Source organism: Nonomuraea sp. NPDC049750 (assembly GCF_040659625.1).
In the GTDB taxonomy this organism is placed as follows: Bacteria; Actinomycetota; Actinomycetes; order Streptosporangiales; family Streptosporangiaceae; genus Nonomuraea.
The window spans coordinates 856534-910584 of sequence record NZ_JBFANB010000001.1; the positions used below are offsets into that span (position 1 = coordinate 856534).

Annotated in this window: 59 protein-coding genes, 1 tRNA gene, 1 other RNA gene and 1 pseudogene (2 of these 62 cut by a window edge); 34 read left to right on the plus strand and 28 right to left on the minus strand. The window is 68.8% G+C overall.

All coding sequences use genetic code 11. The features are described 5' to 3' along the window. Both AB0J16_RS04160 and AB0J16_RS04165 read left to right on the plus strand, forming a co-directional pair. Positions 1–480 carry the 3' portion of an RNA polymerase sigma factor gene (locus tag AB0J16_RS04160; RefSeq protein ID WP_358534451.1) on the plus strand. It extends 144 nt beyond the left edge of the window, so the window shows 480 of its 624 coding nt (coding positions 145–624); the start codon falls outside the window, past its left edge; it ends in the stop codon at positions 478–480. Continuing rightward, entirely contained in the window at positions 477–1376 is a 900-nt protein-coding gene (locus tag AB0J16_RS04165; protein WP_358534453.1) for a CU044_5270 family protein, read from the plus strand. The genes AB0J16_RS04160 and AB0J16_RS04165 overlap by 4 nt, the downstream gene beginning before the upstream one ends. On the opposite strand, the gene AB0J16_RS04170 is transcribed toward AB0J16_RS04165, so the two are convergent. From AB0J16_RS04170 to AB0J16_RS04205, 8 genes are all read right to left on the minus strand, one after another. Then, on the minus strand, positions 1377–2135 hold the full coding sequence (locus AB0J16_RS04170; RefSeq protein WP_358534455.1) for a MauE/DoxX family redox-associated membrane protein: 759 nt from the start codon (positions 2133–2135) through the stop codon (positions 1377–1379). Positions 2136–2144: 9 nt separating this feature from the next. Next, positions 2145–2744, minus strand: coding sequence for a cell wall protein (locus AB0J16_RS04175; RefSeq protein WP_357655210.1), 600 nt, complete (start codon positions 2742–2744; stop codon positions 2145–2147). A 10-nt stretch (positions 2745–2754) separates the two neighbouring features. Then, complete coding sequence (locus AB0J16_RS04180; protein WP_358534457.1) at positions 2755–3207, minus strand: hypothetical protein; 453 nt, start codon at positions 3205–3207, stop codon at positions 2755–2757. Between the two features lie 212 nt (positions 3208–3419). Then, positions 3420–4391, minus strand: coding sequence for an RNA polymerase sigma factor SigJ (gene sigJ, locus AB0J16_RS04185; RefSeq protein WP_358534459.1), 972 nt, complete (start codon positions 4389–4391; stop codon positions 3420–3422). Between the two features lie 83 nt (positions 4392–4474). Then, positions 4475–5218: an SDR family oxidoreductase gene (locus AB0J16_RS04190; protein WP_358534461.1), complete on the minus strand. Its 744-nt coding sequence runs from the start codon at positions 5216–5218 to the stop codon at positions 4475–4477. Between the two features lie 137 nt (positions 5219–5355). Continuing rightward, positions 5356–5601 (minus strand): DUF6289 family protein, encoded by a 246-nt coding sequence (locus AB0J16_RS04195; protein ID WP_358534463.1) that lies wholly within the window; start codon positions 5599–5601, stop codon positions 5356–5358. A gap of 235 nt (positions 5602–5836) precedes the next feature. Then, positions 5837–6070 (minus strand): DUF6289 family protein, encoded by a 234-nt coding sequence (locus AB0J16_RS04200; protein ID WP_358534465.1) that lies wholly within the window; start codon positions 6068–6070, stop codon positions 5837–5839. Between the two features lie 378 nt (positions 6071–6448). Continuing rightward, positions 6449–7702 carry an MFS transporter gene (locus AB0J16_RS04205; RefSeq protein WP_358534467.1) on the minus strand — a complete coding sequence of 418 codons (1254 nt, stop codon included), beginning with the start codon at positions 7700–7702 and terminating at the stop codon, positions 6449–6451. Positions 7703–7834: 132 nt separating this feature from the next. Between AB0J16_RS04205 and AB0J16_RS04210 the strand changes: the two genes are divergently transcribed. Further along, complete coding sequence (locus tag AB0J16_RS04210; protein ID WP_358534469.1) at positions 7835–8767, plus strand: LysR family transcriptional regulator; 933 nt, start codon at positions 7835–7837, stop codon at positions 8765–8767. Here the strand turns inward: AB0J16_RS04210 and AB0J16_RS04215 are convergent, their stop codons facing one another. Continuing rightward, positions 8768–9589 carry an alpha/beta hydrolase gene (locus AB0J16_RS04215; RefSeq protein WP_358534471.1) on the minus strand — a complete coding sequence of 274 codons (822 nt, stop codon included), beginning with the start codon at positions 9587–9589 and terminating at the stop codon, positions 8768–8770. 76 nt (positions 9590–9665) lie between these two features. On the opposite strand from AB0J16_RS04215, the gene AB0J16_RS04220 reads away from it, so the two are divergent. After that, entirely contained in the window at positions 9666–10550 is an 885-nt protein-coding gene (locus AB0J16_RS04220) for a helix-turn-helix domain-containing protein (protein ID WP_358534473.1), read from the plus strand. On the opposite strand, the gene AB0J16_RS04225 is transcribed toward AB0J16_RS04220, so the two are convergent. Then, positions 10525–10983 carry an ArsI/CadI family heavy metal resistance metalloenzyme gene (locus AB0J16_RS04225; RefSeq protein WP_358534475.1) on the minus strand — a complete coding sequence of 153 codons (459 nt, stop codon included), beginning with the start codon at positions 10981–10983 and terminating at the stop codon, positions 10525–10527. The genes AB0J16_RS04220 and AB0J16_RS04225 overlap by 26 nt on opposite strands. A gap of 83 nt (positions 10984–11066) precedes the next feature. Here AB0J16_RS04225 and AB0J16_RS04230 point away from each other — a divergent pair, with 83 nt between their 5' ends. The 3 genes and pseudogenes from AB0J16_RS04230 to AB0J16_RS04240 all read left to right on the plus strand — a co-directional run bounded on the left by AB0J16_RS04230 (position 11067) and on the right by AB0J16_RS04240 (position 12163). After that, positions 11067–11450, plus strand: a complete 384-nt coding sequence (locus AB0J16_RS04230; protein WP_358534477.1) for a metalloregulator ArsR/SmtB family transcription factor — start codon at positions 11067–11069, stop codon at positions 11448–11450. Between the two features lie 15 nt (positions 11451–11465). Then, positions 11466–11726: an aquaporin gene (locus AB0J16_RS04235; RefSeq protein ID WP_358534836.1), complete on the plus strand. Its 261-nt coding sequence runs from the start codon at positions 11466–11468 to the stop codon at positions 11724–11726. A 69-nt stretch (positions 11727–11795) separates the two neighbouring features. Beyond that, positions 11796–12163: pseudogene (locus AB0J16_RS04240) on the plus strand (heat-shock protein HtpX). 235 nt (positions 12164–12398) lie between these two features. Here the strand turns inward: AB0J16_RS04240 and infA are convergent. Further along, the gene (infA, locus tag AB0J16_RS04245; protein WP_358534479.1) at positions 12399–12620 is read right to left on the minus strand and encodes a translation initiation factor IF-1; all 222 of its coding nucleotides are present in this window, start codon (positions 12618–12620) and stop codon (positions 12399–12401) included. Positions 12621–12757: 137 nt separating this feature from the next. Then, complete coding sequence (locus AB0J16_RS04250) at positions 12758–13555, minus strand: GNAT family N-acetyltransferase (RefSeq protein WP_358534481.1); 798 nt, start codon at positions 13553–13555, stop codon at positions 12758–12760. A 747-nt stretch (positions 13556–14302) separates the two neighbouring features. Between AB0J16_RS04250 and AB0J16_RS04255 the strand changes: the two genes are divergently transcribed. Continuing rightward, positions 14303–14800, plus strand: a complete 498-nt coding sequence (locus AB0J16_RS04255; RefSeq protein ID WP_358534483.1) for a SigE family RNA polymerase sigma factor — start codon at positions 14303–14305, stop codon at positions 14798–14800. A gap of 401 nt (positions 14801–15201) precedes the next feature. Continuing rightward, positions 15202–15420, plus strand: coding sequence for a tyrosine-type recombinase/integrase (locus AB0J16_RS04260; RefSeq protein ID WP_358534838.1), 219 nt, complete (start codon positions 15202–15204; stop codon positions 15418–15420). Between the two features lie 69 nt (positions 15421–15489). Here AB0J16_RS04260 and AB0J16_RS04265 read toward each other — a convergent pair. Next, a tRNA-Ser gene (locus tag AB0J16_RS04265) sits at positions 15490–15574 on the minus strand. A gap of 105 nt (positions 15575–15679) precedes the next feature. On the opposite strand from AB0J16_RS04265, the gene ffs reads away from it, so the two are divergent. Next, an RNA gene (gene ffs / locus AB0J16_RS04270) (signal recognition particle sRNA small type) lies at positions 15680–15775 on the plus strand. 31 nt (positions 15776–15806) lie between these two features. Continuing rightward, complete coding sequence (locus AB0J16_RS04275) at positions 15807–18404, plus strand: DNA polymerase III subunit gamma and tau (RefSeq protein WP_358534485.1); 2598 nt, start codon at positions 15807–15809, stop codon at positions 18402–18404. Between the two features lie 104 nt (positions 18405–18508). On the opposite strand, the gene AB0J16_RS04280 is transcribed toward AB0J16_RS04275, so the two are convergent. After that, on the minus strand, positions 18509–19810 hold the full coding sequence (locus tag AB0J16_RS04280; RefSeq protein ID WP_358534487.1) for a helix-turn-helix domain-containing protein: 1302 nt from the start codon (positions 19808–19810) through the stop codon (positions 18509–18511). Positions 19811–20208: 398 nt separating this feature from the next. On the opposite strand from AB0J16_RS04280, the gene AB0J16_RS04285 reads away from it, so the two are divergent. The 5 genes from AB0J16_RS04285 (at position 20209) to AB0J16_RS04305 (ending at position 24099) form a co-directional block, all read left to right on the plus strand. After that, positions 20209–20559, plus strand: a complete 351-nt coding sequence (locus tag AB0J16_RS04285) for a YbaB/EbfC family nucleoid-associated protein (RefSeq protein ID WP_225302239.1) — start codon at positions 20209–20211, stop codon at positions 20557–20559. 3 nt (positions 20560–20562) lie between these two features. Next, a complete protein-coding gene (recR, locus tag AB0J16_RS04290) occupies positions 20563–21162 on the plus strand; it encodes a recombination mediator RecR (protein ID WP_225302238.1) in 600 nt (199 codons plus the stop codon). After that, positions 21155–21685, plus strand: coding sequence for a DUF5063 domain-containing protein (locus AB0J16_RS04295; RefSeq protein WP_358534489.1), 531 nt, complete (start codon positions 21155–21157; stop codon positions 21683–21685). The genes recR and AB0J16_RS04295 overlap by 8 nt, the downstream gene beginning before the upstream one ends. Positions 21686–21769: 84 nt before the next feature. Beyond that, complete coding sequence (locus AB0J16_RS04300; RefSeq protein WP_357937866.1) at positions 21770–23044, plus strand: aspartate kinase; 1275 nt, start codon at positions 21770–21772, stop codon at positions 23042–23044. Continuing rightward, positions 23041–24099, plus strand: coding sequence for an aspartate-semialdehyde dehydrogenase (locus AB0J16_RS04305; protein ID WP_357937863.1), 1059 nt, complete (start codon positions 23041–23043; stop codon positions 24097–24099). The genes AB0J16_RS04300 and AB0J16_RS04305 overlap by 4 nt, the downstream gene beginning before the upstream one ends. A 159-nt stretch (positions 24100–24258) precedes the next feature. Here the strand turns inward: AB0J16_RS04305 and AB0J16_RS04310 are convergent, their stop codons facing one another. Further along, positions 24259–25353, minus strand: a complete 1095-nt coding sequence (locus AB0J16_RS04310; RefSeq protein WP_358534491.1) for a hypothetical protein — start codon at positions 25351–25353, stop codon at positions 24259–24261. Positions 25354–25700: 347 nt separating this feature from the next. On the opposite strand from AB0J16_RS04310, the gene AB0J16_RS04315 reads away from it, so the two are divergent. The 4 genes from AB0J16_RS04315 to AB0J16_RS04330 all read left to right on the plus strand — a co-directional run bounded on the left by AB0J16_RS04315 (position 25701) and on the right by AB0J16_RS04330 (position 29555). Beyond that, complete coding sequence (locus AB0J16_RS04315; protein WP_357937857.1) at positions 25701–26369, plus strand: TetR family transcriptional regulator; 669 nt, start codon at positions 25701–25703, stop codon at positions 26367–26369. 181 nt (positions 26370–26550) lie between these two features. After that, positions 26551–27507 (plus strand): LLM class F420-dependent oxidoreductase, encoded by a 957-nt coding sequence (locus AB0J16_RS04320; RefSeq protein ID WP_358534493.1) that lies wholly within the window; start codon positions 26551–26553, stop codon positions 27505–27507. 99 nt (positions 27508–27606) lie between these two features. Further along, the gene (locus AB0J16_RS04325) at positions 27607–29025 is read left to right on the plus strand and encodes an amidase (RefSeq protein WP_358534495.1); all 1419 of its coding nucleotides are present in this window, start codon (positions 27607–27609) and stop codon (positions 29023–29025) included. A 143-nt stretch (positions 29026–29168) separates the two neighbouring features. Next, positions 29169–29555, plus strand: coding sequence for a YkvA family protein (locus AB0J16_RS04330; protein WP_358534496.1), 387 nt, complete (start codon positions 29169–29171; stop codon positions 29553–29555). Here the strand turns inward: AB0J16_RS04330 and AB0J16_RS04335 are convergent. The 3 genes from AB0J16_RS04335 to AB0J16_RS04345 form a co-directional block, all read right to left on the minus strand. Beyond that, positions 29552–30748 (minus strand): amidohydrolase family protein, encoded by a 1197-nt coding sequence (locus AB0J16_RS04335; RefSeq protein WP_357937844.1) that lies wholly within the window; start codon positions 30746–30748, stop codon positions 29552–29554. The two genes, AB0J16_RS04330 and AB0J16_RS04335, sit on opposite strands and share 4 nt — an antisense overlap. Before the next feature lie 162 nt (positions 30749–30910). After that, positions 30911–31660 (minus strand): tyrosine-protein phosphatase, encoded by a 750-nt coding sequence (locus AB0J16_RS04340; RefSeq protein ID WP_358534497.1) that lies wholly within the window; start codon positions 31658–31660, stop codon positions 30911–30913. 10 nt (positions 31661–31670) lie between these two features. Beyond that, positions 31671–32456: an SURF1 family protein gene (locus AB0J16_RS04345; protein ID WP_358534498.1), complete on the minus strand. Its 786-nt coding sequence runs from the start codon at positions 32454–32456 to the stop codon at positions 31671–31673. A 164-nt stretch (positions 32457–32620) separates the two neighbouring features. On the opposite strand from AB0J16_RS04345, the gene AB0J16_RS04350 reads away from it, so the two are divergent. Then, complete coding sequence (locus AB0J16_RS04350) at positions 32621–33280, plus strand: VC0807 family protein (protein ID WP_358534499.1); 660 nt, start codon at positions 32621–32623, stop codon at positions 33278–33280. Here the strand turns inward: AB0J16_RS04350 and AB0J16_RS04355 are convergent. After that, positions 33277–33744: a helix-turn-helix domain-containing protein gene (locus AB0J16_RS04355; protein WP_358534501.1), complete on the minus strand. Its 468-nt coding sequence runs from the start codon at positions 33742–33744 to the stop codon at positions 33277–33279. The two genes, AB0J16_RS04350 and AB0J16_RS04355, sit on opposite strands and share 4 nt — an antisense overlap. 60 nt (positions 33745–33804) lie before the next feature. Here AB0J16_RS04355 and AB0J16_RS04360 point away from each other — a divergent pair, with 60 nt between their 5' ends. Then, complete coding sequence (locus AB0J16_RS04360) at positions 33805–34287, plus strand: GNAT family N-acetyltransferase (RefSeq protein ID WP_358534503.1); 483 nt, start codon at positions 33805–33807, stop codon at positions 34285–34287. A 26-nt stretch (positions 34288–34313) separates the two neighbouring features. Continuing rightward, a complete protein-coding gene (locus AB0J16_RS04365; protein ID WP_225302223.1) occupies positions 34314–34904 on the plus strand; it encodes a TetR/AcrR family transcriptional regulator in 591 nt (196 codons plus the stop codon). On the opposite strand, the gene AB0J16_RS04370 is transcribed toward AB0J16_RS04365, so the two are convergent. Continuing rightward, entirely contained in the window at positions 34858–35202 is a 345-nt protein-coding gene (locus AB0J16_RS04370; RefSeq protein WP_358534505.1) for a hypothetical protein, read from the minus strand. The two genes, AB0J16_RS04365 and AB0J16_RS04370, sit on opposite strands and share 47 nt — an antisense overlap. 144 nt (positions 35203–35346) lie before the next feature. On the opposite strand from AB0J16_RS04370, the gene AB0J16_RS04375 reads away from it, so the two are divergent. After that, the gene (locus tag AB0J16_RS04375) at positions 35347–36756 is read left to right on the plus strand and encodes a methyltransferase (RefSeq protein ID WP_358534507.1); all 1410 of its coding nucleotides are present in this window, start codon (positions 35347–35349) and stop codon (positions 36754–36756) included. 285 nt (positions 36757–37041) lie between these two features. On the opposite strand, the gene AB0J16_RS04380 is transcribed toward AB0J16_RS04375, so the two are convergent. The 3 genes from AB0J16_RS04380 to AB0J16_RS04390 form a co-directional block, all read right to left on the minus strand. Beyond that, on the minus strand, positions 37042–40137 hold the full coding sequence (locus tag AB0J16_RS04380) for a BTAD domain-containing putative transcriptional regulator (protein ID WP_358534509.1): 3096 nt from the start codon (positions 40135–40137) through the stop codon (positions 37042–37044). Positions 40138–40389: 252 nt separating this feature from the next. Next, the gene (locus tag AB0J16_RS04385) at positions 40390–41037 is read right to left on the minus strand and encodes a GNAT family protein (RefSeq protein ID WP_358534511.1); all 648 of its coding nucleotides are present in this window, start codon (positions 41035–41037) and stop codon (positions 40390–40392) included. Between the two features lie 141 nt (positions 41038–41178). Further along, on the minus strand, positions 41179–42465 hold the full coding sequence (locus AB0J16_RS04390; RefSeq protein ID WP_358534513.1) for a pyridoxal phosphate-dependent aminotransferase: 1287 nt from the start codon (positions 42463–42465) through the stop codon (positions 41179–41181). Positions 42466–42544: 79 nt separating this feature from the next. Between AB0J16_RS04390 and AB0J16_RS04395 the strand changes: the two genes are divergently transcribed. Genes AB0J16_RS04395 through AB0J16_RS04410 form a run of 4 tightly spaced genes read left to right on the plus strand, consistent with a single transcriptional unit; the run spans position 42545 to position 46170 of the window. Next, on the plus strand, positions 42545–43480 hold the full coding sequence (locus AB0J16_RS04395) for a LysR family transcriptional regulator (RefSeq protein ID WP_358534515.1): 936 nt from the start codon (positions 42545–42547) through the stop codon (positions 43478–43480). Positions 43481–43492: 12 nt separating this feature from the next. Continuing rightward, the gene (locus AB0J16_RS04400) at positions 43493–44164 is read left to right on the plus strand and encodes a ribonuclease HII (protein WP_358534517.1); all 672 of its coding nucleotides are present in this window, start codon (positions 43493–43495) and stop codon (positions 44162–44164) included. Between the two features lie 57 nt (positions 44165–44221). Then, positions 44222–45202, plus strand: coding sequence for an LLM class flavin-dependent oxidoreductase (locus AB0J16_RS04405; protein ID WP_358534519.1), 981 nt, complete (start codon positions 44222–44224; stop codon positions 45200–45202). Between the two features lie 59 nt (positions 45203–45261). Continuing rightward, positions 45262–46170, plus strand: coding sequence for a hypothetical protein (locus AB0J16_RS04410; RefSeq protein WP_358534521.1), 909 nt, complete (start codon positions 45262–45264; stop codon positions 46168–46170). Between the two features lie 119 nt (positions 46171–46289). Here AB0J16_RS04410 and AB0J16_RS04415 read toward each other — a convergent pair whose 3' ends face one another. Then, the gene (locus AB0J16_RS04415; RefSeq protein ID WP_358534523.1) at positions 46290–47375 is read right to left on the minus strand and encodes an epoxide hydrolase family protein; all 1086 of its coding nucleotides are present in this window, start codon (positions 47373–47375) and stop codon (positions 46290–46292) included. A gap of 113 nt (positions 47376–47488) precedes the next feature. On the opposite strand from AB0J16_RS04415, the gene AB0J16_RS04420 reads away from it, so the two are divergent. Then, positions 47489–47968 carry a MarR family transcriptional regulator gene (locus AB0J16_RS04420; protein WP_358534525.1) on the plus strand — a complete coding sequence of 160 codons (480 nt, stop codon included), beginning with the start codon at positions 47489–47491 and terminating at the stop codon, positions 47966–47968. A 90-nt stretch (positions 47969–48058) separates the two neighbouring features. Beyond that, entirely contained in the window at positions 48059–49024 is a 966-nt protein-coding gene (locus AB0J16_RS04425; RefSeq protein ID WP_358534527.1) for a DUF2332 domain-containing protein, read from the plus strand. 23 nt (positions 49025–49047) lie between these two features. On the opposite strand, the gene AB0J16_RS04430 is transcribed toward AB0J16_RS04425, so the two are convergent. Together AB0J16_RS04430 and AB0J16_RS04435 are read right to left on the minus strand one after the other, a co-directional pair. Continuing rightward, on the minus strand, positions 49048–49254 hold the full coding sequence (locus AB0J16_RS04430) for a DUF397 domain-containing protein (protein ID WP_358534841.1): 207 nt from the start codon (positions 49252–49254) through the stop codon (positions 49048–49050). 5 nt (positions 49255–49259) lie between these two features. After that, on the minus strand, positions 49260–50087 hold the full coding sequence (locus AB0J16_RS04435) for a helix-turn-helix transcriptional regulator (RefSeq protein ID WP_358534529.1): 828 nt from the start codon (positions 50085–50087) through the stop codon (positions 49260–49262). A gap of 264 nt (positions 50088–50351) precedes the next feature. Between AB0J16_RS04435 and AB0J16_RS04440 the strand changes: the two genes are divergently transcribed. Together AB0J16_RS04440 and AB0J16_RS04445 are read left to right on the plus strand one after the other, a co-directional pair. Then, a complete protein-coding gene (locus AB0J16_RS04440; RefSeq protein WP_358534531.1) occupies positions 50352–50630 on the plus strand; it encodes a hypothetical protein in 279 nt (92 codons plus the stop codon). Continuing rightward, positions 50627–50905 (plus strand): hypothetical protein, encoded by a 279-nt coding sequence (locus tag AB0J16_RS04445; protein WP_358534533.1) that lies wholly within the window; start codon positions 50627–50629, stop codon positions 50903–50905. Before AB0J16_RS04440 ends, AB0J16_RS04445 begins: the two co-directional genes overlap by 4 nt. Positions 50906–51223: 318 nt before the next feature. On the opposite strand, the gene AB0J16_RS04450 is transcribed toward AB0J16_RS04445, so the two are convergent. Next, positions 51224–51610 (minus strand): SCO5389 family protein, encoded by a 387-nt coding sequence (locus AB0J16_RS04450; RefSeq protein WP_357653417.1) that lies wholly within the window; start codon positions 51608–51610, stop codon positions 51224–51226. Between the two features lie 77 nt (positions 51611–51687). Next, positions 51688–52629: an ArsA-related P-loop ATPase gene (locus AB0J16_RS04455; RefSeq protein ID WP_358534843.1), complete on the minus strand. Its 942-nt coding sequence runs from the start codon at positions 52627–52629 to the stop codon at positions 51688–51690. A 71-nt stretch (positions 52630–52700) separates the two neighbouring features. On the opposite strand from AB0J16_RS04455, the gene AB0J16_RS04460 reads away from it, so the two are divergent. Then, positions 52701–53258, plus strand: coding sequence for a tetratricopeptide repeat protein (locus tag AB0J16_RS04460; protein ID WP_358534535.1), 558 nt, complete (start codon positions 52701–52703; stop codon positions 53256–53258). Between the two features lie 78 nt (positions 53259–53336). Further along, on the plus strand, positions 53337–54051 hold the 5' portion of the coding sequence (locus AB0J16_RS04465) for a serine hydrolase domain-containing protein (protein WP_358534537.1). 494 nt of this gene lie beyond the right edge of the window; 715 of the gene's 1209 nt are visible here — the first part of the coding sequence; it begins with the start codon at positions 53337–53339; its stop codon lies beyond the right edge, outside the window.

Here is a 54051-nt window from a genome sequence, read left to right on the forward strand (position 1 = left end):
TACGTCATCAGGCGGCTGGGCCCGGATCCGGCCGAGGACATCGTGGCGGAGACGTTCGCGCGGGCGTTCCAGCACCGGGAGAAGTACGACCTGACGCGCGCCGACGCGCGGCCATGGCTGTACGGCATCGCCACGAATCTCATCGGGCGCCACCGGCGTCACGAGATCAGCCTGTATCGGGCACTGAGCCGCACGGGGGTGGACTCGGTGACCGAATCGTTCACGGACGAGGTCGATCAGCGGGTGGCCGCCGACGGTGTGCGACGCCGCCTGGCGGGCGCCTTGGCCGGGCTCCCTCGGGGGCACCGCGACACGTTGCTGCTGGTGACGTGGGCGGAGCTCACGTACGAGCAGGCTGCTCAGGCGCTGGGTGTTCCGGTGGGAACGGTGCGTTCGCGGGTGAATCGGGCTCGAAGCAAGCTACGGCGGGTGCTCGGTGGCATCGACCCAACCGACGCGAACGAAGGAATTAACCGATGAACGAGCTCGAACTCCTCAACGGGTTGCGCGATGAGGTTCCGCGACGGCCCGATGCGCGAGCCGAGGAGCAGCGGCTGCTCGCCGTGATCCAGGGCCGCTCCCCGGCGCCTCGCAAGTGGCCGGCGCTCCGCCCGCGCTGGGGCCTTGCCCTGGTCGCCTGTGGTGTGGCCGCCGCCGCGGTGACCGTGACCCAACTCGGCGGCGCCGAGCAGCCGGTCAAGGTGCGGCAGCCCGACCCGATCGGGTTGCTGGAGAACGCGGCCCTTGTCGCCGCGCGTACCAAGGCCGTCGAGATCCGCTCCGACCAGTGGTTCTACGTCAAAGAGTCACAGCACATGGGTGGCGACCTCCCGGACTTCGAGCACTGGAGCCGGATGGACGGGGCGAAGGACGCCGTACGGGTCAAGGGCAAGCTGAAGATCGGAAACGGAGAGAAGGGGCCCTCGAACCCGGGCAAGACCGCACAGGAACTGGAGGCTCTGCCCGCCGACGCCGACGAGCTGCTCGCGCACTTCCGCGGGCTCAAGGAGGAGCGGTATCCGATGTCCATCTGCCAGCCCGCCTGCCCGGAAGGCTCGCTCCCGGACGTCAATGCCTTCGGGGCGATCGGGTGGTATCTGAAGTTCGGGCCGATGATCCCGCCGGAGAAGGCGGCGGCGATGTACCGGGCCCTGGCGAAGATCCCGAACGTCACCGTCCAGGAGAACATCTCGGACGGTGACGGTCGCAAGGGGATAGGCGTCGTCCTGGACCTGGGCGAGGCGGGCAAGGGCACGTACATCCTCGACCCGGAGGACTACCACTACATGGGCATCAAGGTCGAGCAGGCCGGCGAGACCAGCTCCATGTCCGTACTGGGCTCGGGGATCGTCGATCAGCCCGGTCAGACGCCCTGATCAGGTGAGCGCGACGCGGACGGTCGTCGGGTCGGCTCCGGCAAGAGGGATGGAGAAGACGGCCGTCCGCTCGCGCGCCCCGTACACCACGAACCGCAGGCCGTCCTCGTCCCACACGTCCTGAACGTCCGAGGTGAGCTGCGCGGACGCCGAGCAGTACGCGGGGCTGAGGTAGAGCAGGTGCAGCGAGACCTCCAGCGGGATCTCACCCGGTGAGCGTACGGCCAGCGGCCGGCGGAGCCGTACGAGGAGCTGGCGCAGTGGGCTCAGCCAGAGGCGGTCCAGCTCCGCCGAGAGGCCCAGCAGAGCGACGACCTCCACCAGGCCCAGTGCGACGAGCGGGGGATCCAGCGGGTACGGCCCCGCCCAGATCGCCGCGACGCCCGCGACGCACAGCAGCCCGGCGCGGGCGAAGGCGCGCACGTCCACGGGCTGGGAGTGCGCGCCCAGGCAGCCGCACGACGACGTGGGCGCGGCCGCGTACGCATAGGCGAGATAGGCGAGGAACCCCGCCGAGAGCACGGCGGCGGCCGCGCCCTCCTCAGGGGTGGCGGGCGGCAGCAGCAGCGCGGCCGCCACCGCGAGCTCCACCACCCCGACGAGGCGGAGCGTGGGGACCGCGCGCGCCGAGCCGACCAGCCGGGCCAGTGCGGTCCGTCCGGCTTCCGCCCGCATTCGACGGCTGAACAGTTTCATCAGGGCCGCCCAGACGAGGAAGAGGGCGATCACGTACGGCTGAAGCGCGGCGATCCCTTGCATGTGTCGCTCCTAGTGGGGGGAGAAGACGGTGGCGATGTCGACCTCGTTGGTGTCCGGTCGCCACGCGCCGAGGATCTGCACGTGCTGGCTCACCCGCAGCATCGACAGGTCCGCGGACGGCGGTGACTCGGAGTGGACGGCGACCGACTTGCCCGACACGACGTGGCAGAGGACCTCTTGGCCGTTGTGGTCGAGGTGGATCTTGTCGCTGGTGATGTTCTTGATGTGGCCCTTGATGTTGACGATGTTGAGCCACACCGACTCGGCGGCGAGCACCCCGTCGGGCATCCGCACGCCTCGGGCGTACAGGCCGTCACCCGGCTTGGCCTGGTCGAAGGGGACGGGCCCCAGCTTCCAGAGGCTCGTGCCGTCCACGACCCGGATGTTGTGGAAGACCATGTTCGAGCCCAGGACGAGGAGCGTGTTGTCCTTGATGGAGCGGATCCGGCCCTCGGCGAAGTTGGGGTCGACGGTGCCGGGCTCCACTTCGGGCGCCCTGGCCGTGGCGAACGCCGCCTCGGGGCCGAGCGAGCCGAGCGCGGTCGCGGCGACCACGCTGGCCCCGCCCCCGAGCAGGGCGGACTTGAGCATTTGCCGTCTACTGGTCATCGTCAGCTCCCTAGGGGGTCGAGATCTCGCAGGGCCTCAGGCCGGCGGAGAGGCTGGCGATCTTGCTGTAGGCGGCCGGGGTGAGGTCGATCAGGCGGTTGCCGGCGCAGGTCGCGCCGCAGCAGCTCTTCTCACCGCAGAACAGGTCCGTCTGGGGGCCGCAGTCGGCGATGGCGGTGACGACGCTGGTACCGCTGCACAGCGCCGTGATCTTGTGCTGGAACCCGCAGGTCCGCCGGGAGAGGCTGACGCCGCAGGTGTCGGGGTGGGTGATGGCCAAGCAGGCGTCGGAGGTGTTGGGCCAGGCGTGCTGGAGGCTGCCCGAGTTGCAGGTGCCGCAGGCTCCCTTGCCGGTGGTGCTGCACGGTCCCCAGGCTGTGCCGCAGCAGAACCAGGAGACCTCTCCTTGGACGGAGGCGTACAAGTCGATGGGTGGGGGGTCAGTGGGCTGGCGGCGCACCATGCGCGTCCTCCTTGGGGTGGGCTCTGCAGGGGGTCCCCCGATGAGGCGGTGAAACTTTCCGACTTGATCCATCAAAACATGTAAGAATTTTTCGTCAATGCCCAATTTGTCCCGACGCGCCCAGCCCGCCGCGTTCCACCGCGCTTGCGACTCGCCCGGATCTACGGCGCTTACCGGGATCTACGGCGCTCGGCACTCGCTCGGACGCGAGATCAGTTCTTCTCCGGCAGTCGCGCCACATCAGATACCGGTCCGAGGTGTCCGAGCTTGTCGGGATTGGCCACCGAGTGGATCGCCTGGACCACGCCGTCGGCGATGTCGAGTTCGACCACGCTGGCCACGCGCCCTTCGGCGTCGTACATCACAGCGCCGGGCCGGTCGTTGACCCAGGCCGGCCGGAAGGAGACGCCGAGCATCTGGACCCGGCGGAAGCCGCCGACGAGCAGCTGCGCGACGCGCCGGGGCTCGGTCGCGGGCTTGCCGATCGCCTGCGCCTTGCCGCCACCGTCCCCGATGAACACGACGTCGGGCGCGAGCATGCCGAGCAGCGCGTCCATGTCGCCGCCCGCGGCGGCCTCGAAGAACCTGCGGGCGAGCTTCTCGCCTTCCGCCCGCCGCGCCGGGGGCGGCACGCTCTCGCGCGACGCCGGGGGCGGCGCGCTGTCGCGCCCGCGCCTCCCGGCGGCGATGCGCTGCCTGGCGCGGGTGAAGATCTGCCGGCAGTTCACCTCGGTCTTGCCGGTCACCTTGGCCACGTCCGGGTAGCCGTACCCGAACACCTCGCGCAGCATGAACACCGCCCGCTCCACCGGCGAAAGGGACTCCAGTAGCACGAGGAACGCCATTGACAGCGAGTCGGCCAGCTCGACGTGCTCGACCGGCCCCGGCCCATCGGCGGTCACGACGACCGGCTCGGGCAGCCACTCCCCGACGTACGTCTCCCGCCGTACCCGCGCCGACCTCAGGTAGTCGATGCCCAGCCGCGTCACCGTCGTCGTCAGGTACGCCTTCAGGTCGGCGATCGTGGTTCCGGCCTGGTGCGCCCGGGTCAGGCCGAGGAACGCGTCCTGCACGATGTCCTCGGCGTCGCCCACCGACCCGGTCATCCCGTAGGCGATGGAGAACAGCAGCGGCCGGTACGCGACCGCGCCCGTCTCATCCGCTGATCCAGGCACTCGGCTCATTTCCTTGGCCTTCTCCTACGTGGACACCTCCGCACGACGTCCAGCAGGTTATCCGAGGGCCGTCCATCACAGTTGCGCGGCGATCACCAGGCGATGGGGCCGAGGCGATCGACGAAGATCCCGGTCGGCCCGTCGGCGTCGATCGTCGCGAGTCTCACGATCGAGTCGGTGCCCTCGGTGACCGTCAGCTGCCCGGTGTGATGGTTCATGTCGGTGGCGGCGAATGTGCGATTGATGACTTCTCCGGGAGTGGCCATGTTGAACTTGATCTCTGGGAGGGCTTGGGCGTACCGGACGGTGATCATGTTCAGCGCCGCTTTCGACGAGCTGTAGGCGAGCTCGTGGAACTTCGAGGAGGGCTGCTCCGGGTCGGTCTGGACCGCGAAGGAACCGACAGCACTGGAGACCATCACCACCCGCGGATGATCGGCCGCCCGCAGCAAGGGCAGGAACGCCTGCGTGACCCTGATCGGGCCGTACACGTTGGTGTCGTAGACGGAGTGAATCTCGTCGACCGTCGCGTCGGCCGGCGCGATGGCCCTTCCTGGCGCGCCGGCGTTGTTGATCAGCACATCCAGCCGATCGGTGTGCTCCCGGACGAGCCGTACGGCGGCGGTGACCGACTCGTCCGAGGTCACGTCCAGGGGGACCATGACGACGTTCGCGCCACCGCCGATGAGCTTGTCGGCGGCTGCCCGCCCGCGGCCTTCATCACGCGAGCCGAGAAAGATTGTCCAACCCTGCTCGCCGAGCCGCCGGGCCGCCTCGAGGCCGAGTCCCTTGTTGGCACCAGTGATCAATACCGAGGTCTGTTCCGCGTTTGTCATGCCCTCTAAGACGGCATGCCCTGCTTGGCTGTGACACATTGTGAGCGAGCTCACAACGCGGGCTGGTGCCGGCGTCTCTTCGCCGGGACGGAAATCCGGCGGGGCCGCCGGTGCGCGCCCCCGCCGGAGGTCTTCGCTCAGTTGCAGGGGCTCGAGGTCCATTCGCTGTAGCGGCTGATGGTGCCCCAGCTCGAGACCTCACCGTCACAGAATTCCGTCTTGGCTCCGACCACGTTGGTGTGCGCGGCGTCGGAGTAGTACGCCGTGTTGCACTCGTAGCCGGCCGGGCAGCGGAAACCCAGCGTGCCGGCTTGTGCGGTGGTCGGTATGACAGCGAGGGCGGCGGCGGCCAAGGTGGCAATGCCGAGTACGCGACGGATCATGAATCGTCCTTCCTGAATGCGGGAAAGCGGATGGGACCCGGCAGAGTTGCCGGGAAACGGCTCATAGGTCCGCGACGCCCTGGCCTGCACGGGACCGGTCGGGAGGGCGACGAGGGCGGCGGTGGCCAGGCTAGGGCGATGAGGCGCGACAGATCATGAACGATCCTTCGTCAGCACGAAGGCGGAGTCTCGGCGGGATCAATGGAAACGAACTGCCCGGCGTTTCCCGTTCCGCTCAGCAGGGGCCCCGATAGTAGTCCGAGTAGTTGCTGCGCACACCCCAGACGTACAGGGTGCCGTCGCAGAGTTCCTCTCTCAGTCCGATCTGGGTGGAGTGGGTGGCGTCGGAGTAGTAGGTGGTGATGCAGAGGTAGTTTTCCGGGCAGGCTGAGGCCTGCGCGGAGCCGGCGGGGAGGGCGACGAGGGCAGTGGTGGCCAGGGCTGCTGCGACCAGTGCGCGACGGATCATGAATCGTCCTTCCTGAGCACGAAACGGTGTGGGACTCACCCCCCTGGGCGGCGACACAACCCATGATCGAAATGATCCGTCTCGTCCGAAGGAAACGCAACACTTACAGACATGGATGACGATCTGTAGAAGGACAGGTGCATTCGCGTCCCGTGCCATGACGTGTCGTTATTATCGGACCATTGATGGTGCGTATCAGCGTGCTCACCTGGTGTTATGTCCGCTGTTCGCGCCGCCGCAGCTGCGCTGTTCAAATAATTCGGACGCGCCCCAAGTCGGGTTTTGATTTATGGATCGGGTAAGGCTGCCAGCCGGTTGTCGCGTTCAGAAAATTTTCCGTCGGTGATACCGGGTTTACGCATTCGTGGATCGGAAATTTCAGCCGCCCGATGGCCGCGCGTTCGCCCGCTCAAGGTCGCGGACAAGTTCAGGGCCCTGGCGGTGGGGCAGCAGCAGTGGGCCGGCGAGGATGAGCAACCCCGCGATCGTGATGGCCGTACGCGGGCTGGTGGCGTCGGCGAGCAGGCCGCCGAGCGCGCTCAAGATGGCGATGGCGCCGCTGCTGCTGATCGACCAGGCCGACAGGGTGCGGGCGGTGCGGTCTGGGGGAGTGTGTTCGAGCCGGTAGGTGGCGAGTACCGGGTTGTACAGGCTCATGCTGATGATGATGGCGAGCTCGACCGCCATCACGATCGCGAGGCCGGCGACGCCGGGACGGACGAAGGCCAGGCCGATCAGCCAGACCGCGCGCAGCGTGCCGATCGTACGGAGGATCCGGTGTTGGCCGTACCGCGCCACGACGCGGCGGGCAAGGCGTGAGCCGATGAGTCCGCCGACGCAGGGGGCGGCGAAGGCGAGGGCGTACTCCCAGGGGGAGAACCCGAGCTCACGGAGCAGGAGCACGGCCAGTAGCGGCTCGGTGGCCATGATCAGTCCGCTGACGAGCAGGTGGTTGAGATAGAACGCCCGCAGGCCGGGGTGGGTCAGGATGTGCCGAAAGCCGTCGAGCAGCTCGCCGGCCCGGGCCCGGCTCCTGTCCGTGCGTCGCGGGGGTTCTTCTCGGCCGCGAATGGCGCTGATCCCCAGTGCGGACAGCAGGTAGCTGAGCGCATCGGCCACCACGGTGGTCACCGGCCCGAACAGGCCGATCGCCGCCCCGCCCAGCGGCGGCCCGACCGCGATCGAGCTCCACGTCGTCGACTCGAACCGCGCGTTGGCCACGAGCAGATCATCCGGCCGTACGAGGGCTCTGAGGTAGGAACCGCTGGCCGCGTTGAAGGCGATCTTGGCTGCGGCTGTCACCGTCGAAACAACCAGCAGCTGTACGAAACTGAGCCGGTTGAAAGCGTAGGCGACCGGGATCGTCATCATGGCCGCGAACCGGGCCAGGTCCATCGCGATCATGATCGGCCGCTTGCGCCGAAACTCCACCCACGGTCCGAGCGGCAACGCGATCAGCGCACCCACCGCCGGCCCCACAGCCGAGAGCGCGGACACCTGAGCGGGACCGGCATGCAATACCAGCACGGCTATCAGGGGTAATGCCCCGAATCCCAAGCCGGAGCCGTAGGCGCTGACCGCGTACGCCGCCCACAGCCAGCCGAACCGCCGGCCCAAGGATCGTCTGGCCACCAAGCTCCGCATCTCCCCGCTCCGAACAACTTGCCGCTGACCGCTCCGATCAAAGCAAGGCCGAGAAGGCGGATCAAACAACGGGACTGGTGGCAAGTCACAACCATTTGTTGTGGGAGTAGCGTGTCGTGCGTGGATCTCAACGCCGTACGCACCTTCGTCGCCGTCGCGGACGCAGGCCAGTTCCAGGAAGCGGCCGCAGAGCTGTCGATCACCCAGCAGGCCGTCTCCAAGCGCGTCGCCACGCTGGAGAAAGACCTCGGTGTGCGCTTGTTCACCCGTACGGCGCGCGGAGCCCAGCTCACTGTCGATGGCCAGGCATTCCTGCCCCACGCCCGTGAACTCCTCCGGGTGGAGGAGCGGGCCGACGCGTCCGTACGTCCTGGTCGGCGTGCGCTACGCGTCGACGTCGTCAACCGGCGGGTCGCGGCCGGGGTGCTGCTGCAGGACTTCTACCGTACGCATCCCGAGATCGAGCTTGATGTCGTGACCTTGAAGGGCGACGTCGAGGCCGCGATAGCCGCTGTCGAGGCTGGGACGATCGACGCCACGTTCCACGCCGTCACGGTTCCCGCGCGACATCTGCAAGGCCTGATCAAGACCGCCCGAGTGATCGACGAGCCGCACCAACTACTCGTCGGACCCCGCCACGCGCTCGCCAAAGCTCACGCTGTCACGCCCGCGCAACTTGCCGGGCACCGAATCTGGATGCCCGGCATGGCCCCGGAAACCGAATGGGCCGGCTACTACGACGAACTCGCCGCCGCGTTCGGTCTCACGATCGACATGGTCGGGCCCAGCTTCGGAATCGAGGCGCTGCTGGCCGAGATCGCGGACTCCTCCGAACTGGCGACCCTTGTCGGCGAAGGCTCGCGGTATCTGTGGCCGGACAGCTACGACCTGCGGCGCATACCGGTACGTGACCCGGCGCCGCTCTACCCGATGTCACTGATCTGGCGCGACGACAACCCGCATCCCGCGCTCGTCGAACTCCGCGACTACCTCGACTCCAGGCGAGTGGACGTACCCGACACCGAGGTCTGGTTGCCCAAATGGGGACAGTGATCAGCTGGCTCGCGCGGCGAACGCCAGGAGGAGTGCGGCGGTTCGCGGCGGATCCTCGAGCATGGGTGAGTGCCCGAGTCCGGGCAGCAACTCGACCGTCGCGCCCGGAACGGCGCGGTAGTCGGCGGCGGATGAGGATCGCCATCTCCGGTCGTCCTCGCCGAAGATCACCAGCAGCGGCTTGCCGAGGGGCGCCAGCCGCTCCGGGAGCGCCCGCTGCTCCAGGTACTCGCGGATGCCCTGCATCGTCGCGGTGAGCGTGTGGTACGTCATCGCGCGTACCTCGTTCAGGAGCTCTTGGGGGATCTGGTAGCCCGCGCGGCTGAAACCGGTGCTCGCGAACTGGCGGAGTTGCTTGTCGGTCGGCGGCCACTGCGAGGGCGCGATCGCGGCGGACTCCGAGGCGATGAAGGCGCCCAGGCTGGGCCCGGTGTTGATGAGCGCGAGAGCGGTCACCAGGTCGGGCCGCTGTTCGGTGAGGGCGGTGGCGACCGCGCCGCCGCTGGAATGGCCGACGACGGTGGCGTGCTCGACGCCGAGCCGGTCCAGTGCCGCGCCCACCCGGCGTCCCTGCTCCGGGGTCGCGTAGCTGCGGTCGGCCGGTTTGCCTGACCGGCCGTGGCCGAGCAGGTCGATGCGGATGACGCGATGGGACGTGGTCAGCAGCGGAACCAGCGTGTCCCATGAGCGGGTCGAGGACGCGGATCCGTGGATGAGCAGGAGCACGGGGGCGTCGTCGGGCCCGTCCTGGCACACGTAGATATCGTCGTCGTTCAGGGACACTGTCTCGGCGTGGCCCTTCATGCCGTCAGAAATGGTCATAAGGCCACTGTCGCCGCCGGTAACCGCCGGCGGATTGGACAAATGTTCCTCTCCCTGGCGTGCGTAGCATGGGACGGTGCGGACATTCGTCCACGGTGCGGCTGTGTGGGAGGTCGCATCCCCGCGGCGGCCCAGCCGGGTGGCCGGTGTCACCATGGCCGGGTTCCGGGTCCGTGACCTGGACGCGCTTCGGATGGTCCCGCACCCGGCCGTGACGCTGCTGCTGGACTTCGGCGCCGGTTCGCCCATCCTGAACGACGCCGCCGGGCGGCAGCAGCTGGGAAGCGTCGTCGCCGGGCCCGGGATCGGGTCCGGGGGCGCGGTCTGGGCGCGGGGGGAGAACGTCGAGTGCGTACAGGTGCGCCTGTCCCCGGTGATCGCCGGCGCGATCCTGGGCGCTTCCCCCGCCGAACTCGACGGCGTCGTGGTGGCCCTCGACGACCTGTGGGGCCGGGAGGCGTCACGGATCCGGGAGCGACTGGGCGATGTCTCGTCGTGGGAGGATCGCTTCGCGTTGATGGACGCGCTGCTGGCCCGCCGTTACGAGACGGGGTCGCCGCCGGTGGACCCGGAGGTGGCCTGGGCCTGGGACCGGATCGTCGGCGGCCGCGGCCTGGTCCGGGTCGACGGGCTGGCGGCCGAGGTCGGTTGGAGCCGTAAGCGCCTTTGGTCCCGGTTCCGCTCGCAGCTCGGCCTGCCGCCCAAGCGCGCCGTGAAGCTGGTCCGGTTCGACCATGCCGCCCATCGGCTGGTCGCGGGTGAGGGCGCGGCCCGAGTCGCGGCCGACGCCGGCTATACGGACCAGTCCCACCTGCATCGGGATGTTGTGGCGTTCACGGGAGTGACCCCCGCGACCGTGGCGGATGAGCCGTTTCTGGCGGTTGACGACATCGCCTGGCCCAGTCGCCCACAGACCACAGCGAGATCGATCGCGCTCAGCAGCAGTTCGCCGAGGCGGTGACCGGTTCGTCGCCCGATGTGGTGGCTGGGGAGCAGCAGGCTGATTCGGGTTCCTTGGTCAGGGTGTCGGCGTCGCCCTTGACCACGTACACCTCCCATGGCTCGGCCCCCGGGCCGTGCACCCACACCTTGTCCTGGAGGGCGTAGCAGCAGGAAGTGTCGTTCTCCTCGAAGGTGGCCAGTCCGGCGTCCTTGAGCCGCCGGGTGGCGGCGTCGACCTGGGCGGTGTCCTCGACCTCGACGCCGAGGTGGTCCATGCGGGTCGCCTCTCCCGCCTCGCCTTCGATCAGCACCAGCTTGAGCGGCGGCTCGGCGATGGCGAAGTTGGCGTAGCCGGGACGGAGCTTGGCCGGTTCGGTGCCGAACAGCTTGGAGTAGAAGGTGATCGAGCTCTCCAGGTCGGCGACGCGGAGGGCGAGCTGGACGCGAGACATGACGATCTCCGATCGTTGTTTCGACGGATGTCTAAGCAGTCTCGAGTTTGCGCTCCTGATTAGAGATCTGTCAAATTAGAGATATGTCGAAGCAGGAGCTGCCGGTGCTCGCCTCCGAGTGCTGCACACCACTGATCGCCGAGCCGATCACCGAAGACGAGGCCGCCGAGACGGCCCGCGTGTTCAAGGCGCTCGGCGATCCGATCCGGTTGCGGCTGCTGTCCCTGATCGGTGCCCGCGAAAGTGGGCGCCAGGTCGGCGGCGGAGTGTGCGTGTGCGAGCTGACGGAGGCCTTCACGGTCACCGCGCCGACGATCTCGCACCATCTCAAGGTGCTGCGCGAGGCCGGTCTGATCGACAGCGAGCGGCGCGGCACCTGGGTCTACTACTGGATCGTCCCGGCCACGCTCAAGCGTCTGACCGGCGTACTGGCCCTGCCCGAGACGCTTGTCGCGGACGCGCGGTGAACCTGGCGCCGGGCGCTGGCCGAGTTCGCCGGCACCGCCGCCCTGGTGGCGGTGGTGGTCGGCTCCGGCATCATGGCGGCTGATCTGTCGCGTGACGTCGGCGTGCGACTGCTGGCCAACAGTCTGGCCACGGCGGCGGGCCTGGCCGTGCTCATCGTGATCCTCGGACCCGTGTCCGGCGCGCACTTCAATCTGCTGCTGGTCCTGCTCTACCCGAACAGCCCGCGACCCGTCTCCGGTTCCACCCACCAGGCCGCCGCCGACCAGCTTCGATAGGAGAAACCCGTGCCTGACGTGCTGCCGCAGGTGTTGTTCGTGTGCGTGCACAACGCCGGCCGCTCCCAGATGGCCGCCGCCTTCCTGCCCCATCTGGCCGGCGACCGGGTACGCGTGCGTTCGGCCGGTTCCGCGCCCGCCGATGAGGTGAACCCGGCCGTGGTGGCGGCGATGGCAGAGGGGGGCATCGACATCTCCGCCGAGATCCCCAAGGTGCTCACGGTCGATGCCGTCCAGGCCGGCGACGTCGTGATCACTATGGGTTGCGGCGACGCCTGCCCGGTCTTCCCGGCAAACGGTACGAGGACTGGGTGCTGGACGACCCGGCTGGGCAAGGCGTCGAAGCCGTACGTCCGATACGGGACGCGATCGAGGCCCGCGTACGCGCGCTGATCGCTGACCTGACCTCCGCTCCCGCGGGCACGGCGACCAGGTGAGTGTCACCGCGAGATCAGACGGGACGACCCCACGCGCGCCCCTCTTCCAGCGTGGCTCTACCGGTTACCAGGTAGGTCGGAAGCGCCATATTTGACGGCGCGCAGGTCGGGTGCGGATTCCCGGTGGTGGATGCCCGTGAGAGGGGCGACCTGACGGGACAGGGAGGGTGTGCAGTGATCACGGCACACCCTCTTCCGATCTGGCGGAGGATGGGGGATTGACCGAGGCCCGCCGTTACCTGTAGCGGTAGAGGATTCGGCCGCGGGTGAGGTCGTAGGGGCTGAGCTCCACGAGCACCCGGTCATACGGCAAGATCTTGATGTAGTTCTTCCGTATCTTCCCGCTGATGTGCGCCAGCACCTTGTGGCCGTTCTCGAGCTCTACTTTGAAGGTGGCGTTGCGTAGGCACTCGACTACGGTGCCCTCCATTTCGATGCCGCCTGCTTTTCTTGCCATGATTTCTCCGGAGTGGCTGTGAGGTCGGTGCGGAAACGGATTCTGTTGCCGCGACCGTGATCGGGGCGCCTCGGCAGGCGCGGTTGTCGCGGACGGCGGCCGTGACCCGGCCGTCTCGCCCGGCGATGGGTGGGGCGTCAGCGGAGCACCAGCTCCAGGTTGCTGCTCGCACGCCGGGCGCCGACGCCCTCGAAGAGCGCCATGGCCGCCCCGTTGGATTCGTTCACCTCGGCCGATGCCGTTTCGATCCCGCGGCGGTGCAGCGAACCCAGCACATGGGCGAGCAGCGCCCGGGCGATGCCGCGGCGGTGCTGGTCGGACCGGACCGCGATCAGCCCGATCCGTGGCTGCCGGATGACCGGCGCCAGCCGGAGCAGCCCCACATATCCATCCGATTGCGCGGCCACCGCGTACTTCGACGGGTCCAGCACGGTAACGCCCTCCGGGAGGGGCAATACCTCAGCCGGCATCTCCTGCCATCCGACGGTGGCCTCGACCTCGTCGCGGATCACCCGGTCCAACGTGCGCAAAGGGCCCTCCTGCGCTTCGCCGACGGCCACTATCGTCACGTCCGACGGCGGTAGCGCTGAGCCGAGTCCCGTGACCTGCGGGTCGGTGGGTACGAGGTACTCCCACTCGCGGCGTCTGGTCGTGAAGCCGGCTCGTTCCCATTGGGACGTCAGGTCGAGGTCGGTTTCGTCGACCAGCGTGTACAGCGGCTTCGGCAGGTCCGCCAGCATGGCTTCGGCGAGTCGCTCGAAGACCGCGACGTGCCACGCGTCAATGCTGAGGAAGGTCCGTCCGTCGGGCCTGTGCGAGACGTCGCCGCGGCCGACCGTCAGGTCGTCCTCCACGGCGTGCCATTGCCTGTCCGCGACCCGCGTGATGACTACGGCATGCTCGTCCATGCCCGAAGTGAAATGCACAGGGTTCATAGGTTGTCACCTTTCGGGATTGCCTTGTCCAGGCGCTCCCGGCGACACCTACGTCAATCGCCCGACCGTGACGAGGAGGGGGAGCACCCACATCGATACAGCGTTCATGGGTCTCACCTCCTGGCGTGATGTCACGGTCTGCGGGACGCTATCAGGACGAATATCGTCCCGTCCAACCATTTCCCGCCGACGAACTCGGTGAGCCGTCAATGCGCTTCGCCTCGAAGGAAAAGATGTTGCACGCCCACCGGGCAGGCATAACCAGGTGCCCAGGTTTGGGATCGACAACTCGGCCCGGTTTCTTCCGCCGGGTCGTCACTTCACAGGCCTGACCTGACAGGTACCGGCGGCATGGCACGCCGGTAGCAGCACGTCACCGATGGCATCCGGAACGCGGTGGCCGCCCCCTTTGGGCCGGGGGAGGATGGGGGATTTGAACCCCCGAAAGGTTGCCCTTTACCCGCTTTCCAAGTCTGCGGATCTTTGTTCAGCGTCGGTCATGGTGGTCTCTATCTGGGCCCACGCCGGCCCGCTGACGTGGGTGAACTGAGACCCCAGATGAGACCCGCTGAAGACGGGACGGCTGTAGCACCAGGGGCCGCCCCCGGTAACGGCACTAGCCGACGATCCACCACAGCCGGTCACACGGCTCTGAGGCGAATCCCCGACGGGAATCAGATCGCTGTAAACCGTAGGGCGGCGCCCGGTAGTCATGCCCGTCGTGAACGACAACACGGAGATGGGCTGATGGACGACGCGTTCGCCGAGTACGCGGCGCAGCACCGACGCCTGTGCCGGATGGCTTTCCTGCCGTGCAGGGACTGGGGGGCGGCCGAGGACCTGGTGCAGACGGCGCTGGCCAGGGCCTGGCTCGCTTGGTGGCGGATCGAGGGCGACCCCGACCCCTACGTCTATCGGATCATCGTGAATACACAGGCGTCCTGGTGGCGCAGGCGCTGGCGGGGCGAGATCCCGACTGGGACGCTGCCCGATCGAGCCGACCGGCGAGATGTGGCGACCGACGTGAGCGACCAGGGCGTGATGTGGACCGCGATCGGCACTTTGTCGTCCCAGCAGCGCGCGGTGGTGGTCCTGCACTACTACGAGGGTCTGACGCTCGTCCGGGTGGCCGAGATAGTCGGCTGCTCCCTGGGCGCGGTGAAGAGCCAACTCAGCCGGGCGCTCGCCCGGCTGCGCGTCGACCCTGGCATTCGGAGCGAGCAACTGGAGGGGTTTCGGCGATGAGACACCCAGAAGCGGAGCTGACCCAGGTGCTCGCCGACCGCGCGTCGGGCGGGCATGGGTGGTGCTCCGGAGCAAGGAGCTCCATGGCATCTACGCTGGTTCGACCTACCGCTGCGGCCAGGGAAACCCCCTGCATGCGTCCGGGGCAGGGCCGCACGGTCCCCAGACCATGGAGGTGGCGGTGTTGCCGGCCGACGCCCCGATCAGGGAGCCCGGTGAGATCCGCCAGTCGCCCGACGGCGATGGGACAGGCCGCCTGCGAACCGTCACGGGGCCGGTCCCGCGTGGGCCTGGCGGGTTCTGCCCCACCTGCAGCGACCCGCTGTCGCTGAACGCCACGGCCGGCCCATTAGTCCATACCGGGCTATCACGAGTGGAAGGCGCTGCTGAAGGCCGCTGGTCTGCGGGACGGTCGGCTACACGATGCTCGCCACACCGCAGCCACCCTGTTGCTCATCCTCGGCGTGCCGGAACGGACGGTCATGGCCATCATGGGGTGGTCCGGCTCGGGTATGGCGGCGCGGTATCAGCACGTGACGGACGGCATCCGGCAGACGGTGGCCAGGCAGGTCGGGGGCCTCACCTGGGAGGCGGGAAGGAGCCCCGGAGAGGCCAACTGAGACCCGACACGACGAAGGGGCCGACTGGGTATGGTCGGCCCCTTCGTGTTTTTCTGTCTCAACCAGGCGCGGAGGATAGGGGATTTGAACCCCTGATAGGTTGCCCTATACACGCTTTCCAAGCGTGCGCCCTCGGCCACTAGGCGAATCCTCCGCCGAGTAGCTTACCGGACTCCCGCACGTGACAAGACCATGATTTCCGTCCGGCGAGACCACGATTTGGCTGCAGCGAGCACTGCCGGATGTGGCTAGACTGTCCAAGGACCCCTCGCGCGGCGTCATCCTGTGAACCTCCCCAGGGCCGGAAGGCAGCAAGGATAAGCGGGCTCTGGCGGGTGTGCGGGGGGTCTCTTCGTTGAGAGCCCCCTCGCAGGCGGGATGGTCGCATGAGCCTTGCGCTTTATCGCAGGTACCGACCTGGGACCTTCGCCGAGGTCAAGGGTCAGGAGCACGTCACAGATCCGCTCCGACAGGCGCTGCGCACGGGCCGTATCAACCACGCCTACCTCTTCAGCGGGCCGCGCGGCTGCGGCAAGACCTCCAGCGCCCGCATCCTGGCGCGTTCGCTCAACTGTGAGAAGGGCCCCACCCCCGACCCGTGCGGCGTCTGCGAGTCGTGTGTCGCGCTCGCCCCCACCGGTCCGGGTCACCTCGACGTCATCGAGATCGACGCCGCCTCACACGGTGGCGTGGACGACGCGCGTGACCTGCGCGAGCGGGCCTTCTTCGCGCCCGTCTCCGCGCGCTACAAGATCTACATCATCGACGAGGCGCACATGGTGACCCGCGAGGGTTTCAACGCGCTGCTCAAGCTCGTCGAGGAGCCTCCGCCGCACCTGAAGTTCATTTTCGCGACCACCGAGCCGGAAAAGGTCATCGGGACCATCAAGTCGCGGACCCACCACTATCCCTTCCGGCTGATGCCGCCGGCGACGCTGCGCGCGCTGCTCGAAGAGATTCTGGTCGCGGAGAACGTTCCGTTCGAGCCGACCGCCCTGCCGCTCGTCGTACGCGCTGGAGCCGGGTCCGCGCGTGACTCGCTGTCCATCCTCGACCAGTTGCTCGCCGGGGCCGAGGACGACGGCATCACCTACGCCAAGGCCGTCTCGCTGCTCGGCTACACCGATGGTGACCTGCTCGACGAGGTCGTCCAGGCGTTCGCCTCCCGTGACGGGGCGCAGGTCTTCCACACCGTCAACCGGGTCATCGAGGGCGGCCACGATCCGCGCCGGTTCGCCTCCGACCTGCTCGAACGCTTCCGCGACCTGGTGATCCTGGCGAACGTCCCCGAGGCCGCCAGCAGCGGCCTGCTCGATCGTCCGGCCGACGAGCTGGAGCGCCTCGTCCAGCAGGCCGGCTCCATGGGGCCGGCCGAGCTCACGCGGGCCGCCGAGATCTTCAACGCCGGCCTCACCGAGATGCGCGGCGCGACCTCGCCGCGGCTTCTGCTTGAGTTGATGTGCGCTCGCGTTCTGCTGCCCGGCGCGTCGCAGGGTGAGGACGCCCTGCTCGCCCGCCTCGAACGCCTCGAACGCGGCGGCGCCGTCGCCCAGATGGCCGCCCGGGCAGCATCTACTGCTGGTGGTGCCGCGCCTGGCGGTGGTGCTGTGCAGGCCAGTGGTCCGGCGCATGCAGGTGGTGCTACTTACGCGAGTGGTCCCGCGCAGGGTGGTGGGCCCGCGCATGCGGGTGGTGCCTCGTACGCGGGTGGTGTTCCGCAGGCTGGGGACGGCGCTCATGTTGATGGGGGCGCGCAGGCCGACCGTCCGGCGGTAGGTGGTGTGTCTGCGGGCCCAGGTTCCCAGGTGGGCAATGCCGACGACTGGCCGGAGCCGGCTCGCCCCGGTCGGCCCGCACAGTCAACTGCCGGATCCCAGGTAGCGTCGGCGCCCGGCGCCAGTGCCCAGGGGCCGTCGTCGCACGCGGCCCCGCCTCAGGGCCCGTCGGCCCAAGGCCAGGCGTCCCACGGGCAAGCGCCTCATGGGCAGGCGTCCCAGGGGCAGGGGGCGGCGTCCCACCAGGGTGCGGCTCCAGTTGGTGGTGGTGCTGGGGCGGTCCAGCAGCAGTGGCCCGCCGTGTTGGCCGCGCTCAAGCGGCGCAGCATCGTCGTCTGGGCCAATGTGAGCACCAATGCCCAGGTGGTGGGCATCGAGGGCAATCTGCTCACGCTCGGCTTCGGTCAGGTCGGCGCGATGAAGAACTTCACAGGTGGCGGCAAGGATGCCGTGGTGGCCGGCGCGCTGGGCGATGTGTTCGGCGGCACCTGGCGGGTTGAGGCGGTCGTGGGCAACTCCCCGGTCCCCCAGGGCTCTGGGGGACCGCGGCCGGGGCCTCAGTCCGGTCCGCACACGGGTCCGCAGCCGGGCTCCCACACAGGACCGCACCAAGGCTCGCACGCGGGTTCGCAAGCGGATCCGTCGCAGTCGGGCGTTTCCCGGTACGACCAGCCGGGGTCTGCGACAGCCCCGCAGAGCGGTGCTCAGTCAGGGCACGGCCGTGCTCATTCGCCTGGCTCGTCGGACGACGGCTCCGGTTCTCAGGAGGCGGGCCAACCACCCGGACCAGCCGACCACGCCTCCCAGAACGGTGGCCGCGCGACGACGGACGAGTCCTGGCCGGACGCACCTGACGATCCGAGTCCCGGCTCTCCACCCACTCCGGACCCCACCGACTCGACTACCGGTGTCCGGCCCCAGGGCGCGGGACAAGCCGCGAGCGTGGGCGCGGGCAATGGCTCGCCCGGGACGGGACTGGCCGCCGCGAGGTCGGCCGCGAAGGCAGCCGCCCAGGCGGGTCCCAGGGCCCCCGCCTCCAGGCAGCAGGCAAGCTCCGCCGCCTGGCCCGAGGCCGTCCCCAACCGCCGGAAGGGCCCGGAGGCCGACGAGGTCGACCCGCTGAACGACGCCGACGCGGACGTGGACGCGCGCTCCGGCATGGCCCTCCTCCAGAGCGAGCTCGGCGCCCAGGTGATCGGCGAACTCTGAGACCTCGCCTCGGGTATGCGGTGAACCGGAGGTCTCAGGCGCGTAGGCGAACTCGGGCGGCGGCGGTTTCAGGCGGGGTCGGGCGGGGTCGGGCGGCGGCGGTTTCAGGCGCGTAGGCGGGCTTGGGCGGCGGCGGCGCGGTGGTCAGTCGCGGGGAGGGTGGTCGCGAGGCGCTGCAGGATCTCGAAGTCCTCCCGTCCGCCGGAGGTCTGCGCGTACGCCCACAAATCATCAGGTGAGCCGCGCAGCAGCAGGCACGTACGTACCTGGACCTCGAATTCGTCCCGTTCGCGGCGGATCTCAGGCGACTCCGAGCGCGGCAGCAGGGGGCCGGCGTAGACGCGGGCCAGTGAGGCGGGGTCCGAGCTCGCCAGCAGGCCCCGGAGTTCCAGGAAGTCGGCCTCTATAGGTGAGGTCAGACGGTACGGCCGGGCGCCGATCGTGTCGCCGAGCTCGGCGCGGAGGCGGTGGATCTCGACCCGGATCGTCACCGGATTGCCGTCGTCGCCGTACAGATGGAAAGAGAGCTGTTCGGCGTTGAGGCCGCCGGGGTGCAGGGCCAGGAGGGCGAGGATCTCGGCGTGCCGGAGGGAGAGTGGCAGGCGGTGCTCGCCCACCAGGGCGGTCGGCGAGCCTTCGCCGAGGAAGCCGTGCAGGCGGAGGCGGGTGGGGACGGGCGCTGGGGCGGACGCAGGGGGTGCGGCGCGCAGGAGGTAGCCCTCGGAGAAGGGTTCGAGGAGGACGAAACGGCCGTCCCGGAGGATCATGCGCTCGCCGGGGGCGGGCAGCGGGAGCCGTTCGCCGAGCGTGCCCAGCGGGTCTCCGGAGAGTACACGTCCGGTCGGGGAGAGCAGGATGCCCGAGTGGCCGCCCAGTGCCTCGTAGCGGCGGCGCAGGCGTTCGTCGCGTTCGTGCATGCGCAGGGCGAGCTGGGTCTCGGCGAGCTTGGCCGTGGCGCAGACCAGCGCGACCGTGGCCGGGTGCGGGGAGCGCGCGGTGCCGCTGATGTCGACGCAGCCGAGCACCCGGTCGGTGTCGGGGTCGATGATCGGGGCGGCGCTGCGTGACCGTACGTGCAGGATGCGCCTAAGGGGTCTGTCGGTGCAGGACTCGGTTCGGTCGGGTTCGGTGGCGACGCGCAGGACGCCAGGGTTGCCGTCACGCAGGACGCCAGGGTTGCCGTCGCGCCACAGAACCCTGCCGTCGGCGTCCGTCACGACCATCATGTGGGCGGATTCGTCGGCTATGTGGGCGAGTGACTGGGCGAGTAAGGGGAGCAGCGGCTGCAACGGGTGCACTTCGCGGAGGTCGTGGGCGTTCCCGATCTCGTGCGCGTTCTCCCGGTCGACGCTCATGACGTCGAGGCTCGTGTCCTGCGGGTCGATGCGCAGCTCTGTGGTGACCATCCCGTAGGGTCCCTCCGACGCCGCCTCCTCCATAACCGCCGCCGCGCGCGCCCCGCGAGAGTGCGCTTCCGGATGAGTGTGACACATGGGCCACTCCAAGTAGTCAACCCCTTACGGTGAGCATCCGCTTCGCGCTTGTCGGCCGCAACCGGTTCGGGGGGATTGCAAGGGGTGATTGAACGATCGCAACGCGTGTGCAACGTTGCCGCGGCTAGCGTGCGGCAACGCGTCGGCGTGGTGCGGCCGCTCCGGCCGACGTGTTGGCCGGGTCTCGGACACTGGAGGGGGGCCGGGATCCGGCCAAGGCGAAACGTTGGGGATGCCGCAGTACATGACGACGCCCAAACACCGTAGGCTCGTGGCAGTCAAGAACGCGGAGCCACGAGGAGCGCACGACGGTGAACCCAGGGGATGTCAACCTGCAGCAGCTGCTGGAGCAGGCACAGCTCATGCAGCAGCAGCTTGTGAGCGCCCAGCAGGAGCTCAACGACGCGCAGATCGAGGGCTCGGCCGGCGGCGGCATGGTCACAGCCGTGGTCAACGGCTCGGGAGAGCTGCTCGAGCTGAAGATCAACCCGAGCGTCATAGACGCCGACGACCCTCAGGACACGGCCGACACGATCGCCGACCTGGTGATCGCCGCCGTACGCGACGCCGTTCGCGCGGCGGCCGACCTGCAGCAGGAGAAACTGGGCCCGCTGGCCCAGGGACTCGGCGGCGGCGGTCTCGGACAGTTGCCAGGGTTCTAGGCCATGTACGAAGGGGTCGTCCAGAACCTGATCGACGAGCTCGGCATGCTGCCCGGCGTCGGTCCCAAGAGCGCGCAACGGATCGCGTTCCACCTGCTGGCGGCCGACCCGGCCGACGTGAAGCGGCTGGCCCACGCCCTGCTGGAGGTCAAGGAGAAGGTCAGGTTCTGCCGGGTCTGCGGCAACGTGGCCGCCGAGGAGGAGTGCCGCATCTGCCGCGACCAGCGGCGCGACACTCATGTGATCTGCGTGGTCGAGGAGTCCAAGGACGTCGTCGCGATCGAGAAGACGCGCGAGTTCCGCGGGACCTATCACGTGCTCGGCGGCGCGATCAGCCCGATCGACGGCGTCGGCCCTGACGATCTGCGTATCCGGGAGCTCATGACGCGCCTGGCCGACGGCCGGGTCACGGAGCTCATCCTCGCCACGGACCCCAATCTCGAGGGGGAGGCGACGGCTACCTACCTTGCCCGTCTGGTCAAGCCGATGGGTCTGAAAGTGACACGACTGGCCAGCGGTCTGCCTGTGGGCGGTGACCTCGAGTACGCCGACGAGGTGACCTTGGGCCGCGCGTTCGAAGGACGGAGGCTGCTGGATGTCTGACCAGTGGAGCGCGCTGGCGGAGGAGATCGCCGCTCACGCGCAGAACTATGTGGACGGCCTGACCAGGGTCGCCGGCGGCGAGGGCGGCGACGCCATCTGGTCGCTACTGCTGGTCGAAGTGGCGCAGGTAAGTCTCGCGGGCGCCAAGCTCGGCGCCAACGAGGATGTGATCCTCTCGGGCAACTACGAGCCGCCGCTGAGTGAGGATCCCGACATCGACGGCGTACGCACCGCGATGTCGGAGTTGCTGGAGGCGGTCGACGACTACGCCGAGGTGTTCGACCCGTACAAGGACACGGGTGTCACCCCATACCGGCTCTCCGACGACCTGACGGCGGTCGCCGCCGACCTCATCCACGGGCTGCGGCATTTTCAGGCCGGGCGGCCGCACGAGGCGCTGTGGTGGTGGCAATACTCCTATTTCAATACGTGGGGCAACCACGCGGGCGCGGCCATGAGGGCACTTCAGGCACTCGCCGCCCATTCGCGGCTCGACGTGGCGGAGGAAGCCACGACGGTGTGATCATCCACATAGTGGTATGAACCATCAGGTCCATGAGAGGCCCCCAGTAGACTGGCAGCTCACAGTCCGAACCGGGAGACTCTCGTGGCGCTCGTTGTGCAAAAGTACGGTGGTTCGTCCGTCGCCGACGCGTCCTGCATCAAGCGGGTCGCGCAGCGGATCGTAGCGACGAAAAAAGCCGGCAACGACGTGGTCGTGATCGTCTCCGCGATGGGTGACACGACGGACGAGCTGCTCGACCTGGCCGAGCAGGTGTCGCCGCTGCCTCCGGGCCGCGAGCTCGACATGCTGCTGACCTCCGGCGAGCGCATCTCGATGGCCCTGTTGGCGATGGCGATCGCCAACCTGGGGCACGAGGCCCGTTCGTTCACCGGCTCGCAGGCGGGTGTGATCACCGACTCCACGCACGGCAAGGCGCGCATCATCGACGTGACGCCGAGCCGCATCCGTGAGGCGCTCGACCGGGGCCACATCGCGATCGTGGCCGGGTTCCAGGGCGTCTCGCAGGACACCAAGGACATCACCACGTTGGGCCGCGGCGGCTCCGACACGACCGCCGTGGCGCTGGCCGCCGCGCTGAGCGCGGATGTCTGCGAGATCTACACCGACGTCGACGGCATCTTCACTGCAGACCCCCGCATCGTGGGCGCGGCACAGCAGATCCCCAAGATCTCCTATGACGAGATGATGGAGATGGCTGCCTGCGGTGCGAAGATCCTGCACCTGCGCTGCGTCGAGTACGCTCGGCGCTTCCATGTGCCGATCCACGTACGCAGTTCGTTCAGCACCAAAGAAGGCACCTGGGTCGTTTCTGATCCTTACAGCGAAGGAACCGAGATGGAGCAGCCGATCATCTCCGGCGTCGCGCACGACCGGAGCGAGGCCAAGATCACCGTTGTCGGGGTTCCCGACAAGGTCGGCGAGGCTGCCGCGATCTTCAAAACTCTGGCGGACGCCGGGATCAACATTGACATGATCGTGCAGAACGTCTCGGCCGCGGCCACGGGCCGCACCGACATCTCCTTCACGCTGCCCACGACCGACAGCTCGACGGCTCTGACGGCGTTGAAGAAGATCCAGGGTGACATCGCCTACGAGTCGCTGCTCTTCGACGACCAGATCGGGAAGGTGTCGCTGATCGGGGCGGGCATGCGCTCGCATCCGGGCGTCACGGCGACGTTCTTCGCGGCTCTCGCCGACGCGGGGGTCAACATCGAGATGATCTCCACCTCGGAGATCCGCATCTCGGTGATCGTCGGGCAGGACGGTGTGGACACGGCCGTGGCGGCCGCGCACCGGGCCTTCGATCTCGACGCGGACCAGGTCTCAGCAGTGGTGTACGGAGGTTCAGGACGATGAGCAGGCCCAATCTGGCGTTGATCGGCGCGACCGGGGCCGTGGGCACCGTCATGCGCGACCTGGTCTCCACCCGCGCCGACATCTGGGGCGAGGTACGCCTCGTCGCCTCAGCGCGTTCGGCCGGCAAGCTGCTCCGGGTGCGCGGCGAGGACGTCGTCGTGCAGGCCCTGGCGCCCGAGGTGTTCGACGGCATCGACATCGCCATCTTCGACGTACCCGACGAGGTGTCGGCCGTGTGGGTGCCGATCGCAGCCGAGCGTGGCGCCATCGCGATCGACAAGTCGGGCACGTTCCGCATGGAGCCCGACGTCCCGCTGGTCGTGCCGGAGGTCAACCCGCTCGACGCCCGGCTGCGGCCGCGCAACATCATCTCGACCCCCAACTGCACCACGCTGTCGATGATGGCGGCCATGGGCGCGCTGCACGCCGAATACGTGCTCAAGGAGCTCGTCGTCGCCTCCTACCAGGCCGTTTCCGGCGCGGGCGTGGCCGGTTCCGCGCGGCTGTACGACGAGGTCGAGGCGCTGGCCGGTGACCGGTCGATCGGCCAGGTGGCGGGCGACGTACGCAAGGTGCTGGGCAACAAGCTGCCCGAGGAGTCGCCGTTCCCGGCGCCGATCGCGTTCAACGTGGTGCCGTGGGCGGGCTCGTACAAGGAGGGTGGCTGGGCCTCCGAGGAGCTCAAGCTGCGCAACGAGTCGCGCAAGATCCTCGGCATCCCCGACCTGAAGGTCTCCGCGACCTGTGTCCGGGTGCCGGTGATCACCACGCATTCGCTGGCGGTGCACGCGCGGTTCGAGCGCGACATCACGGTGGCGGACGCGCACCGGGTGCTGGAGGCGGCGCCGACGGTGGTGCTGATGGACGACCCGGCCAACGGGGTCTACCCGACGCCGATCGACGTCGTGGGCACCGACCCGACCTATGTCGGGCGGATCCGGCAGGCGGTGGACTTCCCCAACACGCTGGATCTGTTCGTGTGTGGTGACAACCTGCGCAAGGGTGCGGCGCTCAACGCCGCTGAGATCGCCGAGCTGGTGGCGAGCGAGCTGTAGTCGCTCGTCCGCGAGTTGTAGTCGCCCCTCGTGAGGTTTGGTCGCTTCTCCGGGGCTCCCGGTAGGCGGCGCGTCGTGCGGGTTCGCACGGCGCGCCGCCGTCTGGGCCGCTGGCCCTGTCATCTGGGCGTATCACGAAGCCGTGTCACCAGGGCCGTGTCACCGGAACAAGATGTCCCAGTGGTCCACCTCGTCGGCGAAGACCGTGCCCGAGGGTGCTCGGTAGAGGGCGGCCCCGTCGCCCCGGATGCCGGACTTATCGTGATTTTTGGTGATGTATCGATCGATACATGGGTTATGGGTGATGTCCAGCTTGTAGCCGTTTCCGTGGCTGTACGGGCCCGGAGCGTGGCCTGCTTCGGTGCCGCCGGTGACCAGGACGGGGCAGCCGCTCTGGCGCTTGATGCCGATCACCCGCGAGATGGTCGAGGTGCGGACGTCCTCCAGAGATGTGCAGCGGTACACCTGCTTGCTCGTGCAGTGTCCCGACGAATGCGTACGCAGGCCCTCATCACGCAGCCAGTCGGCGGCCAGCGCGTGGGACATGTGTACGGTCGCGTACCTGGGCTTGACGCGGGCCAGGTCCACGTCGGCCTTCTGCGACTTGCCGGCTTTCTGGAGTTTGGCGGCGTTCCGTATGGTGGCGTCGCCCGGCTTCCGCGGGGTGGCGGCGCCGGGTTTTCGCATGGTGTCGGCCTGGAGCTTCCGCATGGTCACGGCGGCCGGGTGAGGCGCGGACGACAGGGGGCGCGCCGCGGTAGTGGACACCTCGGCCGGTGAGGCCGACGAGTCGGGTCGCAGAGCGACTGGTGCGGCATCCTGTGACATCGTCGGCGGGTTGGCCACGTCGCGGTCGCGTACGGCCCTCTCTGGGCCGTTTACGGGCGTCTCTGGCCCGCTCGCGTCCCTCTCCGGGTCCCGCACGAGCACATCCCGGTTCCGCACAAGCGCATCCCTGTCCAGTACGACCGCGTCCGGACGACGTATGACCGCGTCCGGGCGACGTACCATCGCGTCCGGCCGACGTACGACCGCCGCCACCGTCTCCAGGCCGCCGGTCGCCGTTCCCGGGTCCCGCAGGAGCGCGGCCGGGCCGTTCTCGTTCGCGAGCGGGCCGAAGGTGATCGGTTCTGGGACCGACGACTCCGGCACGCCCGCGAGCGTGTCAGGGTCGCGCCCGATCGACTTCTGGCCGTGGGCGGAGGGGCCCCCGCGGTTCGGGGCGGGGTCCCGGCCGAAGTCGGCCGGATCCACCGAAGGGTGCCAGCGGCGCGCCTCGATCGTCCCCCCGATGTGGTAGGACCGAGTGATCGGTGATGGTGTCTGCCGCGGCGCCCTGCCGGGTGCTTGGGAAGCGGCGGAAGCGGCCGACGCCAGCGCGATTATGGAGATCTCAATGTTGAGGAATACGACCGCTACCAGCCGTACTGTTCCACGTATCCACATGTCGATGCCTTTTCGCGGAATAGCCCTTCCGCCAGAAACATCAATCCCATCCTTCGCAGGAGCTAACCCCTATCTCACCGGGATTTTTGCCCTGTGGTGGCGATCACCGTGATCCTTCCTGACCTAACGCACGACTACCACGTAAAGTGACGAACGTGTCCGAAGCCCGAAACCGAGGACCGGAGAGCACCCGGGAAGTCATTGTCGAGACGGCTTTGCGGCTGTTCCGGGAACGCGGCTTCGATGCGACGACGATGCGGGCCATCGCGGCCGAGGCCGGTGTATCCGTCGGTAACGCCTACTACTACTTCGAAAGCAAGGAGGCGTTGATCCAGGCGTACTACGACCGCGCCCAGGCCGAGCACGAGGCGGCCTGCCGTGAGCTGCTGGCCACGGAGTCGTCGTTCGCCGCCCGGCTGAGCGGGGTGCTGCGCGAGTGGGTACGGGTCTCGGAGCCCTATCACGAGTTCGCGGTGAAGTTCTTCAAGCATGCCGCCGAGCCCACGAACCCGCTGAGCCCGTTCAGCGCCCAGTCCTCGCCGGCCCGTGAGGCGTCGATCGACATCTACCGGCAGGTGGTCGAGGGGGCGCGCGACCGGATGAACTCCGAGCTGCGCGAAGAGCTGCCGGAGCTGCTGTGGCTGCTGTCGATGGGCATGGTGCTGTTCTGGGTGCACGACACCTCGCCCGGCTGTGACCGTACGCATCGCCTGATCGACGTGACGGTCCCGCTGGTGGACCGGCTCGTCGGCCTGTCGCACCTGCCGGGGCTGCGGGGGATCACGAAGGACTTCATCGCGGCGGTCCACGAGCTGCGCGCCTGACCCGACAAAAGCCCGCCAAAACGTCCGGCAAGACGACGCCCGCCAAAACGTCCGGCAAGGCGGCTGAGTGCGCGGCGGGTCAGTGTGCTCAGGGCGGCGACTACATACCGGTCGGTTGGTATGGTCGGCCTACCTGACATTGACGCCTGATCCCCCCGCGAGGGGCAAGCTGGAGGCCGCGATGACTCAGAACTGGGGCATGACGATCCCGTTCACCGACCGTTCACTGGCGGACTCACAGGAGCTGATCGCGGAGCTGCCCGCCCTCGGCTACACCGACGCGTGGTCGGCCGAGGTCAACGGCGTCGACGGGTTCGTGCCGCTGGCCATGGCCGCGCAGTGGGCGCCGGGGATCCGGCTCGGCAGCGCGATCGTGCCGGTGTTCACGCGCGGCCCGGCGCTGCTCGCGATGCAGGCCGCCACGCTGGCCGACCTGGCGCCCGGCCGGTTCCTGCTCGGCATCGGCTCCTCCTCCCCGGCGATCGTGGAGCGCTGGAACGCGGTCGAGTTCGCCAAGCCGTACGCGCGGACCCGCGACACCCTGCGCTTTCTCAAGGAGGCGCTGACGGGGGAGAAGGTGTCGCAGCGGTACGAGACGTTCGAGATCAAGGGATTCAAGCTGGACCGGGCGCCGAAGATCCCGCCGAAGGTCGTGCTGGCGGCGTTGCGGCCCCGGATGCTGCGCCTGGCCGCTGAGGAGGCGGACGGCGCGATCACCAACTGGCTCTCGCCCGAGGACGTACGGAAGGTGCGCGCCGAGATCGGTGACACCGAGCTCATCGCCCGCCTGTTCGTCTGCGTGAGCGAGGACACCGACAAGGTACGCGCGCTGGCCCGCTGGATGCTGGCCGCCTACCTCACCGTGCCGGCCTACGCCGCCTTCCACGACTGGCTCGGCCGGGGCGAGGTGCTGCGGCCCATGCACGAGGCGTGGGCGGCCGGCGACCGCCAGGCCGCGCTCAAGGCGATCCCGGACGAGGTGGTCGACTCGCTGGTCGTGCACGGCGACGCCGCGACCTGCCGGGCCAGGATCCAGGAGTACATCGACAACGGCCTCGACACCCCCGTCCTCGCGCCCATCGCGGGTGGCGAGGTGACCATCACGCAGGCCGTCCGCGACCTGGCCCCCACGGCCTGACTGGGAGGAAGCGATGGCCGACGTGCTGAGATGTGACGCGACCGACCCGGCCGGGAGGATGCGACGGCGTGACGCGATCGACCAGTCCGGGAGGATGCGATGGACGACGTGCTGAGGTCTGACGCGATCGAGCAGGCCACGGCCGTCCGCGATGGGCGGGTGTCGCCGCGCGAGCTGGTCGAGGCGGCGATCACCGCGATCGAGGCGCACGACGGCGAGCTGAACGCGGTGATCCACCGCCGGTTCGAGCGGGCGCTGGCCGAGCTCGACGCCATCCCCGCCGACGCCCCCTTCCGCGGTGTGCCGATCCTGCTGAAGGACCTGGGCTGGCCGCAGGCGGGCGAGCCGTACAGCGCGGGTTCGCGGACGCTCGACGGCGTCGTGGTCAAGGAGGACGGATACGGTACGGCCCGGCTGCGGGCCGCGGGGTTCGTCGTGCTGGGCCGTACCAACACTCCCGAGTTCGGCAGCACGATCACCACCGAGCCCGTGGCGTACGGACCCACGCGCAACCCCTACGACCCGGCCTACTCCGCGGGCGGGTCGAGCGGCGGCTCGGCGGCGGCGGTCGCGGCCGGGATGGTGGCGCTGGCCACGGCCAGTGACGGCGGCGGCTCGATCCGCATCCCGGCGGCCCTGTGCGGGCTGGTGGGGCTCAAACCGACCCGTGGGCGCTCCAGCGCGGGCCCGTCGGCCGGCGAGGGGTGGAGCGGCTTCTCGTGCCCGGGATTCGTCAGCAGGAGCGTGCGCGACACCGCCGCGGCGCTCGACCTCGTGTCCGGCTACGTACAGGGCGACCCCTACGACGCCCCGCACCTGCCGCGGCCGCTCGCCGAGGAGGTCGGCGCGGACCCTGGACGGCTGCGCGTCGGCTTCGTCGCCACGCACCCGAGAGACGACGTGCCGGCGGTCGCCGAGCTGACCGAGGCGGTCGAGGGGGCCGCCGCCCTGCTGGCGGCGCTCGGCCACGACGTGGCCCCCGGCTGCCCCGACGCGCTCGGCGACCCGGACTTCCCCGCCCACTTCGGCGCCATCGTGGCGAACAACCTGGCCGCGGAGATCGAGAACGTCGGCGTCTGGCGCGGCAAGCCGGTCGAGCTGGAGGAACTGGAGCCGCGCAACGCCGCCATGGTCGGCGCCGGGCGCGGGCACGGCGCCGCCGCCCACATCCTGGCCACCCAGTGGATCGACGGGTTCCGCAGGCGGATGGCCGGGTGGTGGGCGTCGGGGTACGACCTGCTGCTGATGCCGTCGCTCGGCGTCGCGCCGTTCCCGCTCGGGTGGATCCCGCCGGACGACCTGAGCACCGCGTTCGGCAGGACCGCGCACGCGGTGTCCTACACCGCGCCGGTCAACGCGACAGGCCAGCCCTCGATCTCGCTGCCGCTGCACCGGAACGCGGCGGGCCTGCCCGTGGGCGTCCAGCTGGTGGCCGCGGCCGGGCGGGAGGACCTGCTGGTCAGGATCGCGGCACAGATCGAGGCCGCCCGGCCGTTCGAGCACGCCGCCCTGCGCTGATCGCCGAGAAGACCGAGGAGGCCGAGGAGGCCGAGAAGACCGAGGAGGCCGAGAAGGCCGAGGAGGCCGAACGCCGGGAGTTCGGGAACTCGGTTCCGGCCGTGACGCGTTATGTCGTGAGAGGCCCGGGTATGAGGAGCGACATGATGGCGAAGGCAGGACGGGCTGCGGCGGCCTGGCGTACATACCGCGAAGTGAGCAAGCCCGGCACGCCGGGCTTGATGGCCAGGTTACGAGCGATCCCGCGCATGATCGGCGCCGTGATGCGCGGTGAGTACGACGGCATGGGCAAGAGCAAGCTGGCGCTGATGGGGTTCGGCGTGATCTACATGATCTCGCCGATCGACCTGGTGCCGGACTTCCTCGTGCTCATCGGTGTCGTGGACGACTTCGGGGTCTTCCTCTGGCTGATCGCCTCGCTGCTCGGCGAGAGCGGTCGCTACGTGGACTGGGAGCGCACGGTCATCCAGGGAAGCGTCCAGGGCAAGCTCGACGACGGGCTTGGCCCAAAGCGACCGCGCCGCCGCTAGAACTCCTCCATCCGCAGCCAGGCTCGTGACGGCAGCGGGTGGCCGAACAACCGGGCGGCGTTGCCGTAGGCGACCCTGGCGATGTCGGCGGGCGGAAGCGTGCCGAGGTTCTGGGCCACCGCCTGCTGGGTGTCGGGCCAGGTCGAGTCGGAGTGCGGGTAGCCGCTCTCCTGAAGCACGTGGTCGAGGCCGACCGCCAGGCGCACCCCCGACAGGGAGTGGTCGTCGAGGGTGCCGAAGTAGAAGTTGCGGCGCAGCACCTCGCTGGGCTTGAGGCCGCCGTCCCACTGCGCCTCGCCCGCGACGGGGTGGTCCAGCGCGTAGTCGGCCCGCGCGGCCAGCATCGGCAGCCAGCCCACGCCGCCCTCCACGATGAGGATGCGCAGGTTGGGGTAGCGCAGCGGGAGCCCCGACCAGAGCCAGTCGGCGCAGGCGAACATCGCGCTGGTCGGCATGAGCGTGGTGATCGCCTCGATGGGCGTGTCGGGTGAGGGTACCGGCGACCAGCTGGAGCCACCGGTGTGCAGGCAGACGACGGTGCCGGTCTCCTCGCAGGCGGCGAAGAACGGGTCCCAGTGGCCGCTGTGGATCGACGGCAGCCGCAGCCGGGTCGGGAACTCGGGGAAGACCACGGCCTTGAAGCCGCGCGCCGCGTTGGCCCTGATCTCCTTGGCGGCGAGGTCGGGATCGGGCAGCCAGGGCAGTTGCAGGCCGATGATGCGCTCGGGGTAGGTGCCCGCCCAGACGTCGATGTGCCAGTCGTTCCACGCCTTGACCAGGGCGAGGCCGAGCTCCTGGTCGCGGGTCCTGGCGAACGGCATGCCCGACTGGCCGGCCAGCATGCCGGGGAAGCAGAGCGCCGCCCAGATGCCGGCCAGGTCCATGTCCTCGATGCGGGCCTCGATGTCGTGGCAGCCGGGGCGCATGTGCTCGAACCTGACCGGGTCGAGCGTCCATTGCTCGCGGGGCAGACCGGCGCCCACGTCGAGCCCGGCACACGGGTATGTGGCGCCGCCGTAGCGCCAGACTTGGTGACCGCCCTCCGTCTCCACGACCTTTGGCGCGACCTCGGCGTATTTCTCCGCGAGCCGGCCTTCGAAAAGGTCTGGCGGCTCGATCAGGTGATCGTCGGCGGAGATGATCACATAGTCGCGCCGCCTCGGATCCGGATCGGGGAGCAGCGGCGTAGTCACGCAGGTAACCGTACGACGGCCGCATAACGTCGAACAAGCTGCGACGTCTCCGTTGGGTATCCACTATGCCCGAGGACCCGGGATCGCCGGGAGGGGGATGTGGCGACCCCGGGCCATGAGGTCCGCTTTGCGAGGTTGCTGCTCTGCGAACCCCGGTGCCGCCTACCCACCGGAGATCGAATCAGTCCGGGACAGAAGACTATTCTGCAGCTCCTCGATGATCCCCGCGTCGACCTGCAAGACGTCCGTACAGTACTTCGCGACCGAGCCGTGCCGGGCGGTCAGATCGGTGAGGAACAACCGCATCGCCTCGGCCGGGGCCACCCCGAAACCGGGCCATCGGGTGGCGTTCGGATGCCGGCGCTGCCAGCTCGCGATGAAGCGCTCGGTGGCCAGGCCCGTTAACGCGTAATCGTCGATGATGTCCTCGTCCGCCACGCCGACGAGGCTCAGGATGAGCGCGGTGAGCAGCCCGGTGCGGTCCTTGCCCGCCGCGCAGTGCACGACCACGGGCGCGCTGCCGGACTGGGAGATCGTCTCGATGGCCGACCGGAGATTGTCGATCCCGTCCTCGGTCACCTCGAGGTAGCGGTCGGCGAGGTATCTCCCGACGCCCAGCCGGTCGTCGTAGGTGTTGACGTCCCAGCGGCGGCCCTCGATGGGCAGGTTGCGGTAGTCGAGCCCGTCGGATTCGGGCACCCGCCCGGTCCGCTCCACCTCGAAGGGATGGCGCAGGTCGATGACGGTCCGCACCTTGAGGGCCTGGAACGTGATGAGATCGTCTCCCGCCAGCCAGCCGAGTGAGTCGGCACGATAGAGCCGTTGCCACCGGACGGTTTGCCCGTCCTTTGCGGCATATCCACCTACGTCACGAAAGTTGTAGATACTTGCGAACTCTATGTGGCGGATCACCCTATCCAGCTTAATTGCTGGGCGCCCCGACTTCCTGGGCCGGCGCGTTCTCCGCGGCCTTCCTGTCGGCCACCTCGCGCCGGATGAGCAAGATCCAGCCGCCGATGGCCACGCCGATGAACAGCCACCACTGCACGCCGTAGGCGAGGTTGAGGCCGCCCCCGGCGCCCACGTCGGGCGCGGGCACCGGCGCGGGCGCGGCGGTCGCCGCCGGCTGCTGCTTCGTGAGCTCCACGTAACCGCCCATGAGCTGGTACGGCAGCGCCTTGCCGATCTTCCCGGTGTCGATGAGCAACACCTGACCGGGTGGTAGACCGGCGCGCTCCTTTACTCCGGCCGTCGCCTCGGTCTCGCTGAGACGTAGCCTCCCGGTGACAGTTACCTGACCCGTCGGTGGCGGCGGCACCTCAGGAGGCGCGTCGGCGCTCGCCCCGGCCTTCACCCATCCGCGGTTGACGAGCACGGCCTGACCCGGACCGGTGACCAGCGGGGTCAGCACGTAGAAGCCCAGCTGTCCCTCCTGTGGCCGCCTGCGCACCACCAGCGCGTGGGTGGTGTCGTAGCTCCCCGAGGCCGTGACCGTCCTGAACCGGTCGGCCTCCCGCGCCCCCTTGCCCACCAGGCTCTCCACGGGCACGGGACCGGCCGCCAGGTTCGCGGTGACCTGCGTGCTGTTGGCCGACCGCTCCTCGAAGCGCCCGAACTGCCACCGGCCCAGGAACACGAAGGCCGGGATCACCAGCAGCACCACGATGTGGAGCGAGATCCAGCGGGGCGTGAGAAGGAACCGGTACACCCCTCAAGGGTAGGCACCGGGGCCGGTGCTCCTTCACCTGGCTCGGTCTGCCGGAGCGTGACCTAATCGCAATCTGGTCGAAACACTTACCGAACGGCGCTTCATCGCGTACGGTCGGGATTCGTCCGATCAGCTCCCCCTCCAGAGAGCGCCTCCAAAGCCATATGACCGTGCTTGCCGCGCCGTCCGAGGCGCCCGCGTTCGAGCTGCCCCGGTTCGGCCGTCTGGTGCGCCACGCCGTGCCCCGTGTGTTCGAGGGCATGATCCTGCCCGTCGCCGTCTTCTACGTCGGGATGATCCTCTCCGGGATCACCGGCGGGATCGTGGTGGCCGTGGCCTGGGTGTACGGGGGTGTGGTCTGGCGGCTGGCCAGGCGCAGGGCGGTGCCGGGGGCGGTGCTGCTGGCCGCGGGCACGGTCACCGTCAGGGCGGTGCTGGCGTTGCTGTCCGGCAGCGCGGTGATCTTCTTCCTGCAGCCGACCCTGGGCGTCTTCTGCGCGAGCGCCGGGTTCCTGGCGACCGCCCGGCTGCGCCGGCCGCTGGCGCAGCGGGTGGCGGAGGACCTGGTGCCGCTGCCGGAGCACGTGATCGAGCGGCCGGTGATGCGGCGCTTCTTCGCCAGGCAGTCGCTGGTGTGGGGATGCGCGCAGTTCGGCAACGCCTCGCTCAGCCTCTGGCTGCTGCTCAGCCAGACGATCCAGACGTACCTCATCGTGCGCACCGCGGCCGTCGCGGTGCTGCTGTCGGGGGCGGCGCTGCTGACGCTGATCGACTTTCGCTGGTGCCTGCGCGCCCTCCAGCGCGACACTTCCGCTGGGATTTAGGCGGACTTCAGCTCGGCGCCTGAGCCGGGGAGCGCGGTCACCTCGCGGGGGCCCGCGACCTCGTGACCCTCGGCGCAGCGGAAGTGCTGCTCGATGGGCGCCCCGCAGTCGCGGTGGGTCAGCAGCACGGGTGGCCCCTCGTCGTCGGCCAGGTATTTGTCGCCCCAGTGCATGAGCGCCACGAGCAGGGGATAGAGGTCGCGCCCTTTGTCGGTCAGGCGGTATTCGTCACGCTGGCGCTGGCCGGGCTCGCGATAGGGCTCCTTGCGCAGCAGGCCCTCGTCGACCAGCCGCGCCAGTCGCGCGCTGAGCACCTGCCGGGGCGCGCCGGTGATCGCCTGCATGTCGGCGAACCGCCGGACGCCGCGGAACGCCTCGCGCAGCACCAGGAAGGTCCACTTCTCCCCAACGATGTCCAAGGTGCGCTCGATGGAGCAGTTGTTCACCTGGAATGCCACGTTCATGCGCCATATCATACCTGAGTTCAATTGACAGACCCAGGAGAATCAAGAGAAGCTGAGTTCATGCTCGGAACTCAGATCCGGCCCGCCCGGCCCGACGACGCCGAACGGCTCCGGCGCTTCCTCGCCCGGCTGTCCCTGCACACGCAGACCCTGCGCTTCTTCACCGGCATCGGCACCCCAGCCGCCGGTCTGGTGCGCGTGCTCATGGCGTTGGACGATCACCGGGACGCCCTGGTGGCGATCCTGGACGGCGAGATCATCGGCCACGCCATGAGCTACCGGGGCGGCGCGGCCGACGTCGAGATCGCCGTCGTGGTCGCCGACGAGTGGCAGGGCAAAGGGCTCGGGCCGTACTTGATCGACGTGCTGTTGTTCAGGGCTGCGGTGCGGGGCGCGAAGACGGTCGGCATGGACGTGCTGGGGGAGAACAGGCGAGTGCTCCGGATGATCCGCAGGCTCTGGCCGGACGCTCAGATGAAGGTGACTTCCGGATCGGTCGAGGTGACCGCTAGGATCCAACGGGCGGAGGTATTTGCGGAATAAGGTTCTGTTGCTCCACCATTGACAGTGTGAAGAGTGCCAAGAACGGACGCGACGGACGCACCCGCATCATTGACGGTGCCCTGCGCCGATTCAGCCAGGACGGGGTGTCGGCCACCACGCTGGCCAGCCTCCGCGAGGAGAGCGGCGTAAGCGTCGGCAGCTTCTACCACCACTTCGCCAGCAAGGAACACGTCTTCGGCGTCCTCTACGCGGAGATCCTCACCGCCTATCAGGCGGCCTTCCTCGCCGAGCTGGTCAGCCACGAGGAGGCCCGCGACGGCATCGAGGCCGTCGTGGCGCTGCACATGCGGTGGGCCGGCGAGCACCCGGAGCGCGCGAGGCTCCTGGTCAGCGAGCGCCCGCCGCGCAAGAACGAGCCGGGCGGCGCCGAGGTGGCGGAGGCCAGGCGCGCCTTCTTTCGCCAGGTGTCCGACTGGTGGCGGCCGCACATGAAGAACGGCCGGCTCCAGGTCGTACACCCGACCATGTGCTACGTGCTGTGGCTCGGACCGGCGCAGGAGATGTGCCGGCTGTGGTTCGCCGGCGCCCACACGCCGACGGAGGAGGAGATCAAAGGGCTCGGTGAGGCCGCCTGGCAGAGCCTGCGGCAGCGCTAGAGAGCGGCCTGATCCGCGATGGCACCCGCCAGCAGGCCGTGTCGAGCGAGATGTCCAGCCGCAGATCGCCACGCTGCCTGCGCAACCCCGGCACGCGCACCCGCGCGTGCACGTCGAACCGGCCCCGGCAGGGGTAGCCGAATCCCAGCTCTCCGGGCAGCACCCGCAGGTCGTCGCGGTTGCCGCAGCTGGGGCAGGTCCATGAGACCAGGTCCAGCCCGCGGTTGTAGTCGGAGCAGGCGCGGAAGTAGTCGTCGGGCCAGAAACGGGACTCGCAGGCCAGGCAAGGGATCTGCATTGATCCGCTCCTCTTCTAACACCGAGCGTGGGTCTTCATAGAGATATCGTGGCCCACTTGCAAAACGCTTGGACGTTTCGGTAACAGTATGATTACTGTGGGTATCGGATCATGCGCGGGATTCTGCGGTGAAAGGATGGTCTCGTGGAACGACTGCGCGAGCACCTCCTCGAGACCGGCTACTCGATCGACGGCGTCCGCGATCGGCTGGGCGCCATGGCGGCCACGGCCCTGTCCCGCGAGGAGCTGGTCCCGGCTCTGCGCGCCACGGCCGGCGACGACCCGCTGGCCGCGCTGATCCGGCTCTGGTGGCTCGGCGCCGCCGTTCCGGCCGCGCGGTTCCCGGGCGCCGTTCTCGACGAGGCCCTCGCGTCGGGCCTGGTCGCCGCCGAGGGCGAGCACGTACGCGCCACCGTGCACCTCCAGCCCTGGGAGACCGGCGGCTACGTCGTCTCCGATCGCAAGGTACGGCCCGGTGACCCGGCGCTGCGCCCCGACCACGTCGTGGGCGCGGGCGGCGCCTCGGCCAACCTGGCCCAGCTCGTCACCCGCCGCCCGGTCCACCGGGCCCTCGACCTCGGCACGGGCTGCGGCGTACAGGTGCTGCACCTGGCGGACCGCGTCGACGAGATCGTGGCCACCGACCTCAACCCCCGCGCGCTGGAGCTGGCCCGGCTGAGCTGGCGGCTGTCCGGGATCGACTGGGTGGACGCCCGCGCCGGTTCCCTGTTCGAGCCGGTCGAGGGGGAGCTGTTCGACCTCGTCGTCTCCAACCCGCCGTTCGTCATCTCGCCCGGCGGCGAGCTGACCTATCGCGAGACGGGCGCCGATGGCGACGCGTTCTGCCGCGATCTCGTACGACAGACCCCCCGCTTCCTCAATCCGGGCGGCCAAGCCCATTTCCTGGCCAATTGGCTGCACGTGGCGGACGAGGACTGGCGCGACCGGGTCGGCGGTTGGCTCGGCGAGACCGGCTGCGACGCCTGGGTGGTCCAGCGGGACGTGCAGGACCCGGCCGAATACGTCGAGCTGTGGCTGCGGGACGCCGCCGTACAGGGCACGCCCGGCTACACCGAGCACTACGACCGCTGGCTGGCCTGGTTCGACGAGCACAAGGTGCGGGGCATCGGCTTCGGCTGGATCACCATGCGCAACGCGGGCACGCTCGACCCGGTGGTCCGCGTGGAGCAGCTCACCCACCAGGTCACGCTGCCCGTCGGCGACTACGTCGACGACGTTCTCGACTCGATCGCGACCGCCCACCGGGTGCAATTCCTCGACTCGGCCCACCTGCGGACCGTGGCGGGCCTGCTGGACGAGCGCATCGGCCTGCCAGGCGCGGAAGACCCCATGCGCATCGTGCTGCGCCAGACGGACGGCCTGCGCCGCAGCAGGGAGGTCGGCACCGTCGAGGCGGCCCTGGCGGGCGTCTGCGACGGCGACCTCGCCCTCGGCCCGCTGCTCAACGTCATCGCCGAGCTGGTCGGCGACGGGGAGATCCTGCACCCTGACGCCATCCGGCCGCTCATCGCCGAGGGTTATTTCCTGCTTTGATCGGCCGTTGATCGGATGTTGACCCCCCGGGTGGAGGCTTCTCACCAAGACACGAGCCCGGGGGGTTCGAGGCTCGTGTCGGGTCCGGCCGGCCGTCGATGTGAGGCGGCTAGCCGTTACGCGGAGCATCCGGATAACCGGGCCCCCTAGCGACGCGTGACGGTCAGATGGCCGGCCGGGCTAGCAATCCGCGCCACAGGCACGCATCACGGGGGATCCGTGACTCCCAAAGGGACAGCCTTGATCAACCATGTGTGGATGACACGTCTGGACGACGAGCTGTACTCAGGGCTCGACGGGACCGGCGACTGTATCAACGACAGGACCGGCGACCGTATCGACGACAGGACTGACGACAGGACCGGCGACTGTATCGACGACAGGACTGACGACCGGCTCGACGTCGGAGCCGGCGAGGGGCTTGATGATCAAGGCCTTGTCGAGGCGGACCTTGAGGTCGTCCGCCTCGGGAGCGCCGAGCAGCGAGAAGATCTCGAAGGCCTGCCGTAGGCAGTCGTGACTCCTCGTGGCACTGCCCAGACCTTCGAGCGCCTCGCCGAGCACCATCAGCGAGAGCGCCTCGCCATAGGGATGGCCGATCTCTCTCGACACCACCAGCGCCTCTTCCGCGTGCCGTACGGCATCGGGGTAGCGCTTGGCGGCGATGAACGTCTCGGCGAGCCGGGAGCAGACCCGCTGCTCCCACACGCGCTGCTTGCTGGCCCGGAAGAAGGCCAGGCACTCGGCGTGATGGTGGACGGCCTCGGTGATGCGGCCGACCCGCGACAGGACGATGCCCAGGTGGTAGCGGGCGCGGGCGGTGCCGGCGCCGCTGCCGATCTCGGTGAAGATGGCCAGGCCCTTCTCCGCCGCGGCGATCGCGTCCTCGGGGCGGCCCAGGCCGAGATGGTCGCGGGCCGAGTAGCTGAGCACGAGGGCCTCGCCGGCCGGTACGCCGTTCTCGCGATACCAGCGCATCGCCGACTCGAACCAGGTCAGCGCCTCGGCGTGGCGGCGCTGCCGGCCCACGACGACGGCCAGGGCGTTCATCACCTCGCCGGTGACGACCTTCTCCGCGCGCTCGACCGAGAGATCGTGCACGATCCTGAACTGCTCCTCGGCCTGCGTGAGCTTGTTGCTCGCGAACAGCACCCGGCCGAGCACGTAGCGGGCCCGCAACTCGCTGCCGGCGTCGCCGATGCGCCTGGCGGTGGCCAGCACGGCCCGCGTGCCCTGGTCGAACTCGCGGGTGTGGGTGCCCGACTCCAGCAGCGGCTCCATGGCCACCAGCAGGTCACCGGCGGGCAGCAGCGGCTCGGGAGCGCGGGCGGTGGCGGCGGCCTGGTTGATCGCGGCGAACAGCGAGTCGCCCTCGGCGACCAGCCAGGCGACGGCCTCGTTGACGCTGTTGAAAGAGAGCCCGCTGCCGTCCACCTGGAGGTTGTCGGCGATCATGCTGCCCTCGTAGGCCAGCCGGTGCGCCGACTGGGCGGAGGCCAGGTAGAAGCCGAGCAGCCGCCGCAGCGCCATCGTGCGGGCCTGCGGCCGTTCGGACTTCTCCAGCGTCCGGCGGGCGAACAGCTTGAGCAGGTCGTGGAAGCGGTAACGGCCCGGCGCGGGCGCCTCCAGCAGGCTGGCGTCGACCAGCGACTCCAGCAGGTCCTCGCTGGCGAACGCGCTCATCGACAGTACGGCGGCCGCCGCTCCGACCGAGAAGTCGGGCCCGTTGGGCAGCGACAGCAGCCGGAACGCGCGGGCCTGGGCGGTGTCCAGCTGCCCGTAGCCGAGCGCGAACGTCGCCTCGACCGCCAGGTTGCCCACCCGCATCTCGTCCAGGCGACGCTGCTCGTCGGCCAGCCTGGGCACCAGCGAGGCGACCGTCCACGAGGGACGCGCGGCCAGCCGGGCCGCCACGATCCGTACGGCCAGCGGCAGGAACCCGCAGGCGGCGACCACGTCCATGGCGGCGCCGTGCTCGGCCGCCACCCGCTCGGGCCCGGCCACCGAGGCGAACAGCGTCAGGGCTTCGTCCGGATCCATCACATCCAGGTCGAACAGCCGGGCCGAGGGCAGATCGGCCAGCTTGTGGCGGCTGGTGACTATGGCCGCGCAGCCCGAGGAGCCGGGCAGCAGCGGGACGACCTGCTCGGCGTTGTGGGCGTTGTCGAGCAGCACGAGGATGCGTCGTTCGGCGAGCAGCGACCGATAGAGCGCGGACCGCTCGGCCAGCCGCTCCGGGATGACGTCGGACGGCACGCCCAGCGCGCGCAGGAACGCGCCCAGCGCCGATTCGGGCCCGGTCGCCTCGTCGGTGTAGCCGCGCAGGTCGGCGTACAGCTGGCCGTCGGGGAACAGGTCGTCGGCCGCGTGCGCCACGTGCACGGCCAGGGCGGTCTTGCCCACCCCGCCGATCCCGCAGATCGCGGCCACCGGCACGCCCTCGGCCGGCTTCGACGACAGCAGCGTGCGCAGCCGTCCGGCGATGTCCGCGCGCCCGGTGAAGTCGCTCACGGCGGCGGGCAGCTGGGCGGGGCGGGGCAGGTCGAGCGCCGGCGCCCGTTCCTCCGGCGCCTCCTCCTCGGCCACCTCGGCCACGGCCAGCGTGGGGTCGGCGCTCAGGATGCGCTGATGCAGCGCGGTCAGCTCGTGGCCGGGCTCGATGCCCAGCTCCTCGATCAGCGCGTCGCGCGTCTCGGTGAAGACGGCCAGCGCGTCGCCCTGCCGGCCGCACCGGTAGTAGGCCAGCATCAGCTGGGCGCGCAGCCGCTCACGCAGCGGATGCTCGGCCGTCAGCGCGATCAGCTCGGAGACGACCGCGGCGTGCTCACCCAGCTCCAGGTCCAGGTCCATGAGCGTCTCGACCACACTGATCCGGCGCTCGACCAGCCGGCCACGCTGATGCTCGGTGTACGGCCCGACGGCGCCGGCCAGCGGCTCGCCCTCGAACAGCGACAGCGCGCCCCGCAGACCATCGGCGGCCTCCCGCGGCCGGCCGGCCCGGCGCGCGGCCTCGGCCTCATGGATGCCGCGCTCGAACCGGGTCAGGTCCAGCGAATCGTCGGGCAGCCGCAGCGCGTACCCCCGGCCGACGGAGGTCAGCAGCTCGGGCCGCGAACGGGCCGCCCGGCCGGGCTCCAGGACCGTGCGCAACCTGGAGACGTACGTGCGCAGCGCACCGAGGGCTCGCGGCGGCGCGTCCTCGCCCCACACCGCGTCGATCATCTCGGTCGGCGTAACCGCACGGCCTTCCCGCAGGAGCAGCATGGCGAGAATGGAGCGCTGCAGCGGGGTGCCCAGGTCGAGTTCCTGGCCATCGCGCCACGCGCGGACGGGGCCGAGCACGGCGAACCTCAGCCCGCCTTCGCCGCTCTGACCAGTCATGTCGCCTGTCTCCAACGCAATGGAAAGATTTGTTACCAAATGATAGGTCCATCCTTGCGCAACAGATAGGCATCCGCCCATTCGTTAACCGAAGCGTTGATCGGCCTTTAATCGGGTGTTGAGCCACGCGGCGGATGCTGAGGGTCAACAGCGGCATGGCCCCGATAACGCGGGGGCGGCCATGACGCAGGCATATATGGGGCAAACAAGACACAGGCCCCGCCATACGGCGGGGCCTTCACGGATGCTTCCTTATGCTGCCTCGGCCGCGAGGACAAGCCTCTGGGCCAGGCGTTCTCGAATCGCGGGCCATTCCGAGTTCAGGATCGAGTAGTACGCCGTATCTCGGACGGTGTCATCCGCGCCCCTGCATTCCGCCCGGCGTATCCCGTCGAAATGCGCGCCCAAGGCGGCTATCGCGGCCAGGGACCTGTTGTTGCGTACGTCTGACTTGAGCGTGATGCGGTGGACGTTCCACGTCTCGAAGGCGTGCGAGAGCATCAGGTACTTGCTCTCCCGGTTCGCACCCGTGCCCTGGGCGGAGGCGCCCAGCCAGGTGTAACCGATGTCGGCCACGGACGGGACCTCGCCCACCGCGCCCCGCGTACCCGGCGGCCAGGGCATGGGGCCCTGCCAGTACTCCAGGTGCATGAGACGGGTGGCACCGACCACACGGTCGGTGTTCAGCCACCGGACGGCGAAGGGCAGCGTGCGGCCCTCCGCCTGCTCAGCCAGTGCGGCCTCCACATAGGAGACCATCTCGTCCCGGCCGGCCGGGACACGGGTGAAGGCATACGTGGAGCGGTCTTCACTCGCCGCGGCGACGAGGTCGTCGATCACCGCGAGGCTGAGAGGTTCCAGGCGCACGAGGCGCCCGGACAAGGTGACAAGAGCGGGCATGAGCACATGATGGAGGCTGCTCGGTATGGGAGAGAACAGCACTCGCCCACCATTCTTTGCAGCTTGTTGCAACCTGGGTATTCATGCAGGTCAACGGGCCGATTGCGGGGTCTCCGCACCGGCCCGTGGACAAAGTTTCGCCTAACTGTGACATGGCGTCGGCACGAGCGCCGGGTGCCGTTCACGCACCGGGCTCCGCCGCGCCAGCGAGAGCTCTGTCAAGCCCATCGACAGCTGGTCCAGATTGGCCGCGATCCACGGCAGCTGGAGCGGATCCGGGCTGGTCAGCGCGGCCAGTCGCTCCTCCGTGGTGTCCCCGTAGAGCAGGCTCACCGCGACCCGTACCCGCGCGGCGGTGGGATCGTCGCCGAACGCGTGGCCGGGCAGCACGCCGATGCCGTGCTCTTCGAGCAGGAGCCGGGTGATCTCGGCCGAGCCGCCGAGCCGCAGATGGCTCAGGTCCGGGTAGAGATAGAAGCCGCCCTGGGGAATGGGCACCGACGCGCCGATCTCCGTGAACCTGTCGCGCACCGCGCGGGCGAGAGTCCCGTGCAGCCGCTGGCTGCGCAGGATGCGCTCGACCAGCTCGGGCGGGTCGGTGAAGGCGTAGGCGGCGGCTTCCTGCACGGGGGCGGCCGGGGCGGACCAGATCTCGCTCGCCACCGCGAGCAGTCTGGCGCGCAGGTCGTACGCCTCGTCGGGCAGCCTGGCCACGCCGATCCGCCAGCCGCCCAGCGCCAGGCTCTTGCTGAGGCCGGTGGTGACGACCGTGCGCTCGGGCGCCAGGTCCGCGGGCGAGGTGAACGGAAGCAGGGGGTCGTGCAGCAGGTCCCGGTAGATCTCGTCCGAGATGATGTACAGGTCGAGCTCGCGGGCGACCTCCACCAGGCGTTGGATGGTCTGCGGCGGCGCGAGGCGTCCGGTGGGGTTGTCGGGCAGCGTCACGAGCACCGAGCGGACGGTCCTGCCCTGGGCGCGAGCGTGCAGCACGGCCGAGCTCACCCGTTCCGGATCCGGTACGCCGCCCTGTCCCTGTGGGGGCGCGACCATGATCGGACGGGCGCCGACGAGGTCGGCCTGCGCCGCGTAGCTGACCCAGCTGGGCATGGGCAGGACGATGTCGCCGCCGATGGCCAGCAGCACGCCGTACAGCAGTGACTTGCTGCCGGGGCCGCAGACGACCAGCTCGGGGTCGGTGGGGAGTCCCCGTCGTGTCCAGTAGCCCGCCGCCGCGTCCCGCAGGTCGGCCGCCCCCGCGACCGGCCCGTAGCCGTTGCGCTCGGATGCGGCGACCAGCTTGTCGCGCAGCGCCGGGTGGACGGGCAGGCCGGCCTCGCCGAACGCGAGGTGCAGCACCCGTTCCCCGGCGCGCCGTCTTCGCTCGATGTCTTCGTTGGTCGCCAGAGTGGCGGAGAGGGTAACCGTCATGTTTGTCACGTTCCCAGCGTGGTTGGATGAAGGCATCACCACAAGCGAGGCTTTTTGTGGGTGGGCGGAAGGAAGTCCGATGCTCGAATTGCGGCGCTTGGTGCTGATCTGCGAGTTTGCCCGTCGGGGCAGCATCTCGGCGACCGCCGAGTCGTTGGGGTACAGTCCCTCCGCCGTGTCCCAGCAGCTGGCCGCCCTCGAACGCGAGACCGGAACCGCGCTGATCGACCGGACCGCGCGCAGCGCCGAGCTGACCGACGCGGGCCGCCGCCTGGTGATCCACGGCGAACGCATTCTGTCCATGGTCGAAGAGGCCGAATCCGACCTTTCGGCCCACGCGGGCACGCCGTCCGGCCGGGTGGTGGTGACCGCCTTTCCCACGGCGGCGGTCGCGTTCGCGCCCGCGCTGGCCCGCTCGCTGCGCCGCTACACCGAGCTGACGCTCAGGCTCGGGCAGAGCCGGTCGGGTCGGGGCATGCGCGAGGTGCAGGCGGGCGAGGTGGACATCGCGCTCGTCGACGACTGGTACGGGCGGGTCGGCGACAGCGACAGCCTGCGGACGTTCCCGCTGCTGAACGACCCGCTGGTGCTGGTGGTGCCGCGCAAGCACCGGCTGGCCGACCCCGAGGTGCCCCTGGACCTGCGCGAGCTGCGTGACGAGCCGTGGATGGCCACGCCGGACGGGGAGCCGTCGCGCCTCGCGGTCGACCGGCTCTTCGTGGACGTGGGCGGCACCCGGCCGACGCCGTGGGAGTTCGAAGGACTGGGCACGATCCTGTCGCTGGTCGCCAAGGGCATCGGGATCGCCGCCGTCCCCGCGCTCGCGCTGGCCGCCGGCGTGCGCGGCATCGCCGTACGCGAGTTTCCCGGAAATCCGGTGGGCCGCGAGATACGGGCCGTCGCGCGCGGCTCCAGCGTCCACCGGCCGTCGGTGTCGGTGACGCTGCGGGCCATCCACGTCGCCGCGCGCTATCTCGCCGCCGATCTGGATCCGGTATCGCTCGCGGAGCGATAACGTCTGGTGCCCATGGCGCCCACCTATGACATCGAGCACCTGCTGCTCTCCCAGCGCAGCACGACCACGGTCGCGGGCCTCGACGAGGTGGGCCGGGGCGCGTGGGCCGGTCCCGTGACGGTGTGCGCCGTCATCACCGACCTGTCCGACCCGCCCGCCGGGCTGACGGACTCCAAGCAGCTGTCCGCCGCCAAGCGCGGGACGGTAGCCGCCTCCCTGGAGTCCTGGGCAGTCGGCATCGGCTTCGGCGACGCCTCCCACACCGAGGTCGACGAGCTCGGCATGACGGAGGCCCTGCGCCGCGCCGCCCGCCGCGCCCTGGCCGCCCTCCCCATGCGGCCCGACGCGCTGATCCTCGACGGCTCGCACGACTACATCGGGGCTCCGTGGCCGGTACGCCTGGAGGTCAAGGGCGACTCGGCCAGCATCTCGGTGGCGGCCGCCTCGGTCCTGGCCAAGGTACGGCGGGACGCGTACATGGGGACGATCGGGTGCGAGGAGTACGGGTTCGCGGACAACGCCGGCTATCCGTCACCGGTCCACCAGGAGGCGCTGGCCCGGCTGGGGCCTACGGAGCATCATCGGCTGTCGTGGTCGTACCTGGACGATCTGCCTCGCTGGCGGCACCTCAAGCGGCACCGGGATCCGGCGGTGGGTGAGGGGCAGGCGAGCCTCTTCGGTTAGCTTCTTCGGTTGGCCGGGTCGATTGGCTTGGCGCCGGGATCGACCATTATCGATGGAATGCGAATCGGGATTTTTCTCATCGTGGCCCGGTTTCCGGACCAGAAGTCGGAGCAGGTGCTGGCGAGCGCTCTCGACCTGATCGTGGCGGCCGAGGAGGCCGGTTTCGCCGATGCCTGGATCGCCGAGCACCATTTCATGTCGTACGGCGTCTGCCCCTCCGCCACCGTGCTGGCGGCCGTGGCGATCGGCAGGACCAGCCGCATCGGCCTCGGCACCGCCGTGAGCGTACTGTCCACCCAGCACCCGATCGCCCTGGCCGAACAGGCGGCCATGCTGCACCATCTGTCGGACGGCCGCTTCACGCTGGGCGTCGGGAGGGGCGGCCCGTGGGTGGACCTGGAGGTGTTCGGCACCGGGCTGGAGCGCTTCGAGCACGGCTTCGAGGAGTCGCTGGACGTACTGCTCGCCGCGCTCTCCAGGGAGCGGGTGTCGGGGGCGGGGGAGTTCTTCAGCTTCCGTGAAGTGCCCCTGGTCCCACCGGCCAGGCTGCGCCCGGTCCTGGCCTGCACCTCACCGCCGACCGTGGCACTGGCCGCGAAGCGTGGCCTCCCGATGCTGCTCGGCATGCACATCGACGACCGGCAGAAGAGCTCGATGATCGCCATGTACGCGTCTCACGGGGGAACGCCGCAAGCCCACATGGCAGCGGCCGTCGCCCACGTGGCGAACTCCACCGCCGAAGCCCGAAACGAGCTGAAGGAGTCCCTGCCGCGCTGGCTGACGCCCGGCCTGGCCGGCTACGTACCGGTGGACAACAGAGAACCACCATTACGGGATATTTCGGCATACGCAGACTTCCTGACCCGCGTCCACCCGGTCGGCTCACCGGCCCACTGCGTGGAGTCCATCCTGCGCACCTCGGAAGCCACCGGCATCCAACATCTCATCCTCATGGTCGAGGGAATGGGCGACCACCAGCGCACTCTGGAGAACATCCGCCGCCTTGGGGAAGAGGTGCTACCTCAGGTCACCGGCTGAGGGCCGAAAGGAGGCGAAAGATCATCACTTTACGTGCTCTTGATGTAACAATGAGTGTCATGCCGTCCCCCCGACATGACACTCTCATCAAGCTGTTCGCCGATCGCCCTCAACTGGCGGTGGAGATCCTGCGTGACTTCCTGGGGGCGGACCTGCCCGCCACTCCGCTGATCCGGCGGGAGGCGAGCACCTTCAACACTCGCCCTTCCGACGACATCGAGGCCGACCTGGTCCTCGTGCTGGGCCCACCACAATCGCCCGTCCACGCCATCATCGTGGAGATCCAGCAGGACAAGTCCAAGGATCCCCGGCAGCTCGCCCGCTACGCCGCCGCCCTGTGGCTCATGCTGGGCTGTGACGTCTCGGTCCTGGTCATCTGCCCCGACCGCAAAGTCGCCGAGCACTACGCGCAGCCGATCGAGTCCGGGCTGACCGGCTTCCGCCTGCGGCCCTGGGTGCTGGGGCCGGACGGCATCCCGGCCATTACCGATCCCCAAGAGGCCGCCGCCCACCTGGACCTTGCCGCCATGTCGGTCATGGTCCACGGACGCGACCGCAAGGTCATCGAGGCGTTCACCGCCGCGCTGCCGGACGTGACCGACGAACACGCTCCGGATTACTATGAATACGCTTACGACATGTCCACGCCCGAGATCCGCCACCTCATGGAGGAGATCATGAAGTCCGCGTCCACCAGATGGCCGGTCTACAGCCCCTTCGCCCGCGAGCATTTCGGTCGTGGCAAAGCAGAAGGCAAGGTCGAAGGCAAGGCAGAGGGCCGAACAGAAGGTAAAGCGGAAGAGGCCGCCAGATCGGTGCTGCTCGTGCTCGCCACCCGCGACTTCCATGTCCCCGACGACATTCGCACCCAGATCACCACCTGCACAGACCTCGCCCAACTCGAAACCTGGCTCACTCGCGCGGTCACCGCCCAGGCCCTCCAAGATCTGTTCAACGAAGTGGGCTGAGTGCCCGGCCGCCTGGTCGGCGCCGGCTCGACTACCTGCTCCCTGCCATGACTTGATCGGATCCCGGGCTCTGGGCTGGAGTGTCACCGAGAGTACTAACGGCTGGGGTACCGGTAGCCCTACTCGATGCGGGTCAGGAAGAAGTCCCGGACGTCCTCGGCGAGCAGTTCCGGCACCTCCATCGCGGCGAAGTGGCCGCCACGCTCGAACTCCGACCAGTGCCTGATGTCGTACAGCCGCTCGGCCAGCGGCCGCACCGACTGCGTGATGTCGTGCGCGAACACCGCCACGCCGACCGGCACTGGGCACGATACGCCCTGCCCCCGCGGAGCATCGTGGTGCAGCCGTGCCGAGGAGGCCGCGGTGGCGGTCAGCCAGTACAGCGAGATGTCGGTGAGCATCCGATCGTCGCTGACCGGCGTGCGCGGGTCGGTCCACTGCGCGAAGCGCTCGGCGATCCAGACCAGCTGGCCGACCGGCGAGTCGGTCAGGGCGTAGCCGATGGTCTGGGGGGTGAGGGCCTGCAGCGCCTGGTACGGCGGACGATTCGCCATCAGCCGCCGGACCTTGTCCAGCCGGGCTTCGTCCGTTGCGGAAAGTTCGACGTCGGCGTCCGGGTCCGGCCGGGTCGGCAGGTAGTTGACGTGCACGCCGACGACCTGCTCGGGCGCCACCGCGCCGAGCGCCAGGGAGATGCCCGCGCCGAAGTCGCCGCCCTGCGCGCCGTAACGCTCGTACCCGAGACGGTGCATCAGCTCGGCCCAGGCCCGCGCGACCCGGACGGCATCCCAGCCGCGCTCGTGGGTCGGCCCGGAGAAGCCGTACCCCGGGATGGAGGGGATCACCAGGTGGAACTCGCGCGACAGCGGCTCGATCACGTCGAGGAACTCCAGGAACGAGCCGGGCCAGCCGTGGGTGAGGATCAGCGCGAGCGCGTCCGGCTTCGCGGACCGGACGTGGACGAAGTGGATGTTCTGGCCCTCGATCTCGGTGGTGAAGTGCGGGAGCTTGTTGAGCTCGGCTTCGTGCTCGCGCCAGTCGTACTTGGTCCGCCAGTGTTCGGCGAGCTCCTTGAGCCGCGCCAGCGGGAAGCCGTAGTCCCACCCGGCGTCGGCGACCTCGTTGGGCCAGCGGGTGCGGGCGAGCCGGTCGGCCAGGTCGTCGAGGTCGGCTTGGGGGATGTCGATGCGGAACGGCTTGATCATGTTCTCAGCTCCAGCGGGATTCATTCAGCCGCCAAACGTTCGGACGACTAACGTTTACGTCTCGAACGATAGCACAATCATTAGTGGGCCGAACGATTCGTTAGACTTGTCACATGGAGAACCCATCCGAGGACACGCCCACCCGATGGGCGGGCCTGCCCAGCTGGCTGCTCAGCCAGACCGCCAACCACGCGCACCGCCTGGTGGGCGACGGGTTCTCGTCCGTCGGCGCCCGCGGATACCACTACCGCCTGCTGGCGACGCTGGAGGAGGCCGGCCCGGCCAGCCAGGCCGCGCTGGGCCGCCGTGGCGGCATCCACCTGAGCGACATGGTCGCGACCATCAACGAACTCGCCGACAGCGGACTGGTCGAGCGCGCCCCGGACCCGTCCGACCGGCGGCGCAACATCATCTCGCTGACATCGGCGGGGAAGCGGCAACTGCGGCGGCTGGAGAAGCGGCTGGCCGAATCCCAGGACGAACTGCTGGCTCCACTGTCACCCGAGGAGCGACAGCAGTTGGCCGGGCTGCTGTCCAGGCTGTTGGATCACCACAACGGGCGAACCGGCACCCCTGAAGAGCCGTGGCGTTGACAGCGGCTCGATCCGCCCTCGATCGCCGGTTTCAATTAGTCGTGTGGAATGCTGTCCGGCCCAAGGGAAGGGCGGACCATCGTGCACGGGATGGGCGAAACGAGTACGGCGGAGCGGTACCGAAAGTTCGGGGAGATGGAGGCTCGGGGCCACTCGTCCAGCTATGAGCAGCTATGCATGGGCGTCGGCGCAGACGCCGAACTTCTGGCCCTGATCGATACGCTGCCGACGGCCAAACGACAACCCAACCTCCTGTTCGGCGCGGTCCGGTTCCTGGGCGGTCCAGTGCATGACTATGGGGCGTTTCGCATCTGGGTGCTCGAGCATTGGGCGGAGGCCGGCTCCGAGATGCTGGCCCGCAGTACCCAGACCAATGAGCCGGGCCGGTGTGCGACGCTGCTGCCGCTTCTGGCGCGTCTGCCGCAGCCACTGGCATTGATCGAGGTCGGCGCCTCGGCCGGACTGTGCCTTTACCCGGACCGTTACAGCTACCGCTTCGATGACCGACCCGCCCTGGGTCCAGTCAGCCCGGTCATGTTGACCTGCCGGACCAGCGGAGCGGTACCGATCCCACAGCAAGTGCCGTCGGTGGTGTGGCGGGCCGGGATCGACCTGAACCCTCTCGACGTCGCTGATGCCGATCAGTTGCGCTGGCTGGAGGCGCTGGTCTGGCCCGAGCAGCAAGATCGGCTGGTACGGCTACGCGCCGCGACTCAGATCGCGCGCGCCGAACCGCCCCACCTCGTTCAGGGTGATCTGAATGCCACCATCGCCGGCCTGGTCGGACAGGCGCCGCCGGACGCCACGCTGGTCGTATTCCACAGCGCGGTTCTGGCCTACTTGCCGCAGGACGAACGCGATCGGTTCGTCGAGACGATGCGTGGCTTGCCCGCCCGGTGGATCTCCAACGAGGCGCCCACCGTATTGCCTGGCGTGGCCGCTCGGCTGACCCGTAGCCCATCAACCGACCGCAGTGCGTTCGTCCTGGCCCTGGACGAAGAGCCGGTCGCTTTTACCGGACCACACGGCCAGTTCCTGGACTGGTTGCCAGAATGAACCGATTTGCCGGGGACGGACGATCAGCCTAGCTGGTCGAATTCGCCGTCCTTGGCGCCGCCCAGGAAGGCCCTCCACTCGTCGGGCGTGAAGGTGAGTACGGGGCCGCCACGGTCCTTGCTGTCGCGGACGGCGACGATTCCGGAGATGTTACTTGCGACCTCTACGCACTGGCCGCCGTTTGAGCCAGACCGGGAACTCTTCCGCCAGACGGCCCCGGACAAGTCAATGCCGCTCAGGTCTGCTGCTTCCATTGGTTCCGCGCTTCCTCGATCATCTGTAGAGACGGACCAGGGCGGAGCGCCTCTGTGCGTAGTTTGTCATAGATATCCCAGATCAGAGAAACGAGTTTATGGTCTGCCGAGACTTCCGCCTTCGTTGCGGAGTCTACTGAGACAGTGGTCGGGGCGTCGGAAAGCTCGGCAATCGTGAACGCGGACATCAGGCCTGTCGTGCAGGTGGTGTCATAGGGGACGATCTGTATCGTTACGTTGGGGAGTTCTCCAGCGGTGAGCAGGTAATCAAGCTGATCCCCCATGACCTTGGCGCCCCCGATGGGGCGACGAAGCACCCACTCGTCCAAGAGCACGAGCAAAGTGGGCGACTTGTCTCGCTGAAGTATTCCCCTACGTCGCATTCGCGCATCAATCTTGTCTTGTATGTCCTGCTCAGAAACGAATAGGCCACCGCGAAAGACGGCTCGCGCGTATGCCTCCGTCTGGAGGATGCCGGGGATCTGGAGAGGGTCCCAACTTCGGAGCATCCGTGCATAGGGCTCGATTTCCTCTGTCCAACCGATGTACCAGTCGGGGCCGGTGGGAGAGGTGATATTGCGGCATAGGCGTTTGAACCGGTCACCTGTCCCGAAGACCTCATCACACCCTGCGGCAAGGTCAGGCTTCGGGGTCCTGTCGCCTTTTTCAAGATGCGCTATGAGTGATGACGAGCAGCCCAGGTGTTTACCCAGCCGGATTTGCGTCATGCCCGCCTCCTTGCGAACACGGGCGAGCTCCTTGCCAAAGCGCTGAGCTGCCGTCAGGCGCGGGTCAAGATCGTTGGCCATGATCTTCCTCCACCTGTGTCCTCCCAAAGCGTGACGCATCTTTGACAAGTATTGACGGCCAGTTCCTCTCGTGGGGGCTTTTTGGGTCTTAATTGTGCGCCACCTTCGTCTACTGCACAAGTTTCTACCGAGGCATTCTGAAGGCTCAAGGGGTTAGGTCTGAGTTCGGCCATGACAATGAATGGACAATTCGGTCATGAAGCTGGGGCTATCGCGACAGGCCAAGATCTCAAATGGATGGCCTCAGGGATGCGGCGGTGATCTGTGGACGGTGTCTTGTTCGATGCGCAAGAGCAGTTCGTTCGGCTCTGGCAGCTTGGGTTGGGGCTGTCGGATCTCGGCGAGAACGTCGCCGTCGACCTTCGGCGCGGGAAGTGTCCCGTGCTGTTGGTGATTTATCAGCCGTTTCCGCTGCGAGTGCGAGCGAAGCTATACAAAGGCGAGCGGGTCTTCGCGTGGGGTTGGATGCCTTGGTGCCGAATGCCAGTTTTGGAAGACGTGGCGGTTTCGGCGGAACGGCTTCTCAAGCTGGTGGCCCGGTGAATATCTGGGGCGCGGATGAGGACGGCTTCTTCGTGTGGGCTGCCACGGACGGCCACGGGCGCGGCTCAGGTGGAGTCACCGGGACTGGTCTGAAAGCCGCTTCACAGCTGTACGACGCGATCAGCGCTCTGGAGGGCGACGCGGTCGGTTCCATGAACGTGGTCCATCTCGACCGCTACGCGCGTCAACCGTCTTACATCTACGGGCCGGTAGTCCTGCGCATCCGCCGAGACAAAGCGACGGGCGAAATCAGCCTCAGCCCCAGTGGCAACTGACACACCCAAAGCCGCCCGGTGCTGGAGACTGAGCCCCGCCGGAGGCGGGGTCACATCTGTACTGGTCTGTACCTGGCATACGGCGAGCCCAGCGGGCCAACGGCACGCAGTGCGGTGACCAGCCCGGGGGGGTTCCCAAAGGGCTTGTAAGTCAAGCTTGACCGAGGAAGCGTGATCGCGAGCCAACGGAGGCGGGTCGCCGTGGACTCAGCCGATGTACGGCTCCACGCGTTCTAGGCGCAGCGAGAATGCCGTACACGGAGACGTTGACCAGCATGTCAGCGGCGGGCCGGGAGGACCGGCCCGCCATGGATGGAGCTAGCAGTCCACCAGCTCCGGCTTCTGGTTGAGGATCTGTGCGCGCGGAGTGACGAACTCCCGCAAGGCGTCGGAGGCCGACGGAGCGAACACCGCCACCCGGTGGCAGTTCTGGAAGGCCAGGCGGACGCTGAAGTGGCGCTCCAGCGCGCCGCGCATCGAGTCGCTGGCCAGGCAGCGCAGGAGCTGGCCCCGGGCCTCCTCGCTCGGCGGTGGTACCTGGTTGTCGGCGAAGTCGGCGCCGGTCCGGTCGCGCTGCTGGACCAGCTCGCTGATCACCGACCAGGCGTACGGCAGGGATTCGCGGACGCAGGCGATGAACGCCGCGTCGTCGACCTCGCCGGCTCTGGCCTGATCGAGTAGATCGTTCGGAACGGTCAGCGACATGATGTCTCCTCTCAACGGGGATTGATGCGAACGCTAGGCGGGGCCGGTGAGGGCTTCCAGATGACCGGAGGGGACAGTCATGTGGTGGCTCGGCTGCCGTAGACGAACTCCGGGTCGATCTGGTCGGCCAGGTCGAGGCCGGTCTTGGCGTTGGCCCAGGAGCGGGCGTTGCGCAGGTGGAACTCCTCGGTCTGGCGGCCGAAGCGGGCCCAGTCCTTGTCCTGCGCGTCGAGGTGTTTGCGCAGGATGGCCAGCGCGTCGGCGTTGGCGGGCTCGAGGTCGTCGAGGGAGAAGCGGCGGCCCTGCTCCATCGCGCGTACGGCGGAGGAGTGCTCCATCCACGTGAGCAGGCCGTCGCCCACCTGGCTGTGCAGGAAGTCGACGTCGGACGGGCTGTGCACCTTGTTGCCGATCACGGCCAGCGGCACGTCGTAGTCGGCGGCGTAGTCGCGGTATTGCCGGTAGACGCTGACGCCCTGCCTGGTCGGCTCCGCGACGAGGAACGTCAGGTCGAAGCGGGTGAACAGGCCGGAGGCGAAGGAGTCGGACCCGGCGGTCATGTCGACCACCACGTATTCGCCCGCGCCGTCGACCAGGTGGTTGAGCAGCAGCTCGACGGCTCCGACCTTGGAGTGGTAGCAGGCCACGCCCAGGTCGTCCTCGCTGAAGGGGCCGGTGGCCATCAGCCGCATGCCCTCGGGCGTGGTGACCGCGAACTCGCTGGTCGCCAGGTCCTTGAAGCTCAGCAACCGGGAGCCGCGGCCCGGCGGGGTTGTCTTGACCATGGCCTGGGCCGAGGGGATGCGCGGGTTGTCTCCCCGCAGCAGGTCCTTGATCTCGGTGATCCGGGAGCCCAGTGGCTCCGGCGGGTCCTCGACGCCGAGCACCAGCGCCAGGTGCTGGTTGATGTCGGCGTCCACGATCACCACCGGGCCGCCCTGGCTCGCCAGATATCTGGCGAACAGCGCCGACATCGTCGTCTTGCCGCTGCCGCCCTTGCCGACGAACGCCACTTTCATAAGCACCCTCCGATTATGACTATGAAAACCGTTACCGTTTCATCTCGCACTCATCATGGCACACTGAGTGCGTGAGTGACGACGAATCGGCGCAGGCGGCGGGGCTACGCACGGCGGCCGTCGAGGCGACCACGATCGCGACGGCGGGCGAGCGAGACGACGAGCTGGCGCGGGCTGTGGAGTTGCGTGCGGGGGGCAAGCGGGAGGAGGCTCGCGAGCTGCTGGTGGCGCTGGCCGCGCGGTATCCCGATGACGCGGAGGTGGCCTACCAGACCGCGTGGGTGCACGACGCGCTCGGGCTGGAGGCCGAAGCGGTTCCGTTCTACGTGCGCGCGCTGGCGGATGACGGGCTGAGCGCCGAGGACCGGCTGGGCGCCTTCCTCGGGCTGGGCAGCACCTACCGAGTGCTGGGTCGGGTGGCGGAGTCGCTGGAGACGTTCGAGCGCGGGCTGGCGGAGTTTCCCGGCGACGCGGGGTTGCGGACGTTCAACGCCATGGCGCTCTACAACTCCGGCCGGGCTCGCGAGGCCGTCAGTACGCTGCTCTCGGTCGTCGCCGAGTCAGACCGGGCGGGCGGCTACGCCAGGGCCATCTCCTATTATGCCGAGAACCTGGACGAGACGATCTGAGGATCGCGCCCAGCTTTTCGCCGGTGTCGCAGGGCGTGGAAACGGCCGGGAAACAGGCCGCCGAGTTCGATCACCTTCATGACCGCGAACCAACCGTCACGACGTACCGCGATCGGCCTGCTGGGGGCGGTTCCCCTCGCCACGGGAGCCGCTCGGGCGCAAACGCCCCGTATCCCCGACGCCGTCCGGCCCGGAGGATCCTTCGACAAGCACATCGCCCAGCTCGCCGCCGACGACAAGTTCTCCGGAACCGTGCTGATCAGCTATCGCGGCAAGCCCGTGCTGTCGCGCGCCTACGGAATGGCTGACAAGGAAAAATCCATCCCCAACCGGGTGGACACCATCTACCCGCTGGCCTCGGCATCCAAGCCGTTCACCGGCCTGGCCATCGTGCAGCTCGCGCAACAGGGCAAGCTGAAGTTCCACGAGAAGCTGGGCACTTATCTCGACGGCTACCCGGCCGAGACGGCGAACACCGTCACCGTCCACAACCTGCTCACCCACACCTGCGGTCTGGGCGATCCCACCCGCGACGACGACATTTCCACGACGATTCACTACAGCATCGCCGAGCAACTCGCCGCCATGAGAAAACGCCTCCAGTCACAGGAACCCGCCTTCCCTCCCGGCGTCAAACACCAGTACAGCAGCGCCGGTTACGAGGTCCTCGGTGAGATCGTCGCCCGAGTGTCGGGGCAGACCTTCTGGGACTATGTCCGTGACCACATCTTCCGCCCGGCCGGCATGACGGATTCCCTTTACTACATCCGCCCCCAATGGCTGGGCAGCGAAC

Bases quoted from the DNA above. Each gene is read 5' to 3' on its own strand.
- AB0J16_RS04435 (WP_358534529.1), bottom strand. From the start codon at position 50,087: ATGGCCAACGATCTTGACCCGCGCCTGACGGCAGCTCAGCGCTTTGGC.
- AB0J16_RS04190 (WP_358534461.1), bottom strand. From the start codon at position 5,218: ATGACAAACGCGGAACAGACCTCGGTATTGATCACTGGTGCCAACAAG.
- AB0J16_RS04170 (WP_358534455.1), bottom strand. From the start codon at position 2,135: ATGCAAGGGATCGCCGCGCTTCAGCCGTACGTGATCGCCCTCTTCCTC.
- sigJ (WP_358534459.1), bottom strand. From the start codon at position 4,391: ATGAGCCGAGTGCCTGGATCAGCGGATGAGACGGGCGCGGTCGCGTAC.
- AB0J16_RS04230 (WP_358534477.1), top strand. From the start codon at position 11,067: ATGTCGAAGCAGGAGCTGCCGGTGCTCGCCTCCGAGTGCTGCACACCA.
- AB0J16_RS04180 (WP_358534457.1), bottom strand. From the start codon at position 3,207: ATGGTGCGCCGCCAGCCCACTGACCCCCCACCCATCGACTTGTACGCC.
- AB0J16_RS04405 (WP_358534519.1), top strand. From the start codon at position 44,222: ATGCGAATCGGGATTTTTCTCATCGTGGCCCGGTTTCCGGACCAGAAG.
- AB0J16_RS04385 (WP_358534511.1), bottom strand. From the start codon at position 41,037: ATGCCCGCTCTTGTCACCTTGTCCGGGCGCCTCGTGCGCCTGGAACCT.
- AB0J16_RS04415 (WP_358534523.1), bottom strand. From the start codon at position 47,375: ATGATCAAGCCGTTCCGCATCGACATCCCCCAAGCCGACCTCGACGAC.
- AB0J16_RS04360 (WP_358534503.1), top strand. From the start codon at position 33,805: ATGCTCGGAACTCAGATCCGGCCCGCCCGGCCCGACGACGCCGAACGG.
- AB0J16_RS04215 (WP_358534471.1), bottom strand. From the start codon at position 9,589: ATGACCATTTCTGACGGCATGAAGGGCCACGCCGAGACAGTGTCCCTG.
- AB0J16_RS04390 (WP_358534513.1), bottom strand. From the start codon at position 42,465: ATGACGGTTACCCTCTCCGCCACTCTGGCGACCAACGAAGACATCGAG.
- AB0J16_RS04320 (WP_358534493.1), top strand. From the start codon at position 26,551: ATGACTCAGAACTGGGGCATGACGATCCCGTTCACCGACCGTTCACTG.
- AB0J16_RS04175 (WP_357655210.1), bottom strand. From the start codon at position 2,744: ATGACCAGTAGACGGCAAATGCTCAAGTCCGCCCTGCTCGGGGGCGGG.
- AB0J16_RS04425 (WP_358534527.1), top strand. From the start codon at position 48,059: ATGGGCGAAACGAGTACGGCGGAGCGGTACCGAAAGTTCGGGGAGATG.
- AB0J16_RS04380 (WP_358534509.1), bottom strand. From the start codon at position 40,137: ATGACTGGTCAGAGCGGCGAAGGCGGGCTGAGGTTCGCCGTGCTCGGC.
- AB0J16_RS04410 (WP_358534521.1), top strand. From the start codon at position 45,262: ATGCCGTCCCCCCGACATGACACTCTCATCAAGCTGTTCGCCGATCGC.
- AB0J16_RS04225 (WP_358534475.1), bottom strand. From the start codon at position 10,983: ATGTCTCGCGTCCAGCTCGCCCTCCGCGTCGCCGACCTGGAGAGCTCG.
- AB0J16_RS04370 (WP_358534505.1), bottom strand. From the start codon at position 35,202: ATGCAGATCCCTTGCCTGGCCTGCGAGTCCCGTTTCTGGCCCGACGAC.
- AB0J16_RS04255 (WP_358534483.1), top strand. From the start codon at position 14,303: ATGGACGACGCGTTCGCCGAGTACGCGGCGCAGCACCGACGCCTGTGC.
- AB0J16_RS04195 (WP_358534463.1), bottom strand. From the start codon at position 5,601: ATGATCCGTCGCGTACTCGGCATTGCCACCTTGGCCGCCGCCGCCCTC.
- AB0J16_RS04200 (WP_358534465.1), bottom strand. From the start codon at position 6,070: ATGATCCGTCGCGCACTGGTCGCAGCAGCCCTGGCCACCACTGCCCTC.
- AB0J16_RS04330 (WP_358534496.1), top strand. From the start codon at position 29,169: ATGATGGCGAAGGCAGGACGGGCTGCGGCGGCCTGGCGTACATACCGC.
- recR (WP_225302238.1), top strand. From the start codon at position 20,563: ATGTACGAAGGGGTCGTCCAGAACCTGATCGACGAGCTCGGCATGCTG.
- AB0J16_RS04295 (WP_358534489.1), top strand. From the start codon at position 21,155: ATGTCTGACCAGTGGAGCGCGCTGGCGGAGGAGATCGCCGCTCACGCG.
- AB0J16_RS04165 (WP_358534453.1), top strand. From the start codon at position 477: ATGAACGAGCTCGAACTCCTCAACGGGTTGCGCGATGAGGTTCCGCGA.
- AB0J16_RS04350 (WP_358534499.1), top strand. From the start codon at position 32,621: ATGACCGTGCTTGCCGCGCCGTCCGAGGCGCCCGCGTTCGAGCTGCCC.
- AB0J16_RS04455 (WP_358534843.1), bottom strand. From the start codon at position 52,629: ATGAAAGTGGCGTTCGTCGGCAAGGGCGGCAGCGGCAAGACGACGATG.
- AB0J16_RS04420 (WP_358534525.1), top strand. From the start codon at position 47,489: ATGGAGAACCCATCCGAGGACACGCCCACCCGATGGGCGGGCCTGCCC.
- AB0J16_RS04450 (WP_357653417.1), bottom strand. From the start codon at position 51,610: ATGTCGCTGACCGTTCCGAACGATCTACTCGATCAGGCCAGAGCCGGC.
- AB0J16_RS04275 (WP_358534485.1), top strand. From the start codon at position 15,807: ATGAGCCTTGCGCTTTATCGCAGGTACCGACCTGGGACCTTCGCCGAG.
- AB0J16_RS04250 (WP_358534481.1), bottom strand. From the start codon at position 13,555: ATGAACCCTGTGCATTTCACTTCGGGCATGGACGAGCATGCCGTAGTC.
- AB0J16_RS04305 (WP_357937863.1), top strand. From the start codon at position 23,041: ATGAGCAGGCCCAATCTGGCGTTGATCGGCGCGACCGGGGCCGTGGGC.
- AB0J16_RS04280 (WP_358534487.1), bottom strand. From the start codon at position 19,810: ATGGTCACCACAGAGCTGCGCATCGACCCGCAGGACACGAGCCTCGAC.
- AB0J16_RS04325 (WP_358534495.1), top strand. From the start codon at position 27,607: ATGGACGACGTGCTGAGGTCTGACGCGATCGAGCAGGCCACGGCCGTC.
- AB0J16_RS04400 (WP_358534517.1), top strand. From the start codon at position 43,493: ATGGCGCCCACCTATGACATCGAGCACCTGCTGCTCTCCCAGCGCAGC.
- AB0J16_RS04395 (WP_358534515.1), top strand. From the start codon at position 42,545: ATGCTCGAATTGCGGCGCTTGGTGCTGATCTGCGAGTTTGCCCGTCGG.
- AB0J16_RS04355 (WP_358534501.1), bottom strand. From the start codon at position 33,744: ATGAACGTGGCATTCCAGGTGAACAACTGCTCCATCGAGCGCACCTTG.
- infA (WP_358534479.1), bottom strand. From the start codon at position 12,620: ATGGCAAGAAAAGCAGGCGGCATCGAAATGGAGGGCACCGTAGTCGAG.